Genomic DNA, 57,671 nt, shown 5'->3' with positions numbered 1-57,671 from the left:
TCTTTACTCGCTCACGCTGGAAACCGTACCGCGCTTGATCATGGGGTTGAAATTGCGCCGCCCAACCATGGAAATCAACCTGACGATGGGCTCGAATCAGGATCTGCTAACCCAGCTAGAGAATCAACTGTTAGACGCCATCCTGATTTCAGTCTCAGATAGCCAGATCGATCCGCTACGCTTCGAAATCCTGCCGTTGTTTGAAGACGGTATTTTTCTGGCTGCTCCGGCGTCTTGCACATTAAAAAGTGGCGAAACGGTGGATCTGCAGGACTTTCGCAGCCAGAAGTTCGTTTCCCTGACCGAAGGCTTCGCCACCTACCACGGTTTCAACGAAGCTTTCCAGGTAGCCGGTTTCGAACCGGAAATCGTGACTAGAGTGAACGACATCTTCTCGATGCTCAGCCTGGTTCAGGCCGGAGTGGGTTACACACTGATGCCGGGACGAATGAAGAAGATGTATGAGCATAGTTTGAAACTGATGCCACTACGCGAACACTATCAGATGCGCCAAACCATCGCGTTGGTATTCAACCGCAATCAACAGCAAGACCCAAACCTGCTGGCGCTGGCCGCAGAAGGCCGGATGTATGCTCGAGGGGAAGAGCCGATCTAACTTCGCCGATATTTGGCCACAATGCCACACACGGCAGCCAATCCCTGTTGGCCAAGCGATAGTGCCTCCCCCTGCTCCATCACTTTCTTGCTCAAACCGGTGAGCACGGCTCCTGGTGGCATTTCTATCGCCAGACGGACCTCCCGCTCGTAGGCGGCCACCATTGCCTCATGCCAGCGAACGACTCGTGCCATATTGAATGCCAGATCGTCAGCAATGCGTTCCGGCTGCCATAACACACGCCCGCTACTGCCACTAAGATAAGCAATCTGCGGGCGGGCAATCGGCACCTGTTTTATTGCCTGTGCCAACTTTTCAGCCGCCGGTATCAACAATGCGCAGTGCGACGGCACACTTACAGCCAAGCGCTGAACCTTCGCTGCCCCACCCGCTTTTGCCAGTGCCATAACCTGCGCCATTGCGGCCTCGCTACCCGCAATAACCATTTGCTCCTCAGCATTGATATTCGCCAGATATACCGGCAACGCAGCGCTGTTGACTTGCGCAATCAGCATTTCCAGTTGGCGTAGCGGTAATCCAAGGATCGCCGCCAAACCATATCCCGTAGGATAAGCCTGCTCCATTAACTGCCCGCGTAGGGCAACCAGCCGCACTGCATCCGGGAAAGTCAGAGCGCCAGCGATCACCGCAGCGGGAAAAGCGCCAATCGACAAACCACTGACAAAATCGGCACTGATCCCTTGTTGTTGCAATTGACGGGCATAGGCCACCCCGGAAATCAGTAAGCATAACTGTACTGCCCGAGTCTTCTCGAGAGCTTCGGCGCTGTCCAGCTCCAGGACATCCTGCCCCAGAACCGCACTCGCCTGGCTTAACAACTGTTGAGTCATCTCGTTAGCGGGTAACTGATGCAACATTTGCGGCACCTGCGCCCCTTGGCCGGGAAAGGTCAGTAATATTTTCATCGTCTATCCTGAAATATTGTCCATGGATCCACCGTCAGCCGCGGACCTTCAGCGGTTTTCAGCATCGCCCGCCCATCCCGCAACCATTCGCCCAGGGCAATGGCACCTTGCGGCGTTTCTATTTGAACATCGGCACGGCAAGGCAGTTCCTGCAGCCATTGCGCCAAACGCTGCAAGTCATTACGGTTGGCCGGTTCTGGGCAGCGAACCAGCAGATCCAGATCGCTGTCGGCATGCATCACCGGGATTTCAGTTGCCAAGGCATAGCCGCAACTGCCGGTTACGCCCCAGATCCACGGCCACGGACGCTGGCTTAACATGATCAACGCCTGCACGGGCGGTTGGGAAACAAAGCTTGAGTGCAGCAACGCCAAGGGCTCGGCTACCAACGACTCCGGTGCGACAACGCTTCGGATGGCCCTTGCATCAACCCAGGCTGCCGCGCGCTGGCTGCGTTTCATGCCCCGGATCCCCACCGGAATGCGGCCATTACCCTGCACATCCCGCCGCACCACCAGCGGTAATGCGGTACACCATTGCAGGCTGACCCACTCAGGTAACGCCTGGTTGGCGGTGAGGTCTGAGCGGTCACTGATCCAGATCAGATCATGAGGGCGAACCATCGATTTCTCCTGTTAGATCCCTGCGGTCAGGGCGATAAACAGCGGCAAGGTAACGATGCACAACACGGAGGTGATCAATAGCGTGGCTTCGGCATCCGGCGATTGCACGCCAAAGCGGTTACCGAACACGATACCGAAGAAACCGGCAGAAAGCGCAAGCATCAGGATAGCGGTGATTGCCACGCTGCCATGTATGCCCAATGTCAGTACTAACCCCCAGGCAATAAACGGCTGGATCAGCAGTTTGGTCACGCTCGAAAGGAGCACCGGGCCATTAACCTTCAGCCTGCGGGCAGACAAAATCACTCCCGTCAGGAACAGTGCCGCCGCCGTTGCCGACAACCCCAGCGGCTTGATGGCGGCCAGCACCATTTCTGGCATACGGATCCCCACGGCAGACAACACAACCCCAAGCAATGGCGCCCAGACAATCGGTTTTTTTACCGAGCGCCACATGAGCACTGGCAACATGGCGAAGGTTGAGCCCTGAGCCGTAGCGGCAGCGCGTGCTTTTTCACGCTCCAGGATCAACAGGCAGAACGGAGTCATCAGTACTGAACCACAGGCGATAGCGACTGCGACGGAAAGCGAGGTTCCCGGCGTTTCCCCTAGTACACTGCCCAGAATTGGCAACCCCAGGGCAGCGTAGTTGGGCAACGCAACGGTGAGCGTCAGCACTGCAGCGTCCTGCGGGGACTTGCGGAATACCCCGGTACTGGTGGAATAAATTGCCGCATAGGTGATCCACATCGCCAGGACCAACACCACTATCAGCGGTGACTGCTGCACAATCCCCGCCCAAGGTGTCTGTACGGTTGCGCCAAACAGGGCGGCAGGCAGCGCAAAGTCCATGACGAAGATGTTGAGTAAAGAGACATTTTGGTTATCAACCATTTTTGCCTTTCCGGCAAAAAAGCCCAGCACCATGATGACGAAAATCGGTGCCAAAGCATGAATTATTACGTATGTCATAAATTACCTGTTAAAAACTTGCCAGTTCAGGGGCGAGGATGCCTGGTGGCAAGCCCTGTTTTAGCCCCCTGAGTCTGACGCAAGTCCGTATTACCACTCAGCACGCATGCGTTCTCGCACCAGCGAAGTGCTACTGCGGTTACTTGCCCCCAAGCGATTGGTTAACCCCGGCCCTTCACGGCGCGTTTTGGCAATCGCCGCTACCAGCGTTTGACGTACCAGTTCAAGTTCCTGTTCACTGGCCTTAAGCGGATCGCGGATATCCAGCAATTGCTCCAGCAGGCCAAGCGAAGCGTAATGACCAATGTCATAGGCCATCGGCGGGATCGAGGCCGCCAGTTTCTCCAGCGACTCCAGCGAGCGCAGGGTGATCCGCGCGGCAGACTCTTTGCCCATTGCATGGATCATCACGTCGGCATCATTGAAAGCGATCAACCGGTTAGCCTGATAGCCATGGGCCAGAAACGCGCCGGACATGGCTTTACCGACGATCAACCCTATCACCGGGTGCCCTGCCAGCCGCGCCTTGGCGTAGGCTCCTGCCGCACCGGCCAGCGCTTGATGAATACCAAAGGCCTCTTCACGGCGGCCATAGGCCTGACTCGGCACGTCAATCACCGCTACGATAGCGCATTTCTGCGCTTTATCTGCATCCGCCGCCACTGCTTCACTCACCACCTGCGCCAGCGTCCACCCTTCCAGCAGGCCAACCTCACCATGCGCAGCACGCGGATAATGGTTCTCAACATCCGGCACAACGGCAATAAAACGCGTCGGTTGACCTTCAAGCTCACCGTCGGCCACAAGGATCGAGGCGCACTGCCCCTGGCGCTGATCGGCACCTGCCGTCAACAGAGAGAACCAATACTCTCCACGACTGAATGATGGCGCACTCATACCCGGTCCTCCGCAGCAAAAAGTTGGGCAATCGCTGCAGCATCCGCCTGCTGGCGGGTATCAAACTGCGATAATTTCTGTAAGTAGTAGTGATAATTATCAGAGCGATGTTGGACCGGAATGCCGCGTTGCAGGCAGTCCGTCATGGCGGCTTTCACCGCATGCAACCTATCCGGCACTTTTACATCGACGAAACCGCTCTGATAACGAACATCGCCACCGGTCATACTCCAGATAAAGGGCCGATCGCGGGAGTCGTACTCTTCAATACCGGCTTCCTGCTCAATTACCTGCGGGCCGTTTAATCCCAGACGTGCTTCCCGGGTAACGATCAGATAGCTGCACAGTGCAGCAGCAATCGACATGCCGCCAAAGCAACCGACGGTTCCGGCAATAATGCCAACCACCGGGGTATAACGACGTAAATCGACAATCGCAGCGTGAATATCGGCAATGGCTGCTAACCCCAGGTTGGCCTCTTGCAGGCGCACACCGCCGGTTTCCAACAGCAATACGGCCTGGGTAGCGATGCCGTTACGGTTATCTTCCGCAGCCAGTTCCAAGGCTGCCGCCATCTTGGCACCCGAAACTTCCCCCATGCTGCCGCCCTGAAACGCACCCTCTACCGCCACCACTACCGCCGGTTTACCCGCAATAGTGCCTTTGGCGACCACCATGCCATCATCCGCCTGAGTGACAATACCTTGAGGTTCCAGCCAGGGTGAGGTGATACGCTCGAATGGCCCTAGCAATTCACGGAAGCTGCCGCTGTCCAACAGATTACGGGCTCGCTCACGGGCGCTGAGTTCGATAAAGCTAATATCATCACGCATATGCCGCCTCCTCAAAGACCTGTTCGATGCGCAATCTGGCAACGCCCGGCGTCGCACCAAAATCATTAATTTCTAACCGCCCGGCCGGAAGTTCCCGCAATGTCGCCAAGCGATCAAACAGGTGTTGCCAGCGCTGCTTGCTGCCATCTACCGAGGTTCTGATCGCTACCGTCAATTTAGCGCCAGCATCGGACTCAAATAGCGCTTCCATGTCACCGGAGCCAACGACACCGGCTAATGCCTTACCCGGTAGCGTAATGCTGGCCGGATAACTCAGATTAAAATGTTCCATAACATCCTCTGGATTGAGTATTCAGTGGGCCGTGGCCCGGTCGAGGAATAGCGCAGCGGCCAATAAGTCGGCTGCGCCGCCCGGCGAAGCATTACGGGCCAATAGTTGCTGCTCCAACCTTGTCAGTGCGGCCTGCCCGGCGGGATGTTGAAATCCTCCAGCTTGTAAGACCTCAACAGCCCCTTGCTGCATCGCCTTCAGTGCCGGCAGACCACCGCGTGACAGTACGCAGGTATCACTCAGAGTGGTCATTACCGCCATCAGTGCATCAATTTGCGCAGCTTGTTCACTGCCCCCACGTGCTCTGCTTTGCCATAGCTGTGGTAGTGCCCGCTGGAGCACGTGCGGAAACCCCTGTTGCGCCTCTTCGCGCGCGCCGGAAACCTGATAACGCTGGGTGGCTCGCAGGCCTTTGCTGAACAATTTTGGGCTGGCATGATCGGGCAGTTGCGCAAGTTGTGCCGCTAACGCGCAACTGTTGAACGGCGTTGCGTCGCCTCCGCACATGGCCACCGCGGTCACCAGCAGGCCCAAAGCCCAGATCGCCCCACGGTGGGTATTCACGCCAGCGGTAGCCGCCATCATCAACCGCTCACCTTCACGGCCAATCCGGCCAATTTCCTGCCTTAAAGCGATATCCGCCGGGCGCTGCCAGCTTGCAATCGCCAATTGATAAAAAACCGGGGCCAGGCTATGCGCCGAACGCTCCATCAGCGCCAACGTCAGATCCTGATGAGCGCCGGAACCCCGTGCATCCACCAGGCCGGGTTTCGGGCTGAGGCGAGCTTCATCCAGCAACGCCTGAGTAGCCAGTTCGGCCAGGCGGCTAGCAATCACCTCGGCGTCGGATAGGATCAAACAGGGGGAGCTTTTCATTACCAACTCCGGAATTTAGCAGGCGGGTTATACAACCCCCCAGACCACTCAACCAGATCCGCTACGCTACCTGCCGCCAGCAAAGAGCGAGAGGCATCGGTGCGACGAATGTCGAGATCTTCCGGGAACACCACTTTGCCTTCGCGGCGCAATTCCTCCACGCGGTTGGCATCCACACCCAAACCGATATCGGTGATACCGGCAACAGCGGCGACCATAGCCCGGCGCTCCTCCAGCGAACGTGCGCGATACAGATAGGCAATACCCTCTTCCGTCAGGACGTGGGTGACGTCATCGCCGTAAATCATTACCGGGGCCAGCGGCATTCCTGCTTCACACGCAACCTCAACGGCATCCAGTTTCTCCACAAAGGTCGGTTTGGCTCCAGCCTGGAAGGTTTCAACCATCTGCACCACCAGCTTGCGGCCACGGGCCAACGGATCCGGCTCTTCGATCATATCCAGCCAGGCAGGGGTAGCATGGCGGCGTCCGTGCGGGTCGTGCCCCATGTTCGGTGCCCCACCAAAACCTGAAAGACGTCCGCGCGTTACGGTAGAGGAGTGAGCCATACCGTCAATCTGCAAGGTAGAACCGATAAACATATCTACCGCGTACTGCCCCGCCATTTGGCAAAATGCCCGGTTGGAACGCATCGAGCCGTCACTGCCGGTAAAGAAGATGTCCGGACGGGCAGCGATATAGTTCTCCATCCCCAATTCACCACCAAAGCAGTGCACGGTTTGCACCCAACCGCTTTCAATTGCCGGGATCAGGGTTGGATGTGGGTTTAATGCCCAGTGCTTACAGATTTTCCCCTTCAGGCCCAGTTGTTCACCGTAAGTAGGCAACAGCAATTCGATGGCGGCGGTATTGAAACCAATACCGTGGTTAAGCGATTGCACCTGATGTTTGGCGTAGATACCTTTGATCGCCATCATGCCCATCAGCACATGGATCGGTTTGATCAAACGCGGATCGCGGGTAAACAGCGGTTCAATAAAGAACGGTTTATCTGCCACTACCACGAAGTCGATCCAGGAGCCGGGAATATCCACTCTGGGGAGATCGGTGACATCCTCCACCAGTTCATTAACCTGTGCGATAACGATCCCGTCTTTAAAAGCGGTAGCTTCCACCAGGGCCGGGGTATCTTCGGTGCTTGGCCCTGTGTACAAATTGCCATGACGATCGGCCTTGAAACCGGCAACAAGCGCCACGTTCGGCACCAGATCCACGTACAGCCTGGAATAGAGTTCGATGTAGGTGTGGATGGCACCAATTTCCAGTTGCCCGTCTTCCAGCAATTGTGAAATGCGCAGACTCTGGGTGCCGGAGAAGGCAAAATCCAGCTTGCGGGCGATACCCTTCTCAAAAATATCCAGATGCTCAGCGCGACCAACGCTTGGCATGATCATATGCAAATCGTGAACTTTGGCGGGGTTGACTTCGGCGAGCATACGGGAGAGAAAATCGGCCTGTTTCTGGTTATTGCCCTCAAGCACTACCCGATCGCCGGAAACCAAAAGCTTTTCCAGCACACCGGTCAGATCGGCAGTGGGGATCACCTTCCCCTGTATTTGCTGTTGTACACTGGCGATGCGGCGTCTTTTCTCCTGCCGTCGGGTATCCCAAACGCGTGTGGGGCTTTGAAAAAGCGACATACCTGAACCTCCTGGGGGTTTACTTTATTCTTTTCAGCAGGCGTTAGAGTAGGCGTCTAGCAGCGGGCTATCAATCAAGCGGGGGCTCTGTTTATTAGCCTGAGGCTAACGTTTTTAGCTAAACCAATTGAATCAATACTTTAGTAATAAGAAAAAGGAGAGAGATCACACCATGGCACAAAAAAGGGAGCCCGAAGGCTCCCATAGTCATAGCAATTCCACGCGGATCAGACAGCAGTCTGGAAGATCACCGCATCAGCCTTGTCCGTGTACTGGCTCAGTTGGTCGAAGTTCAGGTAACGGTAGGTATCCGTTGCCGTCTTGTCGACCTGGGCCATATACGTCTGGTATTCATCCGGCGTTGGCAAACGTCCCAACAGGGATGCCACTGCGGCCAGTTCGGCGGAAGCCAAATAAACATTAGCCCCGTTACCCAGGCGGTTAGGGAAGTTACGTGTGGAGGTGGAAACCACCGTCGCACCGTCAGCCACTCGAGCCTGGTTACCCATGCACAGTGAACAACCTGGGATCTCAATACGCGCCCCGCTCTTGCCAAAGACGCTGTAATAGCCCTCTTCGGTCAACTGAGCCGCATCCATCTTGGTAGGCGGTGCCACCCACAGGCGAGTTGGCAGTTGGCCTTTATGTTGATCCAACAGCTTGCCCGCCGCACGGAAGTGACCAATGTTGGTCATGCAGGAACCGATAAATACTTCGTCGATCTTGCTGTTAGCCACATCGGACAACAGACGCGCGTCGTCTGGATCGTTCGGTGCACACAGGATTGGCTGCTTGATTTCAGCCAGATCGATTTCGATCACTGCTGCATATTCCGCATCAGCGTCACCTTCTAACAGTTGCGGATCCGCCAACCATTTTTCCATTCCCTGGATACGGCGCTCCAAGGTACGGCGATCGCCATAGCCTTCCGCAATCATCCACTTCAGCAGCACGATGTTAGAGCTCAGATACTCTTTAATCGGCGCTTTATCAAGTTTGATGGTACAACCAGCTGCAGAACGCTCGGCAGAAGCATCCGCCAGCTCGAACGCCTGCTCAACCTTCAGCTCAGGCAGACCTTCGATCTCCAGAATGCGGCCAGAGAAGATGTTTTTCTTACCTTTCTTCTCAACGGTCAGCAGCCCCTGTTGGATAGCGTAGTAAGGGATAGCGTGTACCAAGTCGCGCAGAGTGATACCCGGCTGCATTTTACCTTTAAAGCGCACCAGCACCGACTCAGGCATGTCCAGTGGCATAACGCCGGTTGCCGCAGCAAACGCCACCAGGCCAGAACCCGCCGGGAAGGAAATGCCGATTGGGAAGCGAGTATGAGAGTCACCGCCAGTCCCTACAGTGTCCGGCAGCAGCATACGGTTCAACCAGGAGTGGATGATACCGTCTCCAGGCCGTAACGAAACACCGCCACGGTTCATGATAAAGTCTGGCAGGGTGTGATGCGTGGTCACATCGACAGGCTTAGGATAGGCCGCAGTATGGCAGAACGACTGCATAACCAGATCGGCAGAGAAGCCCAGGCAAGCCAGGTCTTTCAACTCGTCACGGGTCATCGGGCCAGTGGTATCCTGCGAACCGACCGAAGTCATCTTCGGCTCACAATATTCACCAGGGCGAACACCGGCAACGCCACAGGCGCGGCCAACCATTTTCTGCGCCAGTGAGAAGCCTTTGTTGCTCGCGGCTACTGGCTTGGCAATGCGGAATACGTCACTGCGCGGCAAATCAAGCGCTTCACGCGCCTTGGTTGTCAGGCCACGGCCAATGATCAGTGGAATACGGCCACCCGCACGCACTTCATCCAACAGCACGTCGGTTTTCAGCTCGAAATTAGCCAACAGTTCACCGGTTGTGTGATTGCGCACTTCGCCTTTGTACGGGAAGATGTCAATCACGTCGCCCATGTGCAGTTTGGCAACGTCAACTTCGATAGGCAATGCGCCCGCATCTTCCATGGTATTGAAGAAAATGGGGGCAATTTTACCGCCCAGAACCACACCGCCAGCGCGTTTGTTAGGTACATAAGGAATGTCGTCCCCCATGAACCACAACACCGAGTTGGTGGCTGACTTACGGGAAGAACCGGTACCGACAACGTCACCCACATAGGCCAGCGGGAAACCTTTCTTGTTCAGTTGCTCAATTTGTTTGATCGGGCCGACGTTACCCGGCTGATCGGGGGTAATGCCTTCACGCTCATTTTTCAGCATCGCCAAGGCGTGCAATGGGATATCAGGGCGTGACCAAGCATCCTGTGCCGGGGAAAGATCGTCGGTATTGGTTTCACCGGTAACTTTAAACACGGTAACAGTGATCTTCTCGGCCAGTTCTGGGCGAGAGAGATACCACTCGGCATCGGCCCAGGATTGCAGGATCTGCTTGGCGTAAGGGTTACCCGCTTTGGCTTTCTCTTCAACATCGTAAAAATTGTCGAACATCAGCAGCGTGTGAGAGAGCGCTTTGGCCGCGATTGGGGCCAACTTTTCGTTATCCAGCGCATCTATCAGTGGGTGAATGTTATAACCGCCCTGCATAGTGCCCAGCAGTTCAATAGCTTTTTCGGGGGTAACCAGGGGGGAAGTGGCATCGCCTTTGGCGATAGCTGCCAGAAAACCTGCTTTGACGTAGGCGGCTTCATCGACGCCAGGCGGTACACGGTTAATCAGCAGATCTAACAGAAATTCTTCTTCGCCTTTTGGCGGATTCTTTAATGATTCAACCAGCGCTGCCATTTGTGTTGCATCTAATGGCTTAGGGACGATGCCCTCTGCAGCACGCTCGGCCACGTGCTTACGGTATTCTTCTAGCACGACGTTCTCCTCGCTCTCATTATCATTTATTGTGCCTGGCGCTGTATATTCAAACCGGGTTAATACCCTATGGATTTCAAGTTGTAACCAGGTGGCCCTTCCGTTGATCCCTTGGGTTTGACTCCGCGGTGTAACTGGGATAAACGAATGCAGCCAACAATGCTACGGCTTGAAAGACGCGGGTAGAGCACACGGCGATATTCATGCCACTGATCCTGACGGGGCACTGCTGTCGATATCCTGGACTGTAAGGTACAGTGCCCGGTTCCGCCCAGCCAGCATATCAGGATTTAGATCGGTTGTTAATTCGTTCACATAAAAGCAACATTAAATCTTTGCTGAATCGTTGGCCGTAGCGTAATCGGCTGCATGGCCGATTACTGAGGCATGGGGCCGTTACGAGTCATAATAACGGTCAGCCCTATGAGCACAACATAACACCCTTGTTTTTACAATGGCTATTAGTTGCGATGCGAGAGTTTTGTGTACGATAGGCACAAAAAACTGCCATTAAGACGGTTCGAGGTTGATGACAAAGTCGCCTTCCGACCCGAGATACCCGGGCCTAGCGTACCGAGGGGCGCTATCCCTAATAACGGGGTTTGTCAGCAGTCTGAAACCGCCATTAAGACGGCTCTTTTGTATCCGTGCGGTGCTAGCAGACATCGGACGGATTTCTTACATCGCTAAGAACGATACAAGTGCTATCAAGCAAGGATATACTGCGCAAATTTTGTTTAAAAATCAACCACTTTGATGCAATTAAGTGCTGTTTTATGTACCCTGACTCTGGGTCTGTTCAGCCGGTCTAGCAGACGGTCATCGGGCTTGAGAACAGTGCTGCAACTGCTAGACAAACAAAAAACGGCCCCTTTTCAGGAGCCGCTTATCAACTTTTCAAACCGCAGAAATTACTTCTTTTTGGCTTTCGGATTTGGTAGATCGGTAATGCTGCCTTCGTAGATTTCTGCCGCCAAGCCAACAGATTCATGCAGCGTTGGGTGCGCATGGATGGTCAGCGCGATATCTTCTGCGTCACATCCCATCTCGATAGCCAGACCGATTTCGCCCAGCAGCTCCCCACCGTTGGTGCCGACAATGGCGCCACCGATGATGCGATGGGTTTCTTTGTCGAAAATCAGCTTGGTCATGCCGTCTGCACAATCAGAAGCGATAGCACGGCCAGAAGCTGCCCACGGGAAGGTAGAGGTTTCGTAGCTGATGCCTTTCTCTTTGGCTTCTTTCTCGGTCAACCCTACCCATGCCACTTCTGGTTCAGTGTAAGCAATAGATGGGATCACTTTCGGATCGAAGTAGTGCTTCATACCGGCAATGACTTCGGCTGCAACGTGGCCTTCGTGGACGCCTTTGTGAGCCAGCATTGGCTGACCGACGATGTCACCGATCGCAAAGATGTGCGGCACGTTAGTGCGCAGCTGTTTGTCGACATGGATGAAACCACGTTCGTCAACTTCAACACCTGCTTTACCGGCATCCAGCAGTTTACCGTTCGGTACACGGCCAATCGCTACCAGCACGGCGTCGTAACGCTGTGGTTCTGCTGGCGCTTTCTTGCCTTCCATCGTCACATAGATGCCATCTTCTCTGGCTTCTACTGCCGTGACTTTGGTTTCCAGCATCAAGTTGAAGTGTTTACTGATACGCTTGGTGAACACCTTGATCACATCTTTGTCAGCCGCAGGGATCACCTGATCGGCCATTTCAACCACATCGATGTTTGAACCCAATGCATGGTATACAGTGCCCATTTCCAGACCGATGATACCGCCGCCCATCACCAGCATACGCTCTGGAACGGTTTTCAGTGCCAATGCATCGGTTGAGTCCCACACGCGGGGATCTTCATGAGGAATAAACGGCAGTTGGATCGGACGGGAACCTGCGGCGATGATAGCGTTGTCGAAATTGATGGTGGTGGCACCATTCTCGCCTTCAACTACCAAGGTATTGCTGCCTGTGAATTTACCCAGGCCGTTGACCACTTTCACTTTACGGCCTTTGGCCATACCAGCCAGACCACCGGTCAATTGATTGATAACTTTTTCTTTCCAGATGCGCACTTTATCGATGTCGGTTTTCGGCTCGCCGAAAACGATGCCGTGCTCAGCCAGCGCTTTGGCTTCTTCGATCACTTTGGCAACGTGCAACAGTGCTTTAGATGGGATACAACCGACGTTCAGACAAACCCCACCCAGAGTGGAGTAGCGCTCTACCAGAACGGTTTCAAGACCTAAGTCAGCACAACGAAAGGCAGCAGAGTAACCTGCAGGGCCCGCTCCAATTACCACGACCTGAGTTTTAATTTCAGTGCTCATCATGACCTCTTAATTGTTTGTCCGGCGGGTCAGACGTCATTTTTATTACTAATCAGTCTCATAACGTCCTTTATCCACCGGGACGCATACACCGCGAGCAGTTTACAGAATTGTTAATAGCCTGCAAAGCATGTTCGGGTGACCTGTGTCTCAACAATTCTGTCGAGTTATGTAACAACCCAACAAAACCGGTATTAGGATTGACAGGGGCGCCAAAAAGGCGCCCCTGTACAATTACATCACCAGACGGCGGATATCAGCCAACACATTGTTGATAATGGTGATAAAGCGCGCACCATCAGCACCGTCAATCACACGGTGGTCGAAGGAGAGCGACATTGGCATCATCAGGCGCGGCGTGAACTCTTTACCGTTCCAGACCGGCTCCATAGACGACTTGGAGACGCCCAGAATAGCCACTTCTGGCGCATTAACAATCGGCGCAAAGTGGGTTGTCCCGATACCACCCAGGCTGGAGATGGTGAAACAGCCACCCTGCATTTCGCCTGCGGTCAGTTTACCGTCACGCGCTTTTTTGGAGATAGCCATCAGTTCGCGGGAAAGCTCAACGATGCCTTTCTTGTTCACATCTTTGAATACTGGAACCACCAGACCATTTGGTGTATCAACTGCCACACCAATGTTGATGTACTTCTTCAGCGTTAACTTCTGGCCATCTTCGGACAGAGAACTGTTGAAACGCGGCATCTGCTCCAAAGCGGCAGCCACGGCTTTCATGATGAACACCACTGGGGTGAACTTCACATCCAGCTTACGTTTTTCAGCTTCTGCATTCTGCTGCTTACGGAACGCTTCCAGATCGGTGATATCTGTTTTGTCGAAGTGAGTCACGTGCGGGATCATCACCCAGTTACGGCTCAGGTTGGCACCAGAGATCTTCTGGATGCGGCCCAATTCAACTTCCTCGATTTCACCAAACTTGCTGAAGTCAACTTTCGGCCACGGCAACATGCCCGGCAGACCACCGCCGGTAGCCGCAGCAGGAGCCGCTTCTGCACGTTTAACCGCGTCTTTAACGTAAGCCTGAACGTCTTCGCGCAGGATACGGCCTTTACGACCGGTTCCTTTCACTTTTGCCAGGTTAACACCGAACTCACGCGCCAAACGGCGGATCACCGGCGTAGCGTGAATATAAGCATCGTTCTCAGTGAACTCGTTCTTGCTTGCGGCAGCAGCCGGAGCTGCGGCTGGCGCTTCCTGCTTGGCCGGAGCCGGTGCAGCTTCTGCTTTTTGAGCAGGAGCGGCGGCCGGAGCAGCACCTTCAACTTCGAACACCATAATCAGAGAACCGGTTTTCACTTTATCGCCGGTGCTGATTTTGATTTCTTTCACAGTGCCAGCGAACGGTGCAGGAACTTCCATCGAAGCCTTGTCACCTTCCACGGTGATCAGTGACTGCTCAGCGGCAACTTTATCGCCCACTTTCACCATCACTTCGGTCACTTCGACTTCGTCACCACCAATGTCAGGCACTTCAACATTTTTTGCTGCGCTGGCGGCCGGAGCAGCGGCTACCGGAGCCGCCTCAGCAACAGGTGCAGGTGCAGCGGCTGAACCGGCAACTTCGAATACCATAATCAGTGAACCGGTTTTCACTTTGTCACCGGTGGTGATTTTGATCTCTTTCACGGTACCGGCAAACGGCGCTGGCACTTCCATGGAGGCTTTGTCGCCTTCCACAGTGATCAGAGACTGCTCGGCAGAAACGGTGTCGCCCACTTTCACCAGGATCTCGGTGACTTCAACTTCGTCAGCTCCGATATCCGGCACAGCAACGTCTTTGGCAGCACTGGCCGCTGCGGCTACAGGAGCAGCAGCGGGTTTCTCTTCTGCCTTGGCCGCTGGTGCAGTTGCAGCAGCTTCCGCTTCAAAGATCATGATCAGTTTGCCGGTTTCGGTTTTGTCGCCGACGGAGACTTTGATCTCTTTCACCACGCCCGCCTGCGGGGACGGGACTTCCATGGAGGCTTTGTCGCCTTCCACGGTGATCAACGATTGCTCAACAGCAACTTTATCGCCAACCTTCACCAGGATCTCGGTGATTTCAACTTCGTCTGCACCGATGTCCGGCACGTTGATTTCGATAGACATTCTATTTACCTCTTATGCCAGACGTGGGTTGACTTTCTCTGGGTTGATGTCGAATTTCTTAATCGCATCAGCTACCACAGAAGCTTCAATCTCACCGCGTTTGGCCAGTTCACCCAGTGCAGCAACCACCACGTAAGAAGCATCAACTTCAAAGTGGTGACGCAGATTTTCACGGCTGTCAGAACGACCGAAACCGTCGGTACCCAGTACGCGATAATCGCTGGCAGGAACGTAAGTACGAACCTGTTCTGCGAACAGTTTCATATAGTCGGTAGACGCAACCGCCGGCGCATCGTTCATCACCTGAGCGATATAAGGTACGCGTGGGGTTTCGGTTGGGTGCAGCATGTTCCAACGCTCGCAGTCCTGACCATCACGCGCCAGTTCGGTGAAGGAAGTTACGCTATAGGTGTCAGAACCCACGCCGTAGTCTTTCGCCAGGATCTGCGCGGCTTCACGCACATGACGCAGGATCGCACCGGAGCCCAGCAACTGCACTTTACCTTTGCTGCCTTCCAGGGTTTCCAGCTTGTAGATACCCTTACGGATACCCTCTTCTGCACCCTTTGGCATCGCTGGCATGTGGTAGTTTTCGTTCAGCGTAGTCAGGTAGTAGTAGACGTTTTCTTGCGTTTCACCGTACATGCGAACCAGGCCGTCGTGCATGATCACTGCCACTTCATACGCGTATGCTGGATCGTAAGAGATACAGTTAGGAATGGTCAGGGACTGAATATGGCTATGGCCATCTTCGTGCTGCAGACCTTCACCGTTCAGGGTAGTACGCCCAGAAGTCCCGCCGATCAGGAAGCCACGAGCCTGTTGGTCACCCGCTAACCAGCACAGGTCGCCGATACGCTGGAACCCGAACATTGAGTAGTAGATGTAGAACGGGATCATTGGCAGATCGTTGGTGCTGTAGGAAGTTGCTGCGGCCAGCCATGAAGATGCTGCCCCCAGTTCGTTGATACCTTCCTGCAGGATCTGGCCTTTCTCGTCTTCTTTATAGTACGCCACCTGCTCACGGTCCTGCGGGGTGTACTGCTGGCCGTTCGGGCTGTAGATACCGATCTGACGGAACAGGCCTTCCATCCCGAAGGTACGAGCTTCGTCGGCAATGATTGGCACCAGACGATCTTTGATCGAAGGGTTCTTCAGCATCACATTCAGGGCACGCACGAAGGCGATAGTGGTGGAGATTTCTTTGTTCTGCTCTTCCAACAGGGAGCTGAAGTCTTCCAGAGCAGGCAACGCCAGCTTCTCGGTAAACGCAGGCAAACGGGTTGGAACATAGCCCTGCAGTGCCTGACGGCGTTCATGCAGATACTTGTATTCTTCAGAATCTTTTTCAAAGGTAATGAACGGCAGTTTTTCGATGTCGGCATCAGCAACCGGCACGTTGAAACGATCGCGGAAGTGGTGAACCCCTTCCATGTTCATTTTCTTCACCTGGTGAGCGATGTTTTTACCTTCCGCCGTTTCACCCATACCGTAACCTTTGATGGTGTGGGCGAGGATCACCGTGGCTTTGCCTTTGGTTTCCTGTGCTTTTTTCAATGCGGCGTAGACTTTCTTCGGATCGTGACCACCACGGTTCAATGACCAGATCTCGTCGTCGGTCATATCTTTCACCAACGCGGCGGTTTCCGGGTAACGACCAAAGAAGTGCTCACGCACGTAAGCGCCGTCTTTTGATTTGAAGGTCTGGTAGTCGCCGTCCAGCGTTTCGCCCATCAGTTGGATCAGTTTACCGCTGGTGTCTTTACGCAGCAGCTCATCCCAGCGTCCACCCCAGATCACTTTCAACACCTGCCAGCCAGCACCGGCAAAGATGCCTTCCAGCTCATTGATGATCTTGCCGTTACCAGTAACCGGGCCATCCAGGCGTTGCAGGTTACAGTTGATAACAAATACCAGGTTATCCAACTTCTCGCGGGTTGCGATGGTGATCGCCCCTTTGGATTCTGGTTCGTCCATCTCGCCGTCACCCAAGAAGGCATAAACGGTCTGACCAGAGGTGTCTTTCAGGCCACGGTGCTCCAGGTATTTCAGGAATTTAGCCTGATAGATGGCAGTGATTGGCCCCAGGCCCATAGAAACGGTCGGGAACTGCCAGAATTCCGGCATCAATTTAGGGTGCGGGTAAGAAGACAAACCTTTGCCATGAACTTCCTGACGGAAGTTATTCATTTGATCTTCGGTCAGGCGGCCTTCAAGGAAGGCACGTGCATAAATGCCCGGAGAGATGTGCCCCTGGAAGTAAACCAGATCGCCGCCATCTTTCGCATTGCGCGCACGGAAAAAGTGGTTAAAGCAGACTTCATAGAAAGTCGCGGAAGACTGGTAGGAAGCCATGTGACCGCCCAGATCCAGATCTTTCTGCGATGCGCGCAGAACGGTCATCACCGCGTTCCAGCGAATAGCTGAACGAATACGGCGCTCGAGATCCAGATTACCCGGGTATGCCGGTTCGTCTTCTACCGCGATGGTGTTGATGTAGTGGTTAGCCCCTGCACCTGCAGCAACGCTAACGCCCCCTTTACGGGCTTCTCCCAGCACCTGTTCAATCAGAAACTGAGCTCGCTCAACACCCTCTTCACGGATGACCGATTCGATCGCCTGCAGCCAGTCGCGGGTTTCGATCGGATCCACGTCATTGTTTAAACGTTCTGACATGGTGGGATTCCTTATCTGTCTAATGGTTTGTTTGGAGCCTGTCTTCCTGCGTTCTGCAGTAAAACGCACGAAGACAGGCTCATCAGTTTAGTTGCCAATCAAGTGGTTAAGCTTAAGCTCCTCAGGCTGGTGTGCCCTGAAGAGAACCACTCTTAATCCTTGCGTTGCTGGAGACGCCGCAGCGATCTTTCGCGCCGGGTTTGTTCTCTACCGAGATCCAGCAAAATTTCCTCGATAAACGCCAAATGGCGGTGCGAGGCTTCACGAGCCTTTTCAGGTTCGCGTGCCACAATCGCCTCAAAAATCCCGGCGCGATGGCTGCTCACTGTTGCCAACATTTCACGGCGCGAGTAGAGCAATTCAAAGTTCTGACGGACGTTCTGTTCCATCATCGGCCCCATACAGCGCAGCAGATGGAGCAACACAACGTTATGGGCAGCTTCGGTCACAGCAATTTGGTAGTGCATTACCGCATCGGCTTCGGCGTCGAGATCGCCGCTCTCCTGAGCCTGCTGGATCGCATGATGGCAGTCACGGATGCGCGCCAGGTCCTCATCGGTCCCCCGAAGTGCCGCATAATAAGCGGCGATCCCTTCAAGAGCGTGACGAGTTTCGAGCAAATCGAATTGTGATTCAGGATGATCAGCCAGCAATTCAGCCAACGGATCGCTGAAGCTTTGCCACAGATTAGTTTGTACAAAGGTGCCACCGCCCTGACGGCGCAGGAGTAACCCTTTGCCTTCCAGGCGCTGGATAGCCTCTCTCAGAGAAGGGCGGGAAACATCAAATTGCTTCGCCAGTTCGCGTTCCGGAGGCAGCTTTTCGCCTGGACGAAGCGTGCCCTCGAGGATCAGGTATTCGAGCTGTTGCTCGATGACATCTGACAACTTGGGTTGGCGGATTTTGCTGTAGGCCATGAGTGATTTCTTCTCTGCGAATGGCGCGGAGTCAATTGGTAATACCAATTTAAAAAAAGTGACGGTAAAGTAACAAAGTATTCACCTCCTGTCCATATGAGGGTTGATCGAAATCAGCTAACCCGCACATTTTAACACCTCAGACTACAGCCTGCTGCAAACTGATAACGCTTTACTGGTAATACCATTTACGAGGTAGAGGGCAGATTTAACTTTTATGAAACCTTAAGTTAGGAAGTGTGTAAGAAATTAACTGACTTAATACTGTGTAATTATCAACCATCAGTTGCTGGCTATTTTCGTTACCGTAACTACAGTAAACGCTATCTTTTTAGCCATAGCCGACTGATGGTAACCAACATTATTTTGCCCATGATGTGATTTGTCGCTTATTTCTCGTACAGCCTCGCATTTAGTCTCCTACTTAAGCACTCACACTACAAAGCAGTGTGCGTCTTGATTAACTACCTGATCCCTGGCCGGTATCATGGTGATCGTGTATCTGACACCGGGTATCCAGATTTCGGTTCTGCTGATGCCGGTGTGGATTGTCTTCCTCGCTATTGGTTACTTTATCAAGCAGCGTAGTCAACGCGCATTGGGAAGCACCAACCGTTAATCGCCACGCTTTATCGCAACAGGCCAATAGCATATGGCCTGTTGCAACAAAACGCCCGATTAGCGGGTTTTACGCAATGCCTTTACCTGCTCGGCGGTGATATCCGCTGGCAATCCACCCCAGGTCACTCTCAGGTAGTTAACCAACTCAGCTATTTGCGCATCATCAAGACGATCGGCAAAACCAGGCATACTCTGCATGCTTTCGTTACCAGGAAATTGCTGCGCCGGTAAGCCATCCAACACCGAAACGATCAGATTCTTGCCATCAGGCTGGCGCAAAGTGGCGTTATCACGCATCGCTACCGCCACGTGCGGTTTACCTGCACCATCGCGTGCATGGCAACCAGAGCATTGATCAAGATAAGTGATACGGCCAGCCTCGTTGCCTTGCCCAACCTTGACTGCCACCGCCTGCGGTGGTTTGTCACCCATCAGGTAGGTAGCCAAGGCCCGATGATCTTCTGGCGTCAAATAACGGGTACTCAGGCCCACAACCATGTGCATTTCGCTGAACGCAGAGCCTTGCGGCGCTAGTCCGGTACTGAGGAAACGGCTCAGATCGTCCGGCGTCCAGCCGCGCTCTGCCAACCCCTGCGGCGTAATATCTGGTGCCATGAACCGCCCCAGATCGCCACCCTGCATTGGCTTGCTCAAGTCCATCTGCCCCAATTTGCCACGCGGCGTATGGCATTCACCACAGTGCCCAAGCACGTCGGCAAGATAGCGGCCACGCAGCCAATCGGCAGAAGCACCTTGTGAACTGGCGGGTAACGGATCGTTGTTACGGAACAGCATATTCCAACCGATCATTGCCATACGCTGGTTAAACGGGAATGGCATCTCATTTTCTGGCGTAGCAACATCCACCGCCGGGCGGGACATCAGATAGGCGTAAATGGCATCCGAATCTTCACGGGACATGCCCTTGTAGGAAGTGTAAGGCATAGCCGGGTAGAGATGACGACCACCTGGGGCGACCCCTTGGGTCAGCGCCAGGAAGAAATCATCTTTGCTCCAACGCCCAATACCGTGATCCGCTGACGGTGTCAGATTGCTACCAAAAATGGTGCCAAATGGCGTGTCCAGAGGATAGCCACCCGCCAAGGGCGCTCCGCCAGCCGCAGTATGGCAAGCGGCACAGTCGGCAGCTCGCGTCAGATAACGCCCACGTGCGATCTGCTCACTACTGGCGGTCACCTGCTGCACCGGGCCGTCATAGCTGCGGTTTTCCCGCCACCACAGCACCGCGATCACAATCGCTACCACCAGCACTAACAACAGTAAGAGACGTTTTTTCATTGTGCCGTCCCCTTCAGTAAACCTGGCGTTTTCAATACCACGTCACGCACCGCTTCATAGTAACGAACATAACCGGTGCAGCGGCAAATATGGTTATCCAGCGCCTGCTCTATCGCTTGTTCCAATTGCTCACGCGGGATCGGTTCACGCTTGAGCTTTTCTACAAACACAGTAGCCGCATTAACAAATCCCGGTGTGCAATAGCCACATTGGAAACTGAAATGGTCAAGGAATGACTGCTGGAGCGGCGAAAGCTCAACCACTTCGCCTTGGTTATCCACCGTCGCATGGCCCTCAATGGTACGCACCTGTTTACCATTGAAAAAGTGTGCGCCTGTAATACAGGTACGGATCTCTTCACTGGTACCGCTTGGATGGTCAAGGATCGCCACGCAGGCATGGCAAATCCCTTGGCCACAACCGAGGCGTGAACCTGTCAGATCGAGATATTCGTGCAGAAAGTCGATCATCATCAATCTTTCTGGCACTTCAATGGGGCCATGTTGCTTGCCATTAATCGTCAGGGTTAGGGGGAGTGTTTTAATGCTCATGGTAATACCTCAAGAATATTCTCGGCACGGACAGGCAAATCACGGAAACGATGACCGGTAGCATGGGCAATGGCGTTAACCAGTGCAGCGACTACCGGGATCATCACCACCTCAGCCATCCCTTTCGGCGGATCGGTTTCCGACAGCGCAGGCAGGATGTCGCCGGTCTGTTTCCAGACAGCGACATCGCTGGCGCGTGGTAAATGGTAACGGTTGAAGTTCCACGTACCGTTACCGGGCCCATCTTCGTACAACGGTAAATACTCATGCAGCGCATGGCCGATACCCATCGCCAAGCCGCCCTGCAACTGACCAGAAACCAACTCTGGCACGATCAGATTGCCACACTCCATAATCGAGTGGTGGTTCAAGAGCTCAACCTTACCGGTAGCGATATCCACCGCCACCTCAGCCAACGTACCCACAGCGCTGTAATAGGTCACGGCGGCATTATTACGCTGGGTTGGCGGGTAAAATACCTGCTCACGTGCCAGCGTGTTGAACTCGCCACTGCCGTTACGTACCGATAGCCCATCGATTGGTAAGCGCTCACTTTGATTACCCAGCATGAACTCTGCTTCAGCCCACTGCCAGCGGTTGAACACATGCACCACAGCGCCGGTGAGCGCGCCCATCTGGTAGGCCTTCTTCGCTAACACCTCCAACGGCAGTATCTGCATACCTGCCGCCGTCAGGCCACCTTCCACCCAGCGAGCTTCTTCTTTGCGCACCACCAGCGGGGCCGCTTGCCCACCGCCAATACCGGATTGCCAGATAGCCAACGCTGCTGGCCACAGCCCATGTTCAAACACCAACCGTGCTGCTTCACGCGTACTGTGGGAGAAATAGTAAGCCGAGTTGCTGGCGCTGGAAGGTGAACAATAGCTTGGCGTCCAATTCGGGTTGGTTTGCAGTTTGTCCTGCTCTTCCTGCGACATCAGGTAGGGATCGCCGCTGGTCACCATCGGTAACAGCGACCAGTCGGTAACAGAGAAATGGGATTCATCTGCCGGTTTACCCAGCCATTGCGCGCACAGTACCGACTGCGAAGTCGACATGCCAGTACCCATCTCGGCACCACTATGATGCAGGGTGATGCGCCCGTCCTCACTCAGTTCCACCCGGGCAAAGGAGGTTTCGGCACCGGTACCAAAGTCTTTTTGTACGCAGCCAAAACCTACCCCATAGCGTTTACCAGGGTTTTGGCGCTCAAACTCTGCCTTGCGTTCAGCACGCTTAAGCCACATTTCATGCTGTGCAGCTTTCTCCAACACCTCGTCGGCACGAATGGCCCCCGCAGGGATCGCACCCTGCGTATTTTTCATGCCGGATTTGAGCACGTTGCGCAGACGGAACTCGATTGGGTCGAGTTTCAGTTCTTCCGCCAGCTCATCTATCAGCATTTCGGTGGCGGCCATGCTTTGCAAAGTGCCATAGCCACGCGCAGAACCGGCATCAATAGCGCGGGATGCCAACCCAACTGCGGAAAGATCGCTTTTTGGGAAATAGTAAATAGACTGAGCCGCCGTTGCGGCAACCATCACCACCGATGGCGTAAAGTTGCTGCGCCCACCGCCGTCTGCCGTCATCGCTCCTTGGAATGCCTGTAACACACCCGTACGTTTGTTTACCGCAATGTGGTAGTCCATGTCGAAGGCGTGACGCTTGATGGATGTCTGAAACTGCTCAAAGCGGTCATTAGCTAGCCGCACCGGTAACCCATCGCCGTATAGCGCGGCAACGGCACCGTAATAGGGGAAGTTATAGTGATCTTTTGAGCCGTAACCGACCGTGTAGCAAGGGTGCAGGATCAACTGTTTTACCTGCTGATGATACTTGGCCAACATTGGCGGCATCTCTTTCGCCACCTCCTGCGGAGACTGGGTCGGGATCACCAGATGCAGGGTTTGGTTGGTGGTATCAAACCATCCATTGGCATTATCCGGTTCCATAGCAGCAGTATCACTCGATTGGGCAGTGTAGCGGCGCGACAGCACTAACCAGTCTTCTGGCGGATTTTGCAGTTGATCGGCGATCATACCGGCGTAAAACATCCCTTCCTGATCCAGCTTGCCGCCCTCGCGCCCCTCCGGCCATACCGGCAAGTGTCTTCTCATTGCCAAAGGGAATATTGGGCTATCTTTGAGGCTTGAGAAGCGATCGTCGTCTGAAGACTGCTCCCCACCGACGCGAACAAAGCGGAAGCTGCCCCATGGATCACGTTCCAGCGGCCCAGTTTCCTTGCCGTACTGGATCACTTCATCGCGGAATTTCAGTTTGTCTTTGGCAAAGCGGAAACGGGCAAAGTCATGATAAATCAGGATTGCCACCGCATGGCCGAGGTAGGCTGGCGTTTTTCCCGATGGCAACAACATGTCATCGCCATAAAACTCTGGGAAAGCCAAGCCATCGCGCTCCAGATCTTCTGCCGTCACTAGCCGATCCGGCTGGAGATCGTCCCCAAGCAGGGAAAGATCGAGCCCGGTAAACAAGCGATCTGCTTTAGTGGCCCGCAGGATAAAGGCATGTGCCTGCTTTTGCGGCCAGTGCGGCATATCAACGGCACGAATGTCGCGGGCAAACACTTTTTGCCCCATCACCTTGGCACGGCCATCGATGCGGTATCGGATGCGTTTAGCATGCGCATCCCAATTGGGCGATTGCAGGATCTTATTCTCAAACAGCGCTGCGTAGGCTCGGCTATAGAGTGGTGCGAGGTAGACGGATACCCCCGCAATCACGGCACCTTTGATAAAGCGGCGCCGTGATGAGTTGAAATTGCTCATTAAATGTCCTTGCTTTTTTATATACCCTTAACATTCAGTGATGCTGCGATCTGAAAGAGAAAGGTAAGTCGTTTTTTTTCAGCAGTTTCGTTGCGCAAACGCTGGTAATCTTGCCTGGAAGACTATAAGCATATGCTGTTAACATAAATTAGTTGAGTGTTAACATTCTATTTTCAGAAAAAACACATATAAAAAACACTTTAACGTCTTTATGAAGTTTATATTTTGCGCAACGACGGGTAGATGAGATGAAAATAGGTATCGTGATTACCGCTGCCGGGCGCGGTGAACGTTTTATCCAGGCGGGTGGTAAGGGGAACAAACTCAATGCCATGTTCAAAGGCAAAACGGTTTTTGAACATACTCTGCATCAAGCCTTGGCTTCGGGCTTACCGGTGCGGGTTGTCACGCGACCAGAAAACCTGCCGGTGCAACAAGCCTGTGCCAAGCATCAAGTTCAGGTGACTTTATTAGCCAGCGGCGGTTTGGGGGAGTCCATTGCGGCTGGCGTTGCTGCAACGGCTGACTGGGATGGCTGGCTGATCCATCTGGCGGATATGCCCTTCGTCGCGCCACACGTTTTTCTGCAGGTCGCCAACGCACTACGCCAACACCCGATTGTACGCCCAAGCTTCCAGCAGCAACCCGGCCACCCGGTAGGTTTTTCTTCAGCGTTGCGCAAACAGTTATGCGCATTGCGCGGCGACAATGGTGCACGAGAACTGGTCAGTCATCAGCAGGTTCATTTGCTGCACCTTGCGCAACAAACCATCGTGCAGGATATCGATCTGCCATCACAGTTAGCGGACAGCGAGTAAACCCATTAATGCAACACCTTGATATCTCGGTAGTCAGCCAGGCGATAAGCTGGCTGGAGCAACAGCCGGTGTGGCTGTGTACCGTGCTGGATACCTACGGTTCATCCCCGCGTTCCCCTGGGGCAATGATGGTGGCGACCATTGACGGGAATTATTGTGGTTCACTCTCTGGCGGTTGCGTGGAAGAGGACTTTCTTAGTCGTCTGGCCAGCGGTGACTATCAAGCCGCCAGTCAGGTGATCCGCTACGGCGCGGGTGGACTAACGCCTAATGTTACTCTCCCCTGTGGTGGCGTACTGGACGTGCTGATAGAACACTTACCCGCCGGGGAGGCCAGCATCAGTTACATGCGTACTCTCGAAGGAGCTCTGACCGGGCACCATGCACTGGTTAAGCATTTGACCCTGCCCAATGTCTGCAGCAGTCTGGAGACCACCAGCTTTGCCAGTAGCACCCAGGTAGTACGCGACGGGCAGGAGATCACATTACATATCGCCGCCGCCCCAAGGCTATTAATTGCCGGGCTTTCCAGCGTCGCTCTGTTTTGTGCTGATTTTGCCAGCGCGCTAGGCTTCGAGGTTTTGGTTTGTGAAAATCGCCCGGAAGCGTTGGATAACTTCGCTAGCCAACTCAAACCCAGCATCACTTTACTGCGCCAGTTCCCGGCAAAATTCATTGAACAGGGGGGCTGCCACGCCAACACGGCGATTGTCGCACTGACTCACGATCCCCGTATGGATGATTTAACGCTGATGGAGGCTATCTATACTCCGGCGTTTTATATTGGCGCGATGGGCTCGCAACGGAATAGCGATCGCCGCCGCCAACGGTTGCAACAGATTGCAGAATTTACGTCTCAGGATCTCTCGCGGATCCATGCGCCTATTGGACTGCCTCTCGGCAGTAAAACCCCGGCAGAGATTGCGCTGGCCGTGATGGCCGATGTTGTGCAACAGAAGAATCGGGTCCGTCAGGCATAAATAAGCCGCCCATCATCGGGCGGCTATCGTTCAGTTTACTTCACGCAACGGGTACATTGTGATTCCTGGATCTTCTGGAAGAAGTCATTACCTTTGTCATCCACCAGAATGAACGCCGGGAAGTCTTCAACTTCAATTTTCCAGATAGCTTCCATACCCAATTCAGGATATTCCAAACACTCTAGGCTCTTGATGCTTTGCTGTGCCAGCACCGCCGCTGGGCCACCGATACTACCCAGATAGAACCCGCCGTGCTTGTGACAGGCGTCCGTCACCTGCTGGCTACGGTTGCCTTTGGCCAGCATGATCATACTGCCGCCGTGCGACTGCAACAGATCGACGTAAGAGTCCATGCGCCCTGCCGTGGTCGGCCCAAGAGAACCCGAGGCATAACCTTCCGGTGTTTTAGCTGGGCCAGCGTAATAGATCGGGTGATCTTTCACATATTGTGGCAAGCCTTCGCCACGGTCTAGGCGCTCTTTCAGCTTGGCGTGCGCAATGTCGCGCCCAACAATGATGGTGCCACTCAGGGAAAGACGGGTTGAAACCGGATATTGCGACAGTTGCTTAAGGATCTCGGCCATTGGGCGGTTAAGATCCACCTTGATAGCTTCCCCTTCACCAGCCTGACGCAATTCCTGCGGGATAAATTTGCCGGGGTTGTGCTCCAGTTTTTCCAACCAGACGCCTTCACGGTTAATCTTGCCTTTGATGTTACGATCGGCGGAACAGGAAACGCCCATCCCTACCGGGCAGGATGCGCCATGACGGGGTAAACGCACCACGCGAACATCATGTGCGAAGTATTTACCGCCAAACTGTGCCCCCAGCCCCAGGTTCTGGGCTTCTTTCAGTAACTCCTGCTCCAACGCCACGTCCCGGAATGCCTGACCATGTTCGTTACCTTCGGTCGGCAGACCATCATAGTATTTGGTTGAAGCCAGCTTCACGGTTTTCAGCGTGGCCTCTGCCGAGGTGCCGCCAATAACAAAAGCAACATGGTACGGTGGGCAGGCAGCCGTCCCCAGAGTGCGCATCTTCTCGACCAGATAGTCTTTCAATTTACCCGGTGACAGCAGCGCCTTGGTTTCCTGATAGAGATAGGTTTTGTTGGCAGAACCGCCGCCCTTGGCAATGCACAGGAATTTATACTCTTCGCCGTCAACGCTATACAGGTCGATCTGCGCTGGCAGGTTGCTACCGGTATTCACCTCTTTGTACATATCCAGTGCGGCGTTTTGCGAATAACGCAGGTTGTCTTCGATGAAGGTGTTGTACACGCCACGGGACAGCGCTTCCTCATCACCACCGCCGGTCCAGACACGCTGCCCCTTTTTACCCACGATGATCGCGGTACCGGTATCCTGGCAGGTTGGTAAAATACCCTTGGCGGCGATTTCTGAGTTACGCAAAAATTGCAGCGCAACGTACTTGTCGTTCTCACTGGCCTCTGGGTCGGCAAGAATATCAGCCACCTGCTGTTGGTGCGCAGGACGCAGCATAAATGAGGCATCGTGGAAAGCGTGTTGGGCGAGAAGGGTCAGGGCTTGCGGGTCAACTTTAAGGATTTCCTGGCCTTCAAATTCGCTGACGGAAACATGGTCACGGCTTAGCAGGTAGTATTCGGTATCGTCTTTCTTCAGCGGGAACGGATCTTGATAATGGAACGGTTTATTCGACATTGATCTCTCACTTGCAACATCAGCTGCGTTAAATTCACACTCACTCAGCGTGCTCGGGTACGCTGCGTCAAAAAACTCCCCACACCTTACGTATTTTCAGGTAATCAGTTATTGCGCAAAATCGCAAAATAACCGTTGCTCATGTAGGGATTTAACTTAGGTGGCGTTTTTCTGGCCTCATCCGTTAAAAACTGCGCTACGGAAGCAAGTTGTACGGTCGATACTCTAAATAATTCGAGTTGCGTGCAGGCGGCAAGCCTGTGAGGCCCCGGGAGCATAGATAACTATGTGACTGGGCTGAAGAGGCACAGCCAACACACAGGCAACTTGAAGTATGACGAGTATATTATCCCGCAGTTAACACATTGATTACAATCCAACTGACTCGACCGAGTTATCATTGTGGGAAAATAACCGATCCGGCGGCGGATATAATTTTCTTTTGCCAGCCGCCGCGCCGTTGCTTAAGCTAACGCTTATGAACAGAGTAAGAATACCTATAGCCTTGCAACAGGCAGTAATGCGCTGTCTACGGGACAAACTCCATCTGGCACATCAGCACTTTACCGCCAGATTCCCGGAGCCCAAGATCGTTTATCAGCAACGCGGTACCAGCGCGGGCACCGCCTGGCTGCACCACTGGGAAATCCGTCTTAATCCTGTCTTGCTGATTGAGAATCAACAGTCGTTTATCGACCAGGTTGTGCCGCATGAATTGGCTCATCTGCTGGTATTCCATCAGTTTGGCCGTGTGCCACCCCATGGCAAAGAGTGGCGCTGGGTGATGGAAAGCGTGTTGCAGGTTTCAGCCAACCGCACACACCAGTTTGAAGTCAGCTCGGTGCAGAGCAAAACCTTCCCCTATCGCTGCGCCTGCCAACAACATCACCTGACCGTACGCCGCCATAACCGGGTACTGCGCGGCGAAAGTGAATACCGCTGCCGTCAATGTGGTGAAATGTTGCGTTTCCTCACCAACGATAACAACTAACCAGAAAACATCCTCTACCCGCCCTCTACTGCGCATGGCTGTAATAGCCAAGGCTCATTCAAGTTGCGGCCAGCGTGTCCGTCATCGTAGCCAACCTTCTGCTATTTGAAAGACGACGGGTATATCAAATTTGCTACTGCCAGTAACTTCCACTACCCTGCCTGCTTTGCCAATTTCGAGTTTTTTGGAATATGCATCGCAAAATTTTGTTTATCGCCCTACTAGCCGTCTCCAGTTGCGCTTTGGCGCAAGACATCAATAACTTTACTCAGGCCAAGGCCGCTGCGGTAAAAATCAATCAGGATGCCCCCGGCAGCTTCTATTGTGGCTGCAAGATCAGCTGGCAAGGCAAGAAAGGGATACCCGATCTCAACAGTTGCGGTTATCAGGTCCGTAAAAATGCCCAGCGTGCCGAACGTATTGAATGGGAGCATGTGGTGCCAGCCTGGCAGTTCGGCCATCAACTGCAGTGCTGGCAAGACGGCGGGCGTAAGAACTGCAATAAGGATCCAGTTTATCGGCAGATAGAAACCGATTTACACAATCTGCAGCCTGCCATCGGTGAAGTGAACGGCGACCGCAATAACTTTATGTATAGCCAATGGCGCGGTGGGGAAGGACAGTATGGCCAATGCGCGATGAAGGTGGATTTCAAGAACAAACAGGCTGAACCACCAGCCCAGGCTCGCGGTGCTATCGCCCGAACCTATTTCTACATGCGCGATCGCTACCAGCTGAAGCTTTCACGCCAGCAAACCCAGCTATTTGAAGCCTGGGATCGGCAATATCCGGTCAGTGCCTGGGAATGCCAACGGGAAGCACGTATCGCCGTAGTCCAAGGGAATCACAACCCTTATGTTCAACAAGCTTGTCAGAAGAGAAAAGGCTGACCTACTATAGTGCTTTCGCGCTGCCTGCGGGCAGCGCCGTTTCCGCAAGCCAGGATCTGACAATCATTATGCGTATACCCCGCATCTATCATCCGGCCCCTTTGAATGCCAGTGCAGAAGTCGCATTGAGCGAGGATGCCGCCAATCATGTTGGCCGAGTGCTCAGGATGAACGCCGGGCAGGCGTTGCAACTGTTCGACGGCAGCAATCAGGTCTTTGAGGCCGAAATTACTCAGGTGGATAAGAAGAGCGTGCAGGTTCGCGTCGGTGCTGGGCAGTTGGAAGATCGCGAATCACCGCTCAATCTGCATCTTGGGCAAGTGATATCCCGGGGCGAAAAGATGGAGTTCACGATCCAGAAATCCATTGAGCTGGGCGTGAACGTCATCACCCCGCTGTTTTCAGAACGCTGCGGCGTGTCGCTTGCCGGCGAACGGTTGGCGAAAAAACTCCAGCAGTGGCAGAAGATAGCCATAGCTGCCTGTGAGCAATGTGGCCGCAACCGTATCCCGGAAATTCGCCAAGCGATGCCGTTGGCCGCCTGGTGCGCCGAGCAAGATGGCAGCCTGAAGTTAAACCTGCATCCGCGAGCCAGCCAAAGTATCAATACGCTGCCACTACCTGTAGAACATGTGCGTCTGTTGATCGGGCCGGAGGGAGGATTGTCCGCCGATGAAATTGCGATGACCACAGGCTATGGATTTACTGATATCCTGTTGGGGCCACGCGTTTTGCGTACAGAAACCACCGCGCTAACCGCAATTACCGCCCTGCAGGTACGTTTCGGCGACCTGGGCTAAGAGCCTGTTTTCACAGGTTCGTAAGGAGAAGAGATGATTAAGCTTGGCATCGTGATGGACCCTATCGCCTCCATCAATATCAAGAAAGACACCAGCTTCGCCATGCTGCTCGAAGCGCAGCGCCGTGGCTGGGAACTGCATTATATGGAGATGAACGATCTCTACCTGCATGCTGGTGATGGCCGTGCCCGTACCCGCTTGTTAAGCGTGAAGCAAGATAAAGAAAGCTGGTACACTTTTGGCAGCGAGCAGGATCTGGCACTGCAAGATCTGGATGTGATCCTGATGCGTAAGGATCCGCCGTTTGATACTGAATACATCTATGCGACTTATATTCTGGAACGTGCAGAAATTAAAGGGGCCCTGGTGGTCAACAAGCCGCAAAGCTTGCGCGACTGTAACGAAAAATTGTTCACCGCCTGGTTCCCGGAACTGACACCCGACACCCTGGTCAGCCGCAGTGCAACGCATATCCGCAAGTTCCACCAGCAGCACGGCGACATTATCCTCAAGCCGCTGGATGGTATGGGCGGTGCTTCTATTTTCCGTGTGAAGCAAGACGACCCGAACCTTTCGGTGATTATCGAGACCCTGACAGAACACGGCAGCCGTTTCTGTATGGCGCAGAACTTCCTGCCAGCCATCCAGGACGGGGATAAGCGTATCCTGGTGGTGGATGGCGAACCGGTACCTTACTGCCTGGCACGTATTCCGGCACAAGGTGAAACCCGGGGTAATCTGGCTGCCGGTGGCCGTGGTGAAGCACGCCCGTTGAGTGAAAGCGACTGGAAAATCGCCCGCGCTGTCGCCCCAACGCTAAAAGAGAAAGGGTTGATTTTTGTTGGACTGGACGTGATCGGCGATCGCCTTACCGAGATCAACGTCACCAGCCCAACCTGCGCCCGTGAGATTGAAGCCGCTTTTCCGGTATCTATCACCGGCATGCTAATGGATGCCATTGAAAAACGTCTGGCTGCGAAGTAAGCAGACGACGCCCCCTTTCCCGTTGGGAGAGGGGACCGATTTTGACTTCCCAACCGATAATAGCCTTGTATAACAATATGAACTTACAGCATCACTTCCTGATAGCCATGCCCGGAATGGAAGATCCTCGCTTCAAGCGTTCGGTGATTTATGTTTGCGAACATACTGAAGATGGCGCTATGGGGCTGGTGATCAATAAACCTGTGGAACATTTCACCGTTGAGACGGTACTGAGCAAACTCGAGATTATCCCTTCGCCACGCGATCCTTCCATCAGTCTGGATAAACCGGTTTTTGCTGGTGGCCCGCTGGCCGACGATCGCGGTTTTATTTTGCATACGCCACGAAAAGGGTTTGGTTCCAGTATCCAGATATCGCCAGACACCATGATCACTACCTCAAAAGACGTGTTGGAAACGCTCGGCACGCCGGATCAACCGGAGGATGTTCTGGTAGCCTTGGGCTACGCGGGCTGGGAGCAGGGCCAATTGGAACAGGAAGTGCTGGAGAACGCCTGGCTGACCACTGAAGCCAATACCCACATTCTATTCCATACCCCCATCGCCAACCGTTGGCGTGAAGCAGCAAACCGCCTTGGCATCGATATTCGCAGCATTGCCAACCAGGCAGGACACGCCTGATGAGCAACCGCACTATTATCGCCTTCGACTTTGGTACCAAAAGCATCGGAGCAGCCATCGGCCAGGAGATTACCGGCACCGCAAGAGCGCTTGCTGCCTTTAAGGCTCAGGATGGAACACCAGACTGGCAAAAAATCGAACGCCTGCTGAAAGAGTGGCAGCCAGACCTGGTTGTGGTTGGTCTGCCACTGAATATGGATGGCACCGAGCAACCGTTAACCGAACGGGCGCGCAAGTTTGCCAACCGCATCCATGGCCGTTTTGGCGTACAGATTGCCTTGCATGATGAACGTCTGAGTACCGTAGAAGCCCGCTCTCACCTGTTTGACCGTGGCGGTTTCCGCGCACTGGATAAAGGCAGCGTCGATTCGGCTTCTGCGGTGGTGATTCTGGAGAGCTGGTTCGAACAGCACCCAGGCTGAGGCTGCCTACCCTCCCCTTTCCGTTCCGGCAAAAAATTGCTGATCAAGGGGGAGTCTCTTGTGGCCTACAATATTCCCTGCGCTACGCGCTGCCGCAATCCCTGTTCAAAAGTCTGCATGCCCGACTGCGCGCCGGTCTGCAGCACGCTAGCCAACTGATGCGTTTTTCCCTCGCGGATCATGCTGCTCACCGCAGGCGTTGCCGTCAGGATCTCATAAATAGCGGTCCTCCCACCGCCGGGTTTGCTCAGCAACTTCTGCGCAATCACCGCTTGCAGGCTGTTCGCCAACTGCGCCCGGATATAGGGTTTTTCCTCCGCCGGGAACACATCCACCAGCCGCTCTACCGCCTGCGGTGCACTGCGAGTATGCAGAGTGGCCAATACCAGGTGGCCGGTTTCTGCCGCCGTCAGCGCTAGCCGGATGGTGGTGGTATCACGCAACTCCCCAAGCAAGATCACATCGGGATCTTCGCGCAGTGCGGCACGAAGTGCCTGATCGAAGCTGTGGGTATCGCGCCCCAGTTCTCGTTGCTGGATCAGTGAGCGCTGGCTGCGGTGGATAAATTCGATCGGATCTTCCAGCGTCAGAATATGGCGGCGCTGGTGCTGATTAATGAAATCGATCATCGCTGCCAGCGTGGTAGATTTTCCGCTACCGGTGGCTCCGGTAACCAATATCAAGCCATCTTCACGCTGAACCAACAGCGGAATGATCTCCGGTGCGGCCAGTTCGGCCAACGTTGGGCACTGGCTGGCAATCCTGCGCAACGCCACCGAGATACCCGCATTCTGCAAAAAGAAATTGGCCCGCAGGCGAACTCCATCCGCCATTACCAACGCCAGATCGAGCTGCCCAACCTGCTGCAACTGCTGCCACATCTCCTGAGCCAACAGTGATTTACACCAGGTTGCCATCTGCTGCTGCGAGACTATTTCCCCCTGTTCCATCGCCTGGAGTTCACCATCGATACGTAACATGGGCAGATGGCCGGTACAAAGGTGCAGATCGGAGGCATTATGCTTTACACTAAGAGCCACAAATTCATTGATATCCATTTCAATCTCCCGGGTTAACCATGAGCACTATTCAACAAAGCCTGCAGAATGTCAGGAGTCGTATTGATGCGGCAGCTCAAGGCTGCGAACGCATTCCACAAGAGGTGACACTGCTTGCAGTCAGTAAAACCAAACCTGTGGAAGCGATCGCAGAAGCCATCGCGGCAGGTCAGCGCGCCTTTGGCGAAAATTACGTGCAGGAAGGGGTGGACAAGATCCAGTATTTTGCCCAACAGCCAGAAGGTTACGATTTGGAATGGCACTTTATCGGCCCGCTGCAATCCAACAAAAGCAAGCTGGTGGCAGAGCATTTTTCCTGGTGCCATACCATCGACCGCCAGCGTATCGCACAACGGTTGAGCGATCAGCGCCCGGTAGGAATGCCGCCACTTAACGTACTGATCCAGATAAATATCAGTGACGAGCAGAGTAAGTCTGGCATTGTATTAAGTGAGTTACCGGCACTGGCTGCCGCCGTCGCTGCATTACCCAATGTCACCTTGCGCGGGTTGATGGCCATTCCAGCTCCGGAGGAGGATTATCAACAACAGTTGGCGGTATTCCGTCAGATGCATGATGCCTTTCTGGCGCTTAAGCAACGCTACCCACAGGTGGATACACTTTCGATGGGTATGACAGACGATATGGCCGCCGCTATTGCTGCAGGCAGTACCATGGTGCGTATTGGCACTGCAATTTTCGGCGCACGTAACTACGCCCAGTAAAATTCAAGTTACAGCTCGAAAGGCGATGGGTATAGTCGCAGGCTGACGGGCATAACCGAATAACGAGGAATTTAATGCAACACCGCAAGATTACCTTTATTGGTGCCGGTAATATGGCACGCGCAATCATTGCTGGCCTGGTTGCCGGTGGCTATCCCGCAAAACTCATCAGCGTTTGTGCGCCATCGTCCAACAACCGTGATGCGCTGGCCGCTGACTATGGCATCAGCAGCAGCCCAGACAACATTGCCTGTGCGCAGGAAGCAGAAGTTGTGGTTCTGGCAGTCAAACCGCAGTTGATGGCACAAGTCTGCCAACCTTTGCACCAGCAGGTCGATTTTTCCGGCAAATTGGTGTTGTCGATCGCTGCCGGTATTTTGGTCAACAGCTTCTACCAAATGTTAGGGGAGGGATTGAATTTAGTGCGCATTATGCCCAATACCCCTGCGCTGGTCGGTAAAGGAATGAGCGGTTTGTATGCGCCTCCACAGGTTAACCAACAGGACCGCGATTACACTCGCGATCTAATGAGTACAGTGGGTAGAATCTGTTGGGTAGATGACGAGAGCGGCATCAACGGGGTCATCGCCGCCGCAGGTAGCGCACCGGCCTATTTCTTCCTGTTTATGGACGCTATGCAGCAGGAAGCCGAACGAATGGGTTTCAGCAGCCAGGTTGCACGGGAAATGGTACAGCAGGCGGCAATCGGTGCCTCGGCATTAGCCGCCGCCAACCCGCAAATCTCATTGGCGATGCTGCGTGAGCAGGTAACGTCGAAAGGTGGCACTACCGCAGAGGCACTCCGGGTATTCAATGAACAGCAGTTGCCAGAAACCGTCGCCAAAGCGATGCAGGCTGCGGTTGCTCGCGCACAGGAAATGGAAAAATCATTTTAACTATGCCCATAAGTTTCAGGTTGCCGCCAACCCGGCTGTAGACCGAAAGATCTAGGGATAATAAATAGTTAAGCAAAAGGGTAATACAAATGCTAACACTGACTTTTCTGGTCAAAACCGTTGTTGATATTTACGTCATGGTGCTGTTGCTGCGCGTTTGGATGCAATTGACGCGTACCGACTTTTACAACCCGTTCTCACAGTTCGTGGTAAAAATCACCCAGCCGATCATCGGGCCGTTGCGCCGCATTATTCCTTCAATGGGGCCGGTAGACAGTGCCTCTCTGCTGTTGGCATTCCTGCTGATGACCATCAAGTATCCACTGCTGCTGCTGATCCAGGGCGGTGCCATGTCGCTCAGCCCTTATAATCTGCTGTTTGGTCTGATTTCGCTGATCAAGTCCGCCGGTTATCTGATCTTCTGGGTGATGATCATCCGGGCAATAATGAGCTGGATCAGCCAAGGCCGCAGCCCAGTTGATTATGTGATGTATCAGCTCACCGAACCCTTGATGTCACCAATCCGCCGGGTGATCCCAGCCATGGGCGGCATTGATTTCTCCGCGATGGTAGTGATCCTGATCCTGTATCTGATCAACTACCTGGGGATGGATCTGTTTGGTGAGCTCTGGTTCCTGCTGTGAGTGCCGTAACCCAGATGCTGGACGGGCTGTCTGTCAGGCTTTATATCCAGCCTAAAGCCAGCCGCGACCAGATTATTGGCCTGCATGGCGACGAGATCAAAGTCGCCATCACCGCCCCACCGGTTGACGGCCAGGCCAATGCCCATCTGATCAAATATATAGCCAAGCAGTTCAAGGTGGCGAAGAGCAATGTGATCATCGAGAAAGGCGAACTGGGGCGACATAAGCAGTTACGTATCATTGACCCGCAGCAGATCCCTGCCGCAATCGCAGCACTTATTGAGTAATGTCCAAGGTAATCATCATGCAAAAAGTCGTTCTTGCCACCGGTAATCCCGGAAAAGTGCGTGAACTCGCCGATCTGCTGGCCGATTTTGGCCTCGATGTGGTCGCACAAACTGAGCTTGGCGTAGATTCCGCCGAAGAAACCGGTCTGACGTTTATTGAAAACGCCATTCTCAAGGCCCGCCATGCGGCGCAAGTCACCGGCCTGCCAGCCATTGCCGACGACTCAGGTCTGGCTGTCGATGCCTTGGGCGGCGCACCGGGAATATACTCTGCCCGTTATGCCGGTGTGGATGCCAGCGACCAGCAGAACCTGGAAAAACTGCTGGTTGCGCTGCAAGATGTGCCGCAAGGCAAGCGCAACGCGCAATTCCATTGTGTCCTGGTCTATATGCGCCACGCGGAAGACCCTACCCCACTGGTATTCCACGGCAGTTGGGCGGGAGAGATCGCCTTTGCCTCTGCAGGCAATGGGGGTTTTGGTTACGACCCGATCTTCTACGTACCGGAACTGGGTTGCACCGCAGCGGAACTGACGCGGGATGAGAAAAGTGCGGTCTCACACCGTGGCAAAGCATTAAAGCTGATGTTGGAAGCCATGCGTAATGCCAGCTAACACCTTACAACTGCCGCCGCTTAGCCTATATATCCATATTCCCTGGTGTGTGCAGAAATGCCCATACTGCGATTTCAACTCGCATGCCTTAAAGGGTGAAGTGCCTCACCAGGAATATGTTGACCATCTGCTGGCCGATCTTGATGCCGATCTGCCACTCACCAGTGGCCGCGAAGTCCGCACCATCTTTATCGGCGGAGGCACGCCAAGCCTGTTGAGCGCAGAAGCCATGCAGGCACTGCTGGATGGCGTGCGGGCACGCATTCGCGTCAGCGACGATGCGGAGATCACCATGGAAGCGAATCCCGGCACGGTAGAGGCCGACCGCTTCAGCGGCTACCAGCGTGCAGGGGTAAACCGTATTTCGATTGGCGTGCAGAGTTTTAGCGCTGAGAAGTTAACCCGCCTTGGGCGCATTCACGGCCCGGATGAAGCCAGGCGAGCAGCGCATCTGGCGAGCGATCTTGGCTTACGCAGCTTCAATCTCGACCTGATGCATGGCCTACCGGATCAATCGCTGGAAGAAGCTCTGGACGATCTGCGCCAGGCGATTGCCCTTAATCCCCCTCACCTGTCGTGGTATCAGCTCACTATTGAGCCTAATACTCTGTTCAGTTCGCGCCCCCCGGCGTTACCAGACGATGACGCGCTGTGGGATATCTTCCAGCAAGGGCATGAGCTGTTGAGCGCCGCCGGTTACCAGCAGTATGAAACCTCAGCCTACGCCAAGCCGGGTTATCAGTGTCAGCACAACCTGAACTACTGGCGCTTTGGTGATTATCTGGGGATTGGTTGCGGTGCCCACGGTAAGCTGACCTTTACCGATGGCCGCATTCTGCGTAGCGCGAAAACTAAACATCCGCGCGGCTACATGCGGGGTGAGTACCGCGATACGCTATATGAAGTAGCGGCACCAGATCGGCCTTTCGAGTTCTTTATGAACCGTTTCCGCCTGCTGGAAGCCGCCCCGCGTAGGGAGTTCAGCTATTATACCGGGCTGGATGAGAGCGTGATCCGCGCGCCGTTGGACCAGGCGTTGGCCAAAGGGTATCTGGATGAGTCTGCGGAATATTGGCAGATCACCGAAAAAGGTAAGCTGTTCCTCAATTCTCTGTTGGAATTGTTCTTACCGGATGAGTAAACAGACTAACGGGGCAACATTCAGCTCCGTTTTTTATTACGATAAGCTCAGCGCTTTAATCAGTTCCTTCCGCTGTTTTTCCAGAGTCGTAACCTGTTCACATACATTTTTTTCAAAGTCTCGGAAGTTCGTTTCCTGATTACGCACAACACTCAGGATATCCTGTTCTATCCCACTCTGGTACTGAAAGGAATTACTTTCATCTCTAGTAACTTGATTGTCATCTATCGCTTTAAAAACGTCTTGTAATAGCGTTTCCAAACCCTGTTGAATAATCTCGTTGCCATCTATCTCAGCCTTGGCAATAGCGTCATGGTGGAAGGTCAAGCTATCGTCGCTATGTTCAAAGATCTGGCTTAATGGTTGCTCGAGCTTGCCATTAACCGTTTCCAAATGATCTCTGATATCGCGGCTGCCCTCGCCAAATTGTTTAACAATAATATTGTCTAAAGATAAGTAAGCTCTCTTGAGTTCCCACTGGGCCTGCTGATCAATCCAAGATAATTTTTTCCGCAATGCACTCTGAAAATCAAACGCTCTCTGGCGCTGGTCATCACTGAGTTTAAGCGTTGTATCATTAACTCTCACACCGCCATCAGGAGTAATTTCCATCGTATAGGTGCCCTGCAACTGCAAGACTTGGGGAGTGATACTCACATCGTACTGAGGTCTAACGCTGCACTGATATCCGGCATGAGCCTGCGAAACATTCAACAGTAGCAACACTAACCCGATTGTCTTTAACATAATTTCTCCTGACAATTATCAATCAGCACACTTGATGTCGTTCACTATGCAGTGATCTTTTTGATAGTTCTGCAACAGAGTGCATCGTATAACGCGATGCACTCTAGGCTGTGTCTCTTAACTGCACGCGAGAGCCGCTGGCGGTCATTTGCGCGCAGGGCAAGGCGTGAGCCGTGAGGTTTGGTGGACCAAATAAGCGGCGAACAACGCAGTAATGCGCGAAAATGGCCCCAGCCCGAAGGGTCGCGCCCCAAAAGCCCGTTCGAAGTAAAGTCGGGCTTGAACAGAGGGCCACTCTGCCCTTCACCCTCCGCCTTGATAACGGGCTTTTGGGTCTGCGACGGCACCACGGACAGTTCAGGGACACAGCCTAGGCTGTGTCCCAGGTTAAAAATCAGTTCAACGCATTAAGCAGATCTTTACGTTGATTTTCCAGTGTTGTGACACGGTTACACACATCGCGGCCAAAGTCCTGGAACTCCCGCTCCTGGCTGCTCCATTCTTTCTGGATCGCCTGTTGCAGCCCGCCCAGATTGCCCATAATCGCCTGAAGCGGATTACCGTTGCTGTTGGCAGCCTGTTTTAAGCCCATCTCATTCAGGCTGTCCTGGAGCACGCCCCCCATGCTTTGCTGCACGATATTGCGGCCATCCCGCTCGACCTCGGCGATCGCTTGGTGATGAAAGGCCAGACCATCGCTGCGGTGCTCAATGATACGGCTCATCTGCTGTTTGAGCTGCTCGTTCAGCGTAGTCAAACGGTTACGTACATTACTGCTACTCCCCAGTTGCTTAACGATAACGTTGTCCAATGATACCCGGGCCTTTTCAAGATGGCGCTGAGCACCCTGATCGATCCAGGGCAAATCTTTACGCAAGGCACTCTGATAACTAAACGCCTTCTGGCGTTGGGTATCATTCAGGTCCACCGACAACCCGTTACGCGTCACATCGCCATCGGGAGAAATCTGCAGCTTACCGCTGGCACCGTTCACCTGAACGGCTTGCGGGCTGATGATCACATCATACTGGGGTCTCACGCTGCACTGATACTCGGCATGAGCCTGCGTAGCAGCCAACAGCAGTAAAGCTAACCCGGTTCTTTTCAACATAATTGCTCCTGACTCGCGCCCACCAGCATGTGCGGCGGGGTTAAAAAATCGAACGGCCAATGCGCTGAGACAACAGTTCCAACACAGCAGTTCCCGCTAATGAGTTACCAGATGCATCAAGTTCAGGCGACCAGACGGCAATCGACAGTTCACCCGGCACAATAGCGATGATGCCACCGCCAACCCCAGACTTACCCGGCATTCCTACGCGGTAAGCGAATTCACCAGCCCCATCATACATGCCACTGGTCATCATCAATGCGTTTATCTGGCGCGCCTGCAACGGGCTGATGATAACCTCACCGTTAAGCGCCCGCCCATGATTGGCCAGATAGGCAAAGCTGCGCGCCAGTTCCACGCAGCTCATGCGCAGCGCACAATAATGAAAATAGGTTTGCAGCACGGTCAGCACATCATTGTCAAAATTACCAAACGATTTCATCAGATAGGCGATGGCCGCATTGCGATCCGAGTGCTCAAATTCGGAACGCGCAACGCGAGGGTCGTACAGTAGGTCATCCTCACCCGCCAACTGGCGCACCACTTCCAACATGCGCTGTTTAGGGGCACTAAGCCGGGTCTGTAACATATCGCACACCACCAGCGCCCCAGGATTGATAAACGGATTACGCGGTTTACCCTGCTCCATTTCCAGTTGCAGCAACGAATTAAAGGGTAAACCGGAGGGTTCTTTCCCCACCCGTTGCCAGATCTCGTGCTCCTGATAACGCGTCAGTGCCAACGTCAGGTTCAGCACTTTGGAAATTGACTGGATGGAGAAACGCTCGGTTGCATCCCCCGCCTGAAACATGTTGCCATCAACGCTACAGACGGCGATTGCCAGCCGTTCGGCCGAGACTTCCGCCAGCGCAGGAATATAATCTGCGACTTTACCCTGCCCAATCAGAGGGCGCACCTGTTGCAGGATTTCCTCCAGCAACGCGTTATCTAATGTCGTTATCACCGGGGTACACTCCAGATAAAACAAAGGTGCCATTAAGGCACCCTTCATAACTCACCACAGGCAACCGATGGGATCAATCCCACCAGATGTCGAACAGATCGCTGACTTTCACTTCGTTCAGCTTGCGTGCTTCCAGCCAGCTTCTGATCAACTCACGATGCTCGTCGGTACAATGGCCGATCTTCTGCAGGCAAACCAGACCTTCCCACTGCAAATAACCGCTGCCATCGAATGCCAGACCGTTCGGTTCGATCACTTCATCGATGAACGCATCCACAGTGCTGTCGATATCTTCAACAGAAGTTTCTTCAGCAAAACGCCAGGCTACCGAGAAGCCCAACTCCTGAAACTCTGCAATGTGCAGTTTCTTACGTAAACGACGACTACGGTTCTTAGCCATTATTGCACCCTCTCAAACATTAGATCCCAAACGCCATGTCCCAGACGCTGGCCACGTAATTCAAATTTTGTCAGCGGACGCGAGTCCGGGCGCGGCACGTAATCATTGCTTTCTGAGAGATTACGGTACCCGGCGCTGCTGTTCATTACTTCCAGCATATGCTCCGCATAAGGCTGCCAGTCAGTGGCCATATGGAATACGCCACCCACCTTCAACTTACGCAATACCAATTCTACAAACGGCGTCTGCACGATACGGCGTTTGTTATGACGGGCTTTGTGCCACGGATCCGGGAAAAACAGCTGCACCATATCCAATGAGGCATCCGGGATCATATTCTGCAGCACTTCTACTGCGTCATGGCACATCACCCGCAGGTTGCTTAACTCTGCCTCATGGGCATCTGCCAGGCAGGCGCCCACGCCCGGCGAATGAACTTCAATCCCCAGGAAATTCTGCTGCGGATTGCTGCCCGCCATCGTAACCAATGAGGCTCCCATGCCAAAACCAATCTCCAGCACGGTAGGTGCCTCGCGCCCAAACAGAGCAGGTAGATCGACGGGTTCAGCTTGATATTCTACCCCCATCAGCGGCCAATAATTGTCCAGCGCATATTGCTGGCCTTTGGTCAACCGCCCCTGGCGGCGAACAAAACTGCGGATACGGCGCATCGCGCGACCGTTCTCATCGAATTCCGGAGATATGACGTCATTAATCATAGTGCTTTCTGTCTGTTTGGCTGCCAATTAGGGAAACGCGCATTATGCAAAGATACCTTGGATTAGCAAGCGTTCATCATAGTGCTTACCTGAAAGTTCTGATTTACAGTATCAACGCACTATGCTGCAATCGCGCATCATTATTTATCTGCCGAATAGCGAACACGCTCATGATGCAAGCGCAACAGTTTTCGCACCAAGTGCTTGACTGGTACCAGCGCTACGGCCGCAAAACGCTGCCGTGGCAACTCGATAAAACGCCTTATCAAGTATGGCTCTCTGAGGTGATGTTGCAACAGACTCAGGTTGCCACCGTTATTCCTTATTTTCAGCGATTTATGGCACGTTTTCCAAACGTGCGTGCCCTCGCCGAAGCGCCGCTGGATGAAGTGCTGCATCTGTGGACCGGGTTGGGATATTACGCCCGTGCCAGGAATCTGCATAAAGCGGCGCAGACTATTGTCGCACAGCATGGCGGAGAGTTCCCGACAACCTTTGAAGAAATCGTCGATCTTCCCGGCGTTGGCCGCTCAACCGCCGGCGCAATTCTCTCTTTAGCACTTGGCCAGCACTACCCGATCCTGGATGGCAACGTCAAACGCGTACTGGCTCGTTGTTATGCCGTTGCCGGTTGGCCGGGTAAAAAAGAGGTGGAAAACCGCCTGTGGCAGATCAGTGAAGAAGTCACGCCAGCAAAAGGCGTTGGTCAATTCAACCAGGCAATGATGGATCTAGGGGCGATGGTTTGCACCCGCAGCAAACCCAAGTGCGAGCTCTGCCCGCTCAATACGGGTTGCGTTGCCAACGGTAACAGCAGTTGGGCCAGCTATCCAGGCAAAAAGCCCAAGCAAACCCTGCCGGAAAAAACCGCCTACTTTTTAATGCTGCAACAGGGTGACGGTGTCTGGCTGGAGCAACGCCCGGGCGTTGGCCTGTGGGGGGGGCTATTCTGCTTCCCGCAGTTCGGTTCGCGGATAGATCTGGAGCTGTGGTTGCAACAACAAGGGATGAAAGATCATCGTCTGGAGCAACTGACCGCCTTCCGCCATACCTTCAGCCATTTCCATCTGGATATTGTGCCAATGTGGTTAAGCGTTGATAAAGCTGGCCGCGCCATGGATGAGGGGGCGGGTCTCTGGTATAACTTAACGCAGCCACCATCGGTCGGGCTGGCCGCGCCAGTCGAGCGGCTGTTACAACAGTTGGCAAAACAGTCTCCGATCCAACACGGTTTATTTGGCAACGGCGCCATTGACGAGGAATTAGCATGAGTAGAACCATTTTTTGTACTTTCCTGCAGCGCGACGCAGATGGGCAGGATTTTCAGCTCTACCCCGGTGAAATCGGTAAACGCATCTACAACGAAATCTCCAAAGAAGCCTGGGGAGAATGGATGAAAAAACAGACCATGCTGATTAACGAGAAAAAGCTCAGCATGATGAACGTTGAAGATCGCAAACTGCTGGAAGAAGAGATGACCCGATTCCTGTTCGAAGGGCATGATATCCATATTGAAGGCTATACGCCGCCGAGTGAGTAATGCTTTATGGGCCAGGCGCTGGCCCCTTTCAACACCCTTGTAATTCTTCGCGTATACGGCTTTAAGATGAAGAAAATTTTAGCTCTGCTAGTAATAGCGCCATTGCTGGTTTCCTGCTCCAGCAAAAATAATGAAGTGAACAACGAAGCCTACGTCAAAGATACCAACGCTTTTGACATTTTGATGGGCCAATTTGCCCACAACATTGAGAATATCTGGGGGCTGAGTGAAGTTCTCATCGCTGGGCCTAAAGACTACGTCAAATATACCGACCAATATCAAACCCGGAGCCATATCAACTTTGATACGGGTACCATCACCATTGAGACCATCGCCACCACCGACCCGGCAGCACATTTGCGCCAGGCGGTGATCAGCACTTTATTGATGGGCGACGATCCCGGCTCTATCGACCTCTATTCCGACAGCAATGATATCCAGATCAGTAAAGAACCGTTCCTGTATGGCCAGGTGCTGGATAACAATGGCCAGCCTATCCGCTGGGAGTGGCGTGCGGCGCACTTTGCTGACTATCTGCTGCAGAACAAACTGCAAAGACGCACCTCTGGCCTGCACGTGATCTATTCGGTAACCCTGCAACTGGTGCCTAACCACCTTGATAAACGTGCTCACAAATATCTGCCGATGGTTCGCAAAGCCTCTGAGAAATACGGCATTGAAGAATCACTGATCCTGGCGATTATGCAGACCGAGTCCAGTTTCAACCCCTATGCGGTAAGTGGTTCAAACGCTATGGGCCTGATGCAGGTGGTGCAGAACACCGCAGGTAAAGATGTCTTCCAGATGAAAGGTAAATGGGGCACGCCAAGCCGCAGCTACCTGTTCGATCCAGAAAGTAACATCGACACCGGTACAGCTTATCTGGCGATCTTGCAGAACAACTATCTGGGCGGTATTCAGAACCCAACCTCACGCCGCTATGCGGTGATCACCGCATACAACGGTGGGGCTGGCAGCGTGCTGCGGGTGTTCAATAGTGACAAGACCAAGGCGGTCGAGATTATCAACAGCATGCAGCCTGGGGATATTTATCAGACTCTGACGACCAAACACCCGGCGGGTGAATCGCGGCGTTATCTGGTGAAGGTCAATAACGCGCAGAAGAGCTATCGCAGGAAATAAGCTATGTTCGCTCCCCCTGTGGCCGATACTTTACGTTGGCCACAGGGGGAATGTTTTATGGCTTGATCATATAGCCAAAAATCCGTTTCCAACCGTAATCTTTCTTCTCGATATACACGCCCTGCAACTCCGGCGAGAACCCGGGTAAACGGTTAATCCCCTCTTCCAACGCCAAAAAGTAGCGCTGTACCGGACCACCCCAGACTTCACCGGGAACCACACAAAGTACGCCTGGCGGATAGGGTAAGGCACCCTCTGCTGCAATGCGCCCTGCCGCCTGGCTGATTGGCACCAGTTCGACGTTATCACGGATAAACTCCACGTTGGCATCTTGTGGGTTCATAACTACTGCTGGGAAATGCGCCTGACGGAACATCTCCTTCTGCAGTTGCTTCACATCAAAGCTGACATACAGGTTGTGCATCTCCTGGCAGAGCTGACGGATGGTATAGCCCCGGTAGCGCTGCTCGTTTTTACGATATACCGTCGGTAACACTTGGCTGAGCGGCGCATCCGCCTCAATGTAGCGCTCAAATTGCACTAACATATCCACCAGATTTTCCATCTTCGCCGGGTTTTCCGCCGGGGTCAGCAGAAACAGGATCGAGTTGAGATCGCACTTCTCTGGTACGATACCGTTTTCACGCAGGAAGTCAGCCAGGATGGCTGCTGGAATACCAAAATCGGTATATTGACCGGTGGTAGCATCAATACCCGGCGTGGTCAGCAACAGCTTGCAGGGATCAACCAGATACTGATCCTGCGCATACCCCTCAAAGCCGTGCCACTTTTCGCCCGGCACAAAATTAAAGAACCGCGCGTCGTTGGCAATAACGTCGGTATCGTAATCCTGCCAATTCTGGCCTGCCACCTGCGGCGGAATAAAAGGCAACAGCAGCGAGCAGCGCGCCAATAGTTGCTTACGCGTTTCTATTCCCAGTTTGACGCACTCCATCCACATACGGCGCCCAGCGGCACCTGCATGCATCTTGGCATTGACGTCAAGTGCAGCAAACAGCGGATAGAACGGGCTGGTGGAAGCATGCAACATAAAGGCATTGTTGAGATGCTTGTGGTTACAGTGACGTTTCTGGCCTTTGATATGATCGTCTTTCTTATGAATTTGCGAAGTCTGCGAGAACCCGGCCTGTTGCTTGTGTACCGATTGAGTAACGAAAATACCCGGATCGTGTTCGTCCAACTCCAGCAATAGCGGCGAACACTCTTTCAGCATCGGGATAAAACCTTCGTAACCCACCCAGGCAGAATCAAACAGAATGTAATCACACAGATGACCAATGGTATCGATCACTTGGCGCGCGTTATAAATTGTACCGTCATAAGTACCGAGCTGGATAATCGCCAGGCGGAAAGGCCGAGCCGAATTGGCTTTTTCCGGGGAGATACCGCGAATTTGCTCACGTAAATAGTGTTCATCAAAACAACGGGAATCGATACCGCCGATAAAACCAAACGGGTTGCGGGACGTTTCCAGATACACAGGCGTCGCTCCGGCCTGAATCAACGCACCGTGATGATTGGATTTATGGTTATTGCGGTCGAACAGCACCAGATCGCCGCGCGTCAGCAGCGCATTGGTGACCACTTTATTCGCCGCTGAGGTGCCGTTCAGAACAAAGTACGTTTTATCGGCATTGAATACTTTCGCCGCGTGTTTCTGCGCATCCTTTGCCGAACCTTCGTGGATCAGCAGATCGCCGAGCTTCACATCTGCATTACACATATCCGAGCGGAAAATCGTCTCACCATAAAACTCAAAAAACTTGCGCCCCGCCGGGTGCTTACGAAAAAACTCACCGCCCTGATGACCAGGACAGGCAAAGGTCGAATTATCCATTTCCACATAGGTTTTCAGCGTTTTGAAAAATGGCGGTAGCAACGCCTGCTCGTAAGCATCGGCTGCCGCTTCCAACTGCGCCATGTAAAACGCCTTGGTTGCAGCCGTGAGTGCAAATACACCGGTAATGAACGGCAGGTAATCTGGAGAAAGATGCTCATCCCCTTCAACAGCAACAAACGTCGGGATATCAAAACCAGTCGCTTTAAGCGCTTCCAAAATACCGGTATTCACATCGCTAACGGAAACCACAACTGCGGCCACATCGGTGTAGTCAGTCTGTTCTACACGTACAACCTGGCGCAAAGTTTCGATGCTGGCCACCAGGCTGGCGCTTGTTGCTATTTTCAATTCTTTCATAATGCTGACTCTCAAACGGTCAAGGATGAGGGTATGCCACAAAGGCACAAGATGAGATAACCAAGATTATCCCGGCAATGTGATGAGCCAAGGCAAAACCATGACTGTCTGATACCTGTGGGCATCAGACAACATCGGGACTGGGATCGGCAGCGTCCGATAGACATCAGTAAAATCAGAACCGTAGCTCAATTTTTAATAATGCCTAACAGCGGGCGTCAGGTTGCTTTACCGCATGTCCTTTTCCTACTTGAAGTTACACTGTTGATGGTGACGATAATTACATGGATAGTATTTGCGGAGCACAATGGCAGAGTGATGGTCTCATTAGAAGTCTGGCTTGCAGCAGCGCTCGAGTAACAAAAACTGTCATGCCTGTATCCTCTGACTAAGATGTTGAGAACCATCGTATTGCGAATTCGCGCAATCATTGCACGTTTTTTTTAGGGGTTCAATCGCAGATACTCCATCAAGGCACAATGGAAGAAATCATCGTTAACCGTATTGAAAACATTGAGCAGATTTCTACGTAGCTGAGGATCTACTTTTAGCGCCAAAGCGCTGCTTCACGGGGGGGCATTCAATGCCGGGCATCTGTGCAGAAATACGCCTTAGAGGGATGCGCTATTTCGCGCATTCAGCGATTGTTGTAAACGCAAACTGGGATAAAAAAGTGGCACCTTGCCTGAAAATAGAGCAACCGATCGGATTTATGATATAAACCGATTGACGAAATAAGTGCAAATACGGTTTAATGCGCCCCGTTGCCCGGATAGCTCAGTCGGTAGAGCAGGGGATTGAAAATCCCCGTGTCCTTGGTTCGATTCCGAGTCCGGGCACCATCAAATTCAGAAGCGCTTGTCAATTTCTCAGGATGAAAAAGTGACAGGTTCTAAAGTGAGCTCAAACACGTAAAAACCTAGGGTTTGGTTAAATGATGTCACACTGTGATATCACGACCCGGTTACTGTGAAAAGGCTCTTGAAAGGCCCGCATGTTACACCATGCGGGTTTTTTCGCGTCTGATTTTTACAGACTTCGTAGGCAAATGTCAAATTGTGTCAAGGAGATACCCTTTCTCGGCATACCACGGCAACTCATCTCATCAGTTCCCGCTCCAGAAGCTATCTCAGAGAATCAATGTCCTCATCAATGTACTCTAGCGTAGACCGTAAACTGGAATGCCCCAGCAGACGCTTGACCGCCTGGATATTACGATCCGGGAACTTCATCAGGTTGGTGGCCACCGTATGCCTAAAGCGATGGGGGCTGACGACAAACCGGCACTCCCTGGAGACTCGCCGAAAGAATGCCCGTATAGGGTAGATACCCATCTCTGAGTCATGCTCCCCAGGTGCTGACTGGGCTATTCTTTTCAGATCAAAACGGTTCACATTGAATAGCTGCTCGTCTAACTCTGCCCCTGCTGCCAATGAACGCTCCAGTATCTCCGCTAATCGCGGATGTAAGGCAGAAGTAATTGGCACCCTGAACTCGCGGTGGTTCTTTGACCCCTCGGAAATCACATCAATCCAGCGTTCTTCAAGATTGACATCACGCAGCCGTACATGAAGGAGCTGGTTTTGGCGCATCCCGGTAGAGCTCAATGTGTCCAATACGGCCAACCAGAACCAGGCAGGATAGCAAGCATTAGCCCGCGAGCTTATGGAGTAGGATTGCGAAAAGCGGCGTTCCAGTTCCGGGTGTTGCTCCATCAAGCGATAAACCGTTTTTACCTGTGCCTTTGACAGCGTTTTTTTCTTCTTTTTCCCTACCCGAACGACCGCTTTGTTAAAAGGATTTTCTTTATGGGGTAACAATCCTTTTTTCATACCAAAATTAAATAGCGCTCGCATATGGGTCACTTTATTGTTCCATGTACACGCTTCCAGTTTCAATTCTTTAAGAACAAATCTTCTCCATTCCAAAACCAACTCATTACTCACATCAGCAGGTAATTCTTGCGTATATTTCTTAAAAGTTAGAACAACTTTTTGGTAACTCCATTCCGTTGCTGGCCGAATAGAATGATTAAAAAAATACTGCTCCATTAATTGTTCAAACGTCACATCGGGCATGCCATAACTCCCTATAAGCACTAAGATTTAATTACCAAGAATGGGTTATCCGCTGGAATGTCATGGTCTTTATACAATTTTTTGGCAGCAATAAGGTACCCCGCCATTTTCTGAAACCGCCCCTCTCTAGTCTTATTTTGGTAAATATGACAGGTATACATCACGCCTTTATCCTGCCTATGCCTCCCTAATCGTTCAAACGCATTTTGTAAGCCAGTTTTATCTTCGGAGTATTCTTGGTTTTCTAACAAAAACTGATGAAATATATTGGGTGCACGAATAAAGACATAACCTGAAAAAATATGTATCCGAGAGTTGGCAGTATTGACCGAAAAAGTGTCTGTAATACATCCCTCACTTAACCAGTGCCAAAATCGTTCGCCAATATCCTGTGGTACAGAATAAATACCCTGTTCCGCTTTTGTTTCCACAGACCCACCTTCCCTACCGGGATCACTCACGGCAGAAAGCCCCATGACCGCCAGCAAGTCCCCCGTAGCATCCTCACGTTGAACCAAAGGTTCAGTACCCGCATCGCAGGGAGTGTTATCACTCACAGCGCTATCCAGTGAAGAGTCCAGGTTGACCGCCGTTAAATGCTCTACAGGCTGAATAGAGGGAGCTTGTAGCGGTAAACATTCGGGATGAGTGGTCACCTTCGGCAACGTTGTCTCTTGGCCGGTTGTTACCTGGGGGGCAGTAAGAACCGTAGGTGTCGTTTTTCCCACCGAGGTACGAATGGCTTCGTCAACGATGGTATTGATGATCCCTGACTCGTGACGAAACCCCGTCAAATACAGCGACAAGGTTTTCAGCACTTCTGGCCAAGCACTCAGCCAAAGTAATGCTTTATCCGGGATAATCTTCCAGGCCCGCATCGCACTCAGGCTTTGCACCTGCTGCGCATCTGTAATCGGGCTGAAACGAAAACGGTACGGCTCTTCTGGCATGGTATCAAGCGGTAGCCAACGCCGTCCGCTTTCCAGTTCAACCTCAATATGGCACAGCCCATCAAGTGCCTGCAGCATCGCGGCATAGACAATCACCGCGTTCCAGGCGGCCCCCTGCGATGCCTGTTCTTCCGGTGGTGCACCCACCGGGAGCAAATAGTTTTTTGATAGGCGGGCGCCATAGGCCACTGTTTCCAATAGGTGATCCACCATGCCGCCGAGGTAAGCATGATGGCCGTTCTCGGTGGCCGGAAACTGCTGCATCAGGCTGACGCAACGCTCAAGCGGCTGCAGGTAATACTGTTGGTACAGGTCCTTTGGTAGCGAGGAGTAGTCCCACAGCATTTGCAGCCATTGCTGGCGTCTAGCATCTGACAGCAGAGTGCTTGCTGATAGCGGCAACGAATACCCCGAAGGGACAGTGGGTGTAGAATAAACAGGCGAAGAAACGACGGGACGGAAAAGAGACCTCAGTTTCAGACGTAGCATAGCGGGAGCTCTTATCAGGTGAACAATTCCGCAACCTTATCTGTCTTGATCCTGAGTGCAACCAATAACTCTTTATCTGAAAAAGTAATTTTTATGCATCCACACAGTATATCGCCTCGGCAGAAATATTGAAAAAATCCTTCTTTCTGCCTCACGAACGGTATTCCCATGCTGTATGATTGGCGATCAGACACTACAATTCGGCCCCCAATGCAGGCATGTAGTGTGCACATTTTCTAAGCTATCTGTGCGGCAGTCGGTAAGTGTCAATGAAGTTGTCACCCCAGGTTGATTTATGTGGTCTGTTTTTCCTGCTGTGGATTTAATTTCTGCCATTGTTAGTTTCGCGTCTGCTGCGACCAACGTTTTGGGTCCGTTGCTCTCGCTGTTTGACACACACTGTCTCGTAGGACCAACAACACCATGTCCTCACCCATATGTCGCTGTAACGGCTTCACATTTCACCTCACTTCTGGACGACAGCCGCTAAAACCCTAATTTCCCCTACGATTAATTTGCTATATCATATTGAATTTAAATGATTTTTTATAAAAATTTAACCGTGAAATCTCCAGGCACATCGTTAGATTCCTCCAGTACATCAGTTCATTATGATTCTAGGTGATACCCCTAATTACATGTGACCACCGTAGCAATGCATCCAAATGAAAATCTCTACCCTCCTCTGTATCGACTTGGAAAAACGATTTCCGACTTCATGGCATTCTTCACAACGGCAATACTCTCCTGGAGTAAAAACTGACTCGCAATAAATTCGTGCATTCCCTTATATAACTGAAGCTCTGCTTTATCAGGATGGAGGCCCGTGTCTCCGATCATTGGCTCGATTCACCCATCCGGTCAAGCTGACACTGTCGCAATACGTCAAGCTGTATGTCAAAAGCAATAAAACCGATGTAACTAGTGCTGAAGTTATCTGTGAAACGATTATCCGTCCCAGTATGCGCTTTGTGGCGGTGAAAACTGCCGAGCGCGAGATCCTCATTCGGGAACGCACCGCTTGTGTGAACCAAAGGGCATGACGGCCCACAGCGATGATAAGAACTCACCTGGCGGATTTCATCATGGTTTGTATTTGGAACTACCAAAAGTAAACTGGATCCATACTCGCTTCCCTTCAAATCCAGAAGTGTTCAATCCTACTAAATAGCGGTTCCGAATACCGCTCCAGTTGACGATTTTGAGTGGTTTCAACCCAATCATCGTGGTAATAGGCGAGCCCTGTGGTAGTGGGATTCTTTGCCGATAATGAGTAATTCCATACGCAGCAAGGTTTGACGCAAGATTTAGCACAATTAGGAATACAAAGCCCCTTAATTACAATGCAAGCGCTGCTGGCGGTCAGTTGAGTGAAGGTGAGGGAGTTGTGAGGTTTTATGGACCAAATACGCCGAGAAAAAGCATTAATGTACTCAAAAGACAGCCCTGTGGACCAGTGATGGCACTATGGATAATTAAGGAACATAGCCCAGGCAAGTTACGAGTGGCAATGGTATTGAGGATGTAAATCAGTCAGAGATTATCATCTATTACAGTGCTGAGAAACGCCATCTGAGACAGAAGGCTTATTGCTTCATGGATAATTTGTTAACGTTAGCATTTTCAGCGTCATACCTGGACATGATATTCGATTGCAAAAGGTATACTTGCCATATTTAAAGTTGCATGGGAGGGGCTTGAATGGTCGCGCTTATAAAAGGGAAATAATACCAGAATGATGACTTGAGCTTACGCAACAGCTATTTATCGGTAATTAATGCATGCAGCCAGTTTTAGCCTGTCGTTCAGATAAAGACGGGGTTTATTCAAGAAAGAATATGAAAGGCTGAAGTTAATAATTACGTAAGTGCCTTAATCCTTAATTAATGCCAAATGGGGTAAATTAAGTTATGACTGTCCTCCTTTTTCATGGAATATCACTGATAAAAAACAAACCCATACATAAAATACCTCTGAAAGTAACTTTTAATGTCACCGAATTTGTTTTTTGTTTAATTATCTTGGAATGTCAAATAATGGCTTATAATATCGTTTGATTATTTTAAAATAGGGATATATTTCGATCTTTAATATCATTCCGTAATTTAATTCTTTTTGTTTCATTAATGCTAATGATATTTGGTGATATGTATTTTTATTTTTATATTTCTTAATAAACACTTTTAATGTCATGTCCATTATTGTAAAAATATGAGCACGGCCAAGGTTGTTAAAAAGTTAACTATTAATCGAGTATTGAAGGTGTTAATTCATCCCCTTCATGCTTGCCTTTTATTTAACTTGAATACCTTAATTCCTTATTAATAAATAGGGGTTTTAGTGTGTTTTTGGCTGTGAAGTATACATAGTGAATCGAGTATTTATTTATGTAATCCAATGGAAATTTTTGTGAAAACTAAAGGAATTTTTTACATGAAACTGAATAAAATTATGATTGCCACCGTGATGGCGATGGGTGTGTCTTCATTTTCTTATGCAGCGGATCAAGGCCACGGCAAGGTGAACTTCAAAGGCTCTATCATTGACTCGCCATGTAACGTTCATCCTGATTCTATCGATCAGACGGTCGATTTGGGGCAGATTTCAAACCGTGATTTGGCTAAAAGCGGCAAATCTGAGTTGCGCCAGTTCACTATCAAACTGGAGAACTGTGATTTCGGTACCCCTGCTGCTAAAAACAAGGTTACAACGACTTTTAATGGTGCAGTAGTTGCAGGTACTAACAGCAAGCTGCTGAACATTAGCGGTTCCGCTGCTGGTGCTGGTGTTGGCATCCAGACCTACCAAGGCGAAGATGTGGTGATGGGTAAGCCTACCTCTGCAGTTGAACTGGCTGGTAACGGTGATAACGAGCTGAAATTTGCTGGTTTCCTTCAGGGCCTGAGCTCAAATGATGTTGACGTACCTGTTGTTCCAGGTGACTTCACTGCAGTAGCCAACTTCCAGTTAGCCTATCAGTAATTAATTAACGCCACGGCGTGTACTGATGTAATACCGCGTACAGACAGTAATTGTCTGTACGCGTTTTAAAACACAGCACCGCATAAAGGCTTTTACTGATATGAAGAATATAACACTAGGGTCTTACCTGTTAGCCTTGATTGCACTGCTACCATGGACAATAGGAAAGGCATCGCCTCATGGATACGGAAGGGTTAAGATGCAAGGTGCTATTGTTGATGCCGCTTGCACTATTTCTACCGAAAGTCGTGAGCAAATTATTGATCTAGGCATATTACCGATATTAAAAATCAGTCGCGATAAACAGGGAGTAAAAAAACCTTTTAGTATTAAACTTGAAAATTGCGTACTGACACGCCCCAATCCAACTTTATCCGACTGGAGAAAGTTCCAGGTGACATTTGACGGCCAAGCTAAGGGTTTACTTTTTGAACTGCAGGGTGAGGCCGTAGGTGTGGCGCTAAAAATTTCGAATGCCGCAGGTCATGTGGCAGAGCCTGGGCTGCCTTTGCCGCAGGAAGATATTCTTTCTGAAGAAATGCGGCTGAATTATTTCATCACCTTGGTGGCTAACGAACAACCCTTGAGAGCGGGCACCTATTTTACTTCGGTGCGTTTTAAACTCGATTATTTTTAATTAACTAAATAAAGCTCTATATTGGGTTAGCTCTAGAAAAGGATTTATTGATGTTGGCGTTTAAGGGGGGGGCATATCGATTTCAACTGTTGGGAGTGTGTATTGTACTGTTTTTCTCTCAGTCAGTTGCGGTATGTGCCACAACAGAAGAGTTTCAGTTTAACACCGACGTTCTTGATGTGAATGACAGAGAAAATATAGACCTGGGAAGATTCTCTCGCAGCAATTATATTATGCCCGGCACATACGGCATGGTGGTGCACGTTAATCAATCAGACCTTCCCGAGATGCCAATAGAGTTTTATTCTCCAGAGTTTAATCCTCAAGAAAGTCAGGTTTGTTTATCACCAGAGTTGGTCAAACTATTGGGGCTGAAAGAAAGCCTGATGCCATCATTATCATGGCTGCGAGATGGGAAATGTTTGGACATTCGTACTCTGAAAGGCATTGAGGCACGTGGTGACCTTGCTTCTTCTTCATTATACCTGAGTATTCCGCAGGCATACCTGGAATACACCGCAGATAATTGGGAACCGCCTTCACGATGGGATGATGGGATCTTCGGGCTGCTTTTAGATTACAACCTTTATGCTCAGACACAGAAGAATGTCAGCAGTGGGCAAAACAGCCACACGCTGAGTGGTAACGGTACTACCGGAACCAATCTCCAGTCTTGGCGCCTACGTGCTGACTGGCAGAGTATTATGGGTTCAGGAGGCCGTGCTGGGCGAAAGTTAGAATGGAGCCGCTATTATGCCTATCGGGCATTACCTAAGTTGGGTGCAAAGTTAACGCTGGGTGAAGATTATCTGAGTTCGGGTGTTTTCGACAGCTTCCGTTTCACCGGAGCGTCGCTACGCTCTGACGATAACATGTTGCCGCCTAACCTCCGTGGTTACGCGCCGGAAGTGGTCGGTGTCGCAAGAACCAATGCCAAAGTGATCATCAGCCAACAAGGACGAGTGCTGTACCAGACTCAAGTAGCCACAGGTCCATTCCGCATTCAAGATATTAACGATGCGGTATCCGGGCAATTGAACGTGCGCGTAGAAGAGCAGGATGGCAGCGTGCAGGAATTCACTATGAACACTGCGAATATTCCCTATCTGACGCGTCCTGGCATGGTGCGCTATAAGCTGGCTGCTGGCAGGCCCTCCGATCTTGAGCATCGCACTCAAGGCTCACTTTTTGGTATTGGGGAGTTCTCTTGGGGTATTAACAATGGTTGGTCTTTGTATGGCGGAGCCCTGGGTGGTAGCGATTACAACGCGATGTCTCTGGGATTAGGTCGTGATCTGTTGTGGCTGGGTGCATTGTCGTTCGACGTTACCCAATCTTGGGCACAGATGCCCATTGAGAATCGTACTCTAAGCGGCAGTTCTTACAAACTAAGCTATTCCAAGTCTTTTGAAGAATACGATAGCCAAATTGCCTTTGCAGGTTACCGTTTCTCTCAAGAAGACTTTATGAGCATGAGTGAGTACCTGGATATGAGTTTTGATGCTAGCCGAAGAGGAAAAAGCAAAGAGATGTATACGATCTCTTTTAACAAGCACTTTCGTGACTCAGGGCTTAGCGCCTATCTGAACTACGATCACCAGTCTTACTGGGATCGTTCAGCCAACGATCGCTATCAACTGTCATTATCGCGCTATTTCGATCTTGGGCGTTTCAGAAATCTTAATCTGTCGCTGACCGCCTTTAGCAGTAGTGATGGCGCACGTACCGATGACGGTATGTATCTGTCTCTATCAATGCCGTGGGGCAATAGCGGAACCCTGAGCTACAACAGCACGCTAAATCGGAATGACAATACTAACAGTGTTGGATACTACAACCGTATTGATGATCGTAGTAATTACCAGATCAACGCGGGTAACTCGCGGAGCGGGCTCAACATGAGTGGCAACTATACCCACTATGGGGACATTGCGACGGTGAGTACCAATGCCAGTTACGGAGCCAACAGTTACCGTGCTTTCGGGGTATCAACCCAGGGGGGAATGACCTTGACTGCCGAGGGCGGCGCTCTGCATCGCTCGAGTTTTGGCGGTGGCACCCGACTGCTGCTAGATACGGGCGGCGTAGCGAATATACCGGTACGAGGTTACGGTAGCAGTACCCGTAGCAACAGATGGGGAAAAGCCGTGGTAGTTGACGTAAACAATTATTACCGAAATAGAGCCAGCATCAATCTCAATGAGCTCGGTGATAAGGCGGAGGCCACAAATTCTGTTGTGCAAGCCACCCTTACTGAGGGAGCCATTGGTTACCGCAAGTTTGACATCATTTCTGGTGATAAGGCGATGGCAATTATCAAGCTGGCGGATGGGGGCGAACCGCCGTTCGGTGCAACAGTGATTAATAGTCGAGAACAGGAGGTTGGTATTATCAATGATAGTGGCAGTGTCTACCTGAGCGGAATTAACGCTGGTGCTCGTATGACAGTGCATTGGAACGGTCAGGCGCAGTGTGAGGTGTTATTACCGCAGTTACTGCCGGAAGATTTGCTAATGAATACGCTACTGCTTCCATGCCACGAACTGAGCTCGAAAAATGAAATACAGCCTGACACCAAAAGTTATGGGAACTGATCTGATGGCGACGCAGTGGGTAAATCAAAGAGTAACGTCAAATAAATATGGAGTATTGAAAACTATGCGTAGTAAACCCGTGAAGGCTATGGTTACCAGTTTAGCGCTGGTTGGCGTACTGGTTTCTGTTTCGTCTCAAGCTGCCATCTCATTGGACCGCACTCGAGTAATTTTTGACGGCAGCCAGAAGTCTGTCAGTCTTAGTATCTCTAATCAGAATAAACAACTCCCTTATCTTGCGCAAAGTTGGCTGGAAGACGAACAAGGTAATAAGGTAAGCAGTCCACTTACCATACTTCCACCCGTGCAGCGTCTGGATCCGGGCAAACCGAGCCAGGTTAAAGTGCAGGCATTACCTGCGGTGAAACAGCTGCCGCAGGATCGTGAGACACTGTACTATTTCAATCTACGTGAAATTCCACCGAAGAGCAGCAAACCGAATATGCTGCAGATAGCATTGCAGACGCGTATCAAACTGTTCTACAGGCCTGCGGCGATTGCGCTTGATAATACTGCACCACCGCCACAGGAGAAGCTGACGTTGAGCAAGCAGGGTGATAGCTACACAGTTAACAATCCGACGGCGTACTACGTAACTATTGTTGATGCAGCCAGTAAACAAGGGGTCGAGGGGGTCAAAGGATTTGAGCCGGTGATGGTATCACCGCAAGGAAGTGCACCGCTGAAAGTAAACACGGGCAATGTCGGTACCGCCCCTGTGTTGACCTACGTTAACGACTATGGTGGACGGCCTCAACTGAGTTTTAACTGCAGTGGTATTAATTGCAAAGTTGTCCCAGATAATAAGAGCAATAAAACCTCATCGTAACCAGCGTTACCGATACACGGGAAAATACATTGAATTACCCTGTAGTCGCCAGGCATATCACAGGCCCACTTATGGCATACAGTGACTGGGCCGCGGTGAATTTTTATCTGGATTATAAATATGAGGATGGGGAGAGATGAAAGAATGCCTGAATAGACTGCATGTTGCGGGGGGAGTTATTCTGGGTGCTCTTATTACCGCCATTCCCTTGAATGCATACGCGATGACTGATGTGACAGTCAGAGTGACAGTAATGGAGCCACCGTCCTGCGTTATTAATGGCAATAGGGTGATTGATGTAGATTTTGGTGAGGTTTTAATAAACCGTGTGGATGGTAATAACTATAAGCAAGACATTAATTATACGCTAGAGTGTCAAGGCGGTACTAACAAGATTATGAAAATGAAGGTGCAGGGTACGCCAACATATTTTGACGGCAGCGCACTTCAGACCAATATTGAGAGTTTTGGCATTTCATTACTCTCTAACGGAGGGTTAGCACGAATTAACGACTGGATTTATTTTATCTATCCGGATAAACCTAAATTGCAGGCTGTGCCGGTGAAGAACCCGGGGGCGAAGCTAAGCGGCGGTCAGTTTAGTGCTGCAGCTACCTTAATGGTGAACTACGAGTGAAAATGATAATGATATCCTGGCAGCCCAAGCGGATAATTATGCTTATAGGCATCTTACTACTCTCTCCCTCTGCTATTTCGGCTGCGAACATGAACTTATATGGTACGTTGGTAGAACATCAGCCTTGTATTGTTAATAATGCCTTGCCAATAGATGTGCCTTTTGGTGAGGTACTTATTGAACAAATAAATGGTATCAACTATGAGAAGAAAATAAAGCTGGTTTTTGAGTGTGAGACGCC

Annotated in this window: 50 protein-coding genes, 1 tRNA gene and 1 pseudogene (2 of these 52 cut by a window edge); 26 read left to right on the top strand and 26 right to left on the bottom strand. The window is 52.0% G+C overall.

The genetic code is table 11. The annotated features are described in order from the left end of the window. A protein-coding gene (locus SAQUA_RS04985) for a LysR family transcriptional regulator (protein WP_380674121.1) crosses the window boundary here: on the top strand, positions 1 to 616 show its 3' portion. 305 nt of this gene lie to the left of the window's left edge; the window shows 616 of its 921 coding nt (coding positions 306-921); its start codon lies beyond the left edge, outside the window; the stop codon is at positions 614 to 616. Here the strand turns inward: SAQUA_RS04985 and mdcH are convergent. The 13 genes from mdcH to pdhR all read right to left on the bottom strand — a co-directional run bounded on the left by mdcH (position 613) and on the right by pdhR (position 18,562). After that, entirely contained in the window at positions 613 to 1,542 is a 930-nt protein-coding gene (gene mdcH, locus SAQUA_RS04980) for a malonate decarboxylase subunit epsilon (protein WP_380674122.1), read from the bottom strand. The genes SAQUA_RS04985 and mdcH overlap by 4 nt on opposite strands. After that, the gene (locus tag SAQUA_RS04975; RefSeq protein ID WP_380674123.1) at positions 1,539 to 2,165 is read right to left on the bottom strand and encodes a malonate decarboxylase holo-ACP synthase; all 627 of its coding nucleotides are present in this window, start codon (positions 2,163 to 2,165) and stop codon (positions 1,539 to 1,541) included. The genes mdcH and SAQUA_RS04975 overlap by 4 nt, the downstream gene beginning before the upstream one ends. A 12-nt stretch (positions 2,166 to 2,177) precedes the next feature. Next, on the bottom strand, positions 2,178 to 3,137 hold the full coding sequence (locus SAQUA_RS04970) for an AEC family transporter (RefSeq protein WP_380674124.1): 960 nt from the start codon (positions 3,135 to 3,137) through the stop codon (positions 2,178 to 2,180). Positions 3,138 to 3,227: 90 nt separating this feature from the next. Then, positions 3,228 to 4,034 (bottom strand): biotin-independent malonate decarboxylase subunit gamma, encoded by an 807-nt coding sequence (mdcE, locus tag SAQUA_RS04965; protein ID WP_380674125.1) that lies wholly within the window; start codon positions 4,032 to 4,034, stop codon positions 3,228 to 3,230. Continuing rightward, positions 4,031 to 4,867: a biotin-independent malonate decarboxylase subunit beta gene (locus tag SAQUA_RS04960; protein WP_380674126.1), complete on the bottom strand. Its 837-nt coding sequence runs from the start codon at positions 4,865 to 4,867 to the stop codon at positions 4,031 to 4,033. The genes mdcE and SAQUA_RS04960 overlap by 4 nt, the downstream gene beginning before the upstream one ends. Then, a complete protein-coding gene (mdcC, locus tag SAQUA_RS04955) occupies positions 4,860 to 5,159 on the bottom strand; it encodes a malonate decarboxylase acyl carrier protein (protein ID WP_380674127.1) in 300 nt (99 codons plus the stop codon). The genes SAQUA_RS04960 and mdcC overlap by 8 nt, the downstream gene beginning before the upstream one ends. 21 nt (positions 5,160 to 5,180) lie before the next feature. After that, positions 5,181 to 6,035, bottom strand: coding sequence for a triphosphoribosyl-dephospho-CoA synthase (locus SAQUA_RS04950; protein ID WP_380674128.1), 855 nt, complete (start codon positions 6,033 to 6,035; stop codon positions 5,181 to 5,183). Continuing rightward, positions 6,035 to 7,696 carry a malonate decarboxylase subunit alpha gene (gene mdcA / locus SAQUA_RS04945; RefSeq protein ID WP_380674129.1) on the bottom strand — a complete coding sequence of 554 codons (1,662 nt, stop codon included), beginning with the start codon at positions 7,694 to 7,696 and terminating at the stop codon, positions 6,035 to 6,037. Before mdcA ends, SAQUA_RS04950 begins: the two co-directional genes overlap by 1 nt. Before the next feature lie 227 nt (positions 7,697 to 7,923). Then, positions 7,924 to 10,521 carry a bifunctional aconitate hydratase 2/2-methylisocitrate dehydratase gene (acnB, locus tag SAQUA_RS04940; protein ID WP_380674130.1) on the bottom strand — a complete coding sequence of 866 codons (2,598 nt, stop codon included), beginning with the start codon at positions 10,519 to 10,521 and terminating at the stop codon, positions 7,924 to 7,926. Positions 10,522 to 11,432: 911 nt separating this feature from the next. Further along, a complete protein-coding gene (gene lpdA, locus SAQUA_RS04935; protein ID WP_380674199.1) occupies positions 11,433 to 12,857 on the bottom strand; it encodes a dihydrolipoyl dehydrogenase in 1,425 nt (474 codons plus the stop codon). A gap of 234 nt (positions 12,858 to 13,091) precedes the next feature. Continuing rightward, positions 13,092 to 14,969 carry a pyruvate dehydrogenase complex dihydrolipoyllysine-residue acetyltransferase gene (gene aceF / locus SAQUA_RS04930; RefSeq protein WP_380674131.1) on the bottom strand — a complete coding sequence of 626 codons (1,878 nt, stop codon included), beginning with the start codon at positions 14,967 to 14,969 and terminating at the stop codon, positions 13,092 to 13,094. Between the two features lie 12 nt (positions 14,970 to 14,981). Continuing rightward, the gene (aceE, locus tag SAQUA_RS04925; RefSeq protein ID WP_380674132.1) at positions 14,982 to 17,645 is read right to left on the bottom strand and encodes a pyruvate dehydrogenase (acetyl-transferring), homodimeric type; all 2,664 of its coding nucleotides are present in this window, start codon (positions 17,643 to 17,645) and stop codon (positions 14,982 to 14,984) included. A 152-nt stretch (positions 17,646 to 17,797) separates the two neighbouring features. Continuing rightward, complete coding sequence (gene pdhR / locus SAQUA_RS04920) at positions 17,798 to 18,562, bottom strand: pyruvate dehydrogenase complex transcriptional repressor PdhR (protein WP_380674133.1); 765 nt, start codon at positions 18,560 to 18,562, stop codon at positions 17,798 to 17,800. Between the two features lie 475 nt (positions 18,563 to 19,037). Between pdhR and SAQUA_RS04915 the strand changes: the two are divergent. Next, a pseudogene (locus tag SAQUA_RS04915) lies at positions 19,038 to 19,181 on the top strand (aromatic amino acid transporter AroP); the annotation flags it as partial. 59 nt (positions 19,182 to 19,240) lie between these two features. On the opposite strand, the gene SAQUA_RS04910 reads toward SAQUA_RS04915, so the two are convergent. From SAQUA_RS04910 to SAQUA_RS04900, 3 genes are read right to left on the bottom strand one after another with little or no spacing between them, the layout of a single operon-like run. Further along, complete coding sequence (locus tag SAQUA_RS04910; RefSeq protein WP_380674134.1) at positions 19,241 to 20,482, bottom strand: c-type cytochrome; 1,242 nt, start codon at positions 20,480 to 20,482, stop codon at positions 19,241 to 19,243. After that, positions 20,479 to 21,033, bottom strand: coding sequence for a (2Fe-2S)-binding protein (locus tag SAQUA_RS04905; protein ID WP_380674135.1), 555 nt, complete (start codon positions 21,031 to 21,033; stop codon positions 20,479 to 20,481). Before SAQUA_RS04905 ends, SAQUA_RS04910 begins: the two co-directional genes overlap by 4 nt. Beyond that, complete coding sequence (locus SAQUA_RS04900; protein ID WP_380674136.1) at positions 21,030 to 23,819, bottom strand: xanthine dehydrogenase family protein molybdopterin-binding subunit; 2,790 nt, start codon at positions 23,817 to 23,819, stop codon at positions 21,030 to 21,032. The genes SAQUA_RS04905 and SAQUA_RS04900 overlap by 4 nt, the downstream gene beginning before the upstream one ends. A 248-nt stretch (positions 23,820 to 24,067) precedes the next feature. On the opposite strand from SAQUA_RS04900, the gene SAQUA_RS04895 reads away from it, so the two are divergent. Both SAQUA_RS04895 and SAQUA_RS04890 read left to right on the top strand, forming a co-directional pair. Next, on the top strand, positions 24,068 to 24,637 hold the full coding sequence (locus SAQUA_RS04895) for an NTP transferase domain-containing protein (RefSeq protein WP_380674137.1): 570 nt from the start codon (positions 24,068 to 24,070) through the stop codon (positions 24,635 to 24,637). 8 nt (positions 24,638 to 24,645) lie between these two features. Continuing rightward, on the top strand, positions 24,646 to 25,617 hold the full coding sequence (locus SAQUA_RS04890; RefSeq protein WP_380674138.1) for an XdhC family protein: 972 nt from the start codon (positions 24,646 to 24,648) through the stop codon (positions 25,615 to 25,617). A gap of 35 nt (positions 25,618 to 25,652) precedes the next feature. On the opposite strand, the gene fumA is transcribed toward SAQUA_RS04890, so the two are convergent. Next, complete coding sequence (gene fumA, locus SAQUA_RS04885) at positions 25,653 to 27,299, bottom strand: class I fumarate hydratase FumA (RefSeq protein ID WP_380674139.1); 1,647 nt, start codon at positions 27,297 to 27,299, stop codon at positions 25,653 to 25,655. 478 nt (positions 27,300 to 27,777) lie between these two features. Here fumA and SAQUA_RS04880 point away from each other — a divergent pair, with 478 nt between their 5' ends. The 6 genes from SAQUA_RS04880 to ruvX all read left to right on the top strand — a co-directional run bounded on the left by SAQUA_RS04880 (position 27,778) and on the right by ruvX (position 32,027). Beyond that, positions 27,778 to 28,290, top strand: a complete 513-nt coding sequence (locus SAQUA_RS04880; protein ID WP_380674140.1) for a SprT family zinc-dependent metalloprotease — start codon at positions 27,778 to 27,780, stop codon at positions 28,288 to 28,290. A gap of 191 nt (positions 28,291 to 28,481) precedes the next feature. Beyond that, positions 28,482 to 29,180: a deoxyribonuclease I gene (gene endA, locus SAQUA_RS04875; protein WP_380674141.1), complete on the top strand. Its 699-nt coding sequence runs from the start codon at positions 28,482 to 28,484 to the stop codon at positions 29,178 to 29,180. Positions 29,181 to 29,248: 68 nt separating this feature from the next. Beyond that, positions 29,249 to 29,980: a 16S rRNA (uracil(1498)-N(3))-methyltransferase gene (gene rsmE / locus SAQUA_RS04870; protein ID WP_380674142.1), complete on the top strand. Its 732-nt coding sequence runs from the start codon at positions 29,249 to 29,251 to the stop codon at positions 29,978 to 29,980. A gap of 33 nt (positions 29,981 to 30,013) precedes the next feature. Next, on the top strand, positions 30,014 to 30,964 hold the full coding sequence (gshB, locus tag SAQUA_RS04865; RefSeq protein ID WP_380674143.1) for a glutathione synthase: 951 nt from the start codon (positions 30,014 to 30,016) through the stop codon (positions 30,962 to 30,964). A gap of 77 nt (positions 30,965 to 31,041) precedes the next feature. Continuing rightward, positions 31,042 to 31,605, top strand: coding sequence for a YqgE/AlgH family protein (locus SAQUA_RS04860; protein WP_380674144.1), 564 nt, complete (start codon positions 31,042 to 31,044; stop codon positions 31,603 to 31,605). After that, the gene (gene ruvX, locus SAQUA_RS04855; protein WP_380674145.1) at positions 31,605 to 32,027 is read left to right on the top strand and encodes a Holliday junction resolvase RuvX; all 423 of its coding nucleotides are present in this window, start codon (positions 31,605 to 31,607) and stop codon (positions 32,025 to 32,027) included. The genes SAQUA_RS04860 and ruvX overlap by 1 nt, the downstream gene beginning before the upstream one ends. Positions 32,028 to 32,092: 65 nt before the next feature. Here the strand turns inward: ruvX and SAQUA_RS04850 are convergent, their stop codons facing one another. After that, complete coding sequence (locus SAQUA_RS04850; RefSeq protein ID WP_380674146.1) at positions 32,093 to 33,085, bottom strand: type IV pilus twitching motility protein PilT; 993 nt, start codon at positions 33,083 to 33,085, stop codon at positions 32,093 to 32,095. A 20-nt stretch (positions 33,086 to 33,105) separates the two neighbouring features. On the opposite strand from SAQUA_RS04850, the gene SAQUA_RS04845 reads away from it, so the two are divergent. From SAQUA_RS04845 to hemW, 6 genes are all read left to right on the top strand, one after another. Then, complete coding sequence (locus SAQUA_RS04845; RefSeq protein ID WP_380674147.1) at positions 33,106 to 33,810, top strand: YggS family pyridoxal phosphate-dependent enzyme; 705 nt, start codon at positions 33,106 to 33,108, stop codon at positions 33,808 to 33,810. Between the two features lie 74 nt (positions 33,811 to 33,884). Then, positions 33,885 to 34,706 (top strand): pyrroline-5-carboxylate reductase, encoded by an 822-nt coding sequence (gene proC / locus SAQUA_RS04840; RefSeq protein WP_380674148.1) that lies wholly within the window; start codon positions 33,885 to 33,887, stop codon positions 34,704 to 34,706. 89 nt (positions 34,707 to 34,795) lie between these two features. Continuing rightward, the gene (locus tag SAQUA_RS04835) at positions 34,796 to 35,350 is read left to right on the top strand and encodes a YggT family protein (RefSeq protein ID WP_380674149.1); all 555 of its coding nucleotides are present in this window, start codon (positions 34,796 to 34,798) and stop codon (positions 35,348 to 35,350) included. Then, positions 35,347 to 35,637, top strand: a complete 291-nt coding sequence (yggU, locus tag SAQUA_RS04830) for a DUF167 family protein YggU (protein ID WP_380674150.1) — start codon at positions 35,347 to 35,349, stop codon at positions 35,635 to 35,637. Before SAQUA_RS04835 ends, yggU begins: the two co-directional genes overlap by 4 nt. Positions 35,638 to 35,654: 17 nt before the next feature. Beyond that, positions 35,655 to 36,251 (top strand): XTP/dITP diphosphatase, encoded by a 597-nt coding sequence (locus tag SAQUA_RS04825; protein WP_380674151.1) that lies wholly within the window; start codon positions 35,655 to 35,657, stop codon positions 36,249 to 36,251. Continuing rightward, a complete protein-coding gene (gene hemW, locus SAQUA_RS04820; RefSeq protein ID WP_380674152.1) occupies positions 36,241 to 37,392 on the top strand; it encodes a radical SAM family heme chaperone HemW in 1,152 nt (383 codons plus the stop codon). The genes SAQUA_RS04825 and hemW overlap by 11 nt, the downstream gene beginning before the upstream one ends. A gap of 36 nt (positions 37,393 to 37,428) precedes the next feature. Here hemW and SAQUA_RS04815 read toward each other — a convergent pair whose 3' ends face one another. The 5 genes from SAQUA_RS04815 to trmB all read right to left on the bottom strand — a co-directional run bounded on the left by SAQUA_RS04815 (position 37,429) and on the right by trmB (position 41,333). Next, the gene (locus SAQUA_RS04815) at positions 37,429 to 38,139 is read right to left on the bottom strand and encodes a DUF2884 family protein (RefSeq protein ID WP_380674153.1); all 711 of its coding nucleotides are present in this window, start codon (positions 38,137 to 38,139) and stop codon (positions 37,429 to 37,431) included. 394 nt (positions 38,140 to 38,533) lie between these two features. After that, positions 38,534 to 39,250 carry a DUF2884 domain-containing protein gene (locus SAQUA_RS04810; protein WP_380674154.1) on the bottom strand — a complete coding sequence of 239 codons (717 nt, stop codon included), beginning with the start codon at positions 39,248 to 39,250 and terminating at the stop codon, positions 38,534 to 38,536. Between the two features lie 40 nt (positions 39,251 to 39,290). Beyond that, positions 39,291 to 40,214 (bottom strand): glutaminase B, encoded by a 924-nt coding sequence (gene glsB / locus SAQUA_RS04805; protein WP_380674200.1) that lies wholly within the window; start codon positions 40,212 to 40,214, stop codon positions 39,291 to 39,293. Between the two features lie 73 nt (positions 40,215 to 40,287). Further along, entirely contained in the window at positions 40,288 to 40,614 is a 327-nt protein-coding gene (locus tag SAQUA_RS04800; RefSeq protein ID WP_380674155.1) for a YggL family protein, read from the bottom strand. Further along, positions 40,614 to 41,333 carry a tRNA (guanosine(46)-N7)-methyltransferase TrmB gene (gene trmB, locus SAQUA_RS04795; RefSeq protein ID WP_380674156.1) on the bottom strand — a complete coding sequence of 240 codons (720 nt, stop codon included), beginning with the start codon at positions 41,331 to 41,333 and terminating at the stop codon, positions 40,614 to 40,616. The genes SAQUA_RS04800 and trmB overlap by 1 nt, the downstream gene beginning before the upstream one ends. 170 nt (positions 41,334 to 41,503) lie before the next feature. Between trmB and mutY the strand changes: the two genes are divergently transcribed. The 3 genes from mutY (at position 41,504) to mltC (ending at position 44,016) form a co-directional block, all read left to right on the top strand. Next, on the top strand, positions 41,504 to 42,604 hold the full coding sequence (gene mutY, locus SAQUA_RS04790) for an A/G-specific adenine glycosylase (RefSeq protein ID WP_380674157.1): 1,101 nt from the start codon (positions 41,504 to 41,506) through the stop codon (positions 42,602 to 42,604). Beyond that, positions 42,601 to 42,873: an oxidative damage protection protein gene (locus SAQUA_RS04785; protein WP_380674158.1), complete on the top strand. Its 273-nt coding sequence runs from the start codon at positions 42,601 to 42,603 to the stop codon at positions 42,871 to 42,873. The genes mutY and SAQUA_RS04785 overlap by 4 nt, the downstream gene beginning before the upstream one ends. A 66-nt stretch (positions 42,874 to 42,939) precedes the next feature. After that, complete coding sequence (mltC, locus tag SAQUA_RS04780) at positions 42,940 to 44,016, top strand: membrane-bound lytic murein transglycosylase MltC (protein ID WP_380674159.1); 1,077 nt, start codon at positions 42,940 to 42,942, stop codon at positions 44,014 to 44,016. A gap of 55 nt (positions 44,017 to 44,071) precedes the next feature. On the opposite strand, the gene speF is transcribed toward mltC, so the two are convergent. Beyond that, a complete protein-coding gene (gene speF, locus SAQUA_RS04775) occupies positions 44,072 to 46,234 on the bottom strand; it encodes an ornithine decarboxylase SpeF (protein ID WP_380674160.1) in 2,163 nt (720 codons plus the stop codon). Between the two features lie 766 nt (positions 46,235 to 47,000). On the opposite strand from speF, the gene SAQUA_RS04770 reads away from it, so the two are divergent. Beyond that, a tRNA-Phe gene (locus tag SAQUA_RS04770) sits at positions 47,001 to 47,076 on the top strand. Between the two features lie 282 nt (positions 47,077 to 47,358). On the opposite strand, the gene SAQUA_RS04765 is transcribed toward SAQUA_RS04770, so the two are convergent. Beyond that, on the bottom strand, positions 47,359 to 48,312 hold the full coding sequence (locus tag SAQUA_RS04765; protein WP_380674161.1) for a tyrosine-type recombinase/integrase: 954 nt from the start codon (positions 48,310 to 48,312) through the stop codon (positions 47,359 to 47,361). 20 nt (positions 48,313 to 48,332) lie between these two features. Further along, positions 48,333 to 49,751, bottom strand: a complete 1,419-nt coding sequence (locus SAQUA_RS04760; protein ID WP_380674162.1) for a TraI domain-containing protein — start codon at positions 49,749 to 49,751, stop codon at positions 48,333 to 48,335. A gap of 2,433 nt (positions 49,752 to 52,184) precedes the next feature. Here SAQUA_RS04760 and SAQUA_RS04755 point away from each other — a divergent pair. From SAQUA_RS04755 to SAQUA_RS04730, 6 genes are all read left to right on the top strand, one after another. Further along, positions 52,185 to 52,733 carry a fimbrial protein gene (locus tag SAQUA_RS04755; protein ID WP_380674201.1) on the top strand — a complete coding sequence of 183 codons (549 nt, stop codon included), beginning with the start codon at positions 52,185 to 52,187 and terminating at the stop codon, positions 52,731 to 52,733. Between the two features lie 199 nt (positions 52,734 to 52,932). Continuing rightward, positions 52,933 to 53,370, top strand: coding sequence for a fimbrial protein (locus tag SAQUA_RS04750; protein WP_380674163.1), 438 nt, complete (start codon positions 52,933 to 52,935; stop codon positions 53,368 to 53,370). A gap of 50 nt (positions 53,371 to 53,420) precedes the next feature. After that, the gene (locus SAQUA_RS04745) at positions 53,421 to 55,964 is read left to right on the top strand and encodes an outer membrane usher protein (protein ID WP_380674164.1); all 2,544 of its coding nucleotides are present in this window, start codon (positions 53,421 to 53,423) and stop codon (positions 55,962 to 55,964) included. Between the two features lie 88 nt (positions 55,965 to 56,052). Further along, positions 56,053 to 56,793: a fimbria/pilus periplasmic chaperone gene (locus tag SAQUA_RS04740; protein ID WP_380674202.1), complete on the top strand. Its 741-nt coding sequence runs from the start codon at positions 56,053 to 56,055 to the stop codon at positions 56,791 to 56,793. Positions 56,794 to 56,929: 136 nt separating this feature from the next. Then, positions 56,930 to 57,430: a fimbrial protein gene (locus tag SAQUA_RS04735; RefSeq protein ID WP_380674165.1), complete on the top strand. Its 501-nt coding sequence runs from the start codon at positions 56,930 to 56,932 to the stop codon at positions 57,428 to 57,430. A 2-nt stretch (positions 57,431 to 57,432) separates the two neighbouring features. Next, on the top strand, positions 57,433 to 57,671 hold the start of the coding sequence (locus SAQUA_RS04730) for a fimbrial protein (RefSeq protein ID WP_380674203.1). It continues 277 nt past the right edge of the window; only the first 239 of its 516 coding nucleotides appear in the window; the start codon lies at positions 57,433 to 57,435; its stop codon lies off the right edge, out of view.

Source organism: Serratia aquatilis (genome assembly GCF_044865145.1).
GTDB lineage: Bacteria > Pseudomonadota > Gammaproteobacteria > Enterobacterales > Enterobacteriaceae > Chania > Chania aquatilis.
This window is presented reverse-complemented; position numbering and strand designations above follow the sequence as displayed.

Excerpts from the sequence above, each read along its gene's own strand:
- proC (WP_380674148.1), top strand. The coding sequence starts at position 33,885 with ATGCAACACCGCAAGATTACCTTTATTGGTGCCGGTAATATGGCACGC.
- SAQUA_RS04895 (WP_380674137.1), top strand. The coding sequence starts at position 24,068 with ATGAAAATAGGTATCGTGATTACCGCTGCCGGGCGCGGTGAACGTTTT.
- SAQUA_RS04960 (WP_380674126.1), bottom strand. The coding sequence starts at position 4,867 with ATGCGTGATGATATTAGCTTTATCGAACTCAGCGCCCGTGAGCGAGCC.
- SAQUA_RS04810 (WP_380674154.1), bottom strand. The coding sequence starts at position 39,250 with ATGTTGAAAAGAACCGGGTTAGCTTTACTGCTGTTGGCTGCTACGCAG.
- SAQUA_RS04850 (WP_380674146.1), bottom strand. The coding sequence starts at position 33,085 with ATGGATATCAATGAATTTGTGGCTCTTAGTGTAAAGCATAATGCCTCC.
- SAQUA_RS04825 (WP_380674151.1), top strand. The coding sequence starts at position 35,655 with ATGCAAAAAGTCGTTCTTGCCACCGGTAATCCCGGAAAAGTGCGTGAA.
- mdcA (WP_380674129.1), bottom strand. The coding sequence starts at position 7,696 with ATGTCGCTTTTTCAAAGCCCCACACGCGTTTGGGATACCCGACGGCAG.
- SAQUA_RS04750 (WP_380674163.1), top strand. The coding sequence starts at position 52,933 with ATGCAAGGTGCTATTGTTGATGCCGCTTGCACTATTTCTACCGAAAGT.
- SAQUA_RS04765 (WP_380674161.1), bottom strand. The coding sequence starts at position 48,312 with ATGCCCGATGTGACGTTTGAACAATTAATGGAGCAGTATTTTTTTAAT.
- ruvX (WP_380674145.1), top strand. The coding sequence starts at position 31,605 with ATGAGCAACCGCACTATTATCGCCTTCGACTTTGGTACCAAAAGCATC.
- SAQUA_RS04970 (WP_380674124.1), bottom strand. The coding sequence starts at position 3,137 with ATGACATACGTAATAATTCATGCTTTGGCACCGATTTTCGTCATCATG.
- mutY (WP_380674157.1), top strand. The coding sequence starts at position 41,504 with ATGATGCAAGCGCAACAGTTTTCGCACCAAGTGCTTGACTGGTACCAG.
- endA (WP_380674141.1), top strand. The coding sequence starts at position 28,482 with ATGCATCGCAAAATTTTGTTTATCGCCCTACTAGCCGTCTCCAGTTGC.
- mdcE (WP_380674125.1), bottom strand. The coding sequence starts at position 4,034 with ATGAGTGCGCCATCATTCAGTCGTGGAGAGTATTGGTTCTCTCTGTTG.
- SAQUA_RS04845 (WP_380674147.1), top strand. The coding sequence starts at position 33,106 with ATGAGCACTATTCAACAAAGCCTGCAGAATGTCAGGAGTCGTATTGAT.
- SAQUA_RS04910 (WP_380674134.1), bottom strand. The coding sequence starts at position 20,482 with ATGAAAAAACGTCTCTTACTGTTGTTAGTGCTGGTGGTAGCGATTGTG.
- SAQUA_RS04890 (WP_380674138.1), top strand. The coding sequence starts at position 24,646 with ATGCAACACCTTGATATCTCGGTAGTCAGCCAGGCGATAAGCTGGCTG.
- aceF (WP_380674131.1), bottom strand. The coding sequence starts at position 14,969 with ATGTCTATCGAAATCAACGTGCCGGACATCGGTGCAGACGAAGTTGAA.
- gshB (WP_380674143.1), top strand. The coding sequence starts at position 30,014 with ATGATTAAGCTTGGCATCGTGATGGACCCTATCGCCTCCATCAATATC.
- SAQUA_RS04745 (WP_380674164.1), top strand. The coding sequence starts at position 53,421 with ATGTTGGCGTTTAAGGGGGGGGCATATCGATTTCAACTGTTGGGAGTG.
- mltC (WP_380674159.1), top strand. The coding sequence starts at position 42,940 with ATGAAGAAAATTTTAGCTCTGCTAGTAATAGCGCCATTGCTGGTTTCC.
- pdhR (WP_380674133.1), bottom strand. The coding sequence starts at position 18,562 with ATGGCCTACAGCAAAATCCGCCAACCCAAGTTGTCAGATGTCATCGAG.
- fumA (WP_380674139.1), bottom strand. The coding sequence starts at position 27,299 with ATGTCGAATAAACCGTTCCATTATCAAGATCCGTTCCCGCTGAAGAAA.
- rsmE (WP_380674142.1), top strand. The coding sequence starts at position 29,249 with ATGCGTATACCCCGCATCTATCATCCGGCCCCTTTGAATGCCAGTGCA.
- trmB (WP_380674156.1), bottom strand. The coding sequence starts at position 41,333 with ATGATTAATGACGTCATATCTCCGGAATTCGATGAGAACGGTCGCGCG.
- SAQUA_RS04880 (WP_380674140.1), top strand. The coding sequence starts at position 27,778 with ATGAACAGAGTAAGAATACCTATAGCCTTGCAACAGGCAGTAATGCGC.
- mdcH (WP_380674122.1), bottom strand. The coding sequence starts at position 1,542 with ATGAAAATATTACTGACCTTTCCCGGCCAAGGGGCGCAGGTGCCGCAA.
- SAQUA_RS04815 (WP_380674153.1), bottom strand. The coding sequence starts at position 38,139 with ATGTTAAAGACAATCGGGTTAGTGTTGCTACTGTTGAATGTTTCGCAG.
- SAQUA_RS04900 (WP_380674136.1), bottom strand. The coding sequence starts at position 23,819 with ATGAGCAATTTCAACTCATCACGGCGCCGCTTTATCAAAGGTGCCGTG.
- SAQUA_RS04755 (WP_380674201.1), top strand. The coding sequence starts at position 52,185 with ATGAAACTGAATAAAATTATGATTGCCACCGTGATGGCGATGGGTGTG.
- speF (WP_380674160.1), bottom strand. The coding sequence starts at position 46,234 with ATGAAAGAATTGAAAATAGCAACAAGCGCCAGCCTGGTGGCCAGCATC.
- lpdA (WP_380674199.1), bottom strand. The coding sequence starts at position 12,857 with ATGAGCACTGAAATTAAAACTCAGGTCGTGGTAATTGGAGCGGGCCCT.
- SAQUA_RS04835 (WP_380674149.1), top strand. The coding sequence starts at position 34,796 with ATGCTAACACTGACTTTTCTGGTCAAAACCGTTGTTGATATTTACGTC.
- hemW (WP_380674152.1), top strand. The coding sequence starts at position 36,241 with ATGCCAGCTAACACCTTACAACTGCCGCCGCTTAGCCTATATATCCAT.
- SAQUA_RS04735 (WP_380674165.1), top strand. The coding sequence starts at position 56,930 with ATGAAAGAATGCCTGAATAGACTGCATGTTGCGGGGGGAGTTATTCTG.
- aceE (WP_380674132.1), bottom strand. The coding sequence starts at position 17,645 with ATGTCAGAACGTTTAAACAATGACGTGGATCCGATCGAAACCCGCGAC.
- SAQUA_RS04740 (WP_380674202.1), top strand. The coding sequence starts at position 56,053 with ATGGTTACCAGTTTAGCGCTGGTTGGCGTACTGGTTTCTGTTTCGTCT.
- SAQUA_RS04800 (WP_380674155.1), bottom strand. The coding sequence starts at position 40,614 with ATGGCTAAGAACCGTAGTCGTCGTTTACGTAAGAAACTGCACATTGCA.
- SAQUA_RS04905 (WP_380674135.1), bottom strand. The coding sequence starts at position 21,033 with ATGAGCATTAAAACACTCCCCCTAACCCTGACGATTAATGGCAAGCAA.
- SAQUA_RS04760 (WP_380674162.1), bottom strand. The coding sequence starts at position 49,751 with ATGCTACGTCTGAAACTGAGGTCTCTTTTCCGTCCCGTCGTTTCTTCG.
- SAQUA_RS04950 (WP_380674128.1), bottom strand. The coding sequence starts at position 6,035 with ATGAAAAGCTCCCCCTGTTTGATCCTATCCGACGCCGAGGTGATTGCT.
- mdcC (WP_380674127.1), bottom strand. The coding sequence starts at position 5,159 with ATGGAACATTTTAATCTGAGTTATCCGGCCAGCATTACGCTACCGGGT.
- SAQUA_RS04860 (WP_380674144.1), top strand. The coding sequence starts at position 31,042 with ATGAACTTACAGCATCACTTCCTGATAGCCATGCCCGGAATGGAAGAT.
- SAQUA_RS04785 (WP_380674158.1), top strand. The coding sequence starts at position 42,601 with ATGAGTAGAACCATTTTTTGTACTTTCCTGCAGCGCGACGCAGATGGG.
- SAQUA_RS04975 (WP_380674123.1), bottom strand. The coding sequence starts at position 2,165 with ATGGTTCGCCCTCATGATCTGATCTGGATCAGTGACCGCTCAGACCTC.